44 protein-coding genes, 1 tRNA gene and 4 pseudogenes (1 of these 49 running past the window's edge) are annotated in these 57,671 nt (G+C 60.9%); 23 read left to right on the top strand and 26 right to left on the bottom strand.

The genetic code is table 11. From position 1 onward, the window contains the following. Positions 1-71: 71 nt before the first annotated feature. The 5 genes from topA to NPS47_RS17055 form a co-directional block, all read right to left on the bottom strand. A complete protein-coding gene (gene topA, locus NPS47_RS17035; RefSeq protein WP_274295996.1) occupies positions 72-2,684 on the bottom strand; it encodes a type I DNA topoisomerase in 2,613 nt (870 codons plus the stop codon). A 100-nt stretch (positions 2,685-2,784) separates the two neighbouring features. Next, entirely contained in the window at positions 2,785-3,036 is a 252-nt protein-coding gene (locus NPS47_RS17040) for a DUF1653 domain-containing protein (protein ID WP_038608885.1), read from the bottom strand. 79 nt (positions 3,037-3,115) lie between these two features. After that, a complete protein-coding gene (gene fadA / locus NPS47_RS17045; RefSeq protein ID WP_274295997.1) occupies positions 3,116-4,291 on the bottom strand; it encodes an acetyl-CoA C-acyltransferase FadA in 1,176 nt (391 codons plus the stop codon). Between the two features lie 29 nt (positions 4,292-4,320). Next, complete coding sequence (gene fadB / locus NPS47_RS17050) at positions 4,321-6,468, bottom strand: fatty acid oxidation complex subunit alpha FadB (RefSeq protein ID WP_274295998.1); 2,148 nt, start codon at positions 6,466-6,468, stop codon at positions 4,321-4,323. A 531-nt stretch (positions 6,469-6,999) separates the two neighbouring features. Continuing rightward, a complete protein-coding gene (locus tag NPS47_RS17055; RefSeq protein WP_274295999.1) occupies positions 7,000-7,437 on the bottom strand; it encodes a hypothetical protein in 438 nt (145 codons plus the stop codon). A 109-nt stretch (positions 7,438-7,546) separates the two neighbouring features. Here NPS47_RS17055 and NPS47_RS17060 point away from each other — a divergent pair, with 109 nt between their 5' ends. Further along, positions 7,547-7,987: a universal stress protein gene (locus NPS47_RS17060; RefSeq protein WP_274296000.1), complete on the top strand. Its 441-nt coding sequence runs from the start codon at positions 7,547-7,549 to the stop codon at positions 7,985-7,987. A 39-nt stretch (positions 7,988-8,026) separates the two neighbouring features. Here NPS47_RS17060 and NPS47_RS17065 read toward each other — a convergent pair whose 3' ends face one another. Further along, complete coding sequence (locus NPS47_RS17065) at positions 8,027-9,946, bottom strand: ATP-binding cassette domain-containing protein (RefSeq protein WP_274296001.1); 1,920 nt, start codon at positions 9,944-9,946, stop codon at positions 8,027-8,029. Positions 9,947-10,167: 221 nt separating this feature from the next. On the opposite strand from NPS47_RS17065, the gene NPS47_RS17070 reads away from it, so the two are divergent. Then, a complete protein-coding gene (locus NPS47_RS17070; RefSeq protein WP_274296002.1) occupies positions 10,168-12,096 on the top strand; it encodes a transglycosylase SLT domain-containing protein in 1,929 nt (642 codons plus the stop codon). A gap of 78 nt (positions 12,097-12,174) precedes the next feature. On the opposite strand, the gene NPS47_RS17075 is transcribed toward NPS47_RS17070, so the two are convergent. Both NPS47_RS17075 and NPS47_RS17080 read right to left on the bottom strand, forming a co-directional pair. Further along, a complete protein-coding gene (locus NPS47_RS17075) occupies positions 12,175-12,978 on the bottom strand; it encodes an MOSC domain-containing protein (RefSeq protein ID WP_274296003.1) in 804 nt (267 codons plus the stop codon). Positions 12,979-13,024: 46 nt separating this feature from the next. Next, positions 13,025-13,960, bottom strand: a complete 936-nt coding sequence (locus NPS47_RS17080; RefSeq protein ID WP_274296004.1) for a chemotaxis protein CheV — start codon at positions 13,958-13,960, stop codon at positions 13,025-13,027. Positions 13,961-14,309: 349 nt separating this feature from the next. Between NPS47_RS17080 and NPS47_RS17085 the strand changes: the two genes are divergently transcribed. From NPS47_RS17085 to NPS47_RS17095, 3 genes are all read left to right on the top strand, one after another. After that, a complete protein-coding gene (locus NPS47_RS17085) occupies positions 14,310-14,801 on the top strand; it encodes a histidine kinase (protein WP_274296005.1) in 492 nt (163 codons plus the stop codon). 446 nt (positions 14,802-15,247) lie between these two features. Beyond that, positions 15,248-16,138: a sensor histidine kinase gene (locus NPS47_RS17090; protein ID WP_274296006.1), complete on the top strand. Its 891-nt coding sequence runs from the start codon at positions 15,248-15,250 to the stop codon at positions 16,136-16,138. Further along, positions 16,135-16,794 carry a response regulator gene (locus tag NPS47_RS17095; protein WP_274296007.1) on the top strand — a complete coding sequence of 220 codons (660 nt, stop codon included), beginning with the start codon at positions 16,135-16,137 and terminating at the stop codon, positions 16,792-16,794. Before NPS47_RS17090 ends, NPS47_RS17095 begins: the two co-directional genes overlap by 4 nt. Here the strand turns inward: NPS47_RS17095 and yegS are convergent. Then, on the bottom strand, positions 16,778-17,677 hold the full coding sequence (gene yegS, locus NPS47_RS17100; protein WP_274296008.1) for a lipid kinase YegS: 900 nt from the start codon (positions 17,675-17,677) through the stop codon (positions 16,778-16,780). The two genes, NPS47_RS17095 and yegS, sit on opposite strands and share 17 nt — an antisense overlap. Before the next feature lie 276 nt (positions 17,678-17,953). Between yegS and NPS47_RS17105 the strand changes: the two genes are divergently transcribed. Both NPS47_RS17105 and NPS47_RS17110 read left to right on the top strand, forming a co-directional pair. Further along, complete coding sequence (locus tag NPS47_RS17105; protein ID WP_274296009.1) at positions 17,954-19,408, top strand: mannose-1-phosphate guanylyltransferase/mannose-6-phosphate isomerase; 1,455 nt, start codon at positions 17,954-17,956, stop codon at positions 19,406-19,408. 64 nt (positions 19,409-19,472) lie between these two features. Next, positions 19,473-20,720 (top strand): glycosyltransferase family 4 protein, encoded by a 1,248-nt coding sequence (locus NPS47_RS17110; protein WP_274296010.1) that lies wholly within the window; start codon positions 19,473-19,475, stop codon positions 20,718-20,720. On the opposite strand, the pseudogene glp reads toward NPS47_RS17110, so the two are convergent. Together glp and moaB are read right to left on the bottom strand one after the other, a co-directional pair. Continuing rightward, positions 20,709-21,918: pseudogene (gene glp / locus NPS47_RS17115) on the bottom strand (gephyrin-like molybdotransferase Glp); the annotation flags it as partial. The gene NPS47_RS17110 and the pseudogene glp overlap by 12 nt on opposite strands. Further along, a complete protein-coding gene (gene moaB, locus NPS47_RS17120) occupies positions 21,919-22,458 on the bottom strand; it encodes a molybdenum cofactor biosynthesis protein B (protein ID WP_274296011.1) in 540 nt (179 codons plus the stop codon). Positions 22,459-22,650: 192 nt separating this feature from the next. Here moaB and NPS47_RS17125 point away from each other — a divergent pair, with 192 nt between their 5' ends. The 3 genes from NPS47_RS17125 to NPS47_RS17135 all read left to right on the top strand — a co-directional run bounded on the left by NPS47_RS17125 (position 22,651) and on the right by NPS47_RS17135 (position 23,537). Next, positions 22,651-22,872 carry a YgdI/YgdR family lipoprotein gene (locus NPS47_RS17125; protein WP_038608856.1) on the top strand — a complete coding sequence of 74 codons (222 nt, stop codon included), beginning with the start codon at positions 22,651-22,653 and terminating at the stop codon, positions 22,870-22,872. 64 nt (positions 22,873-22,936) lie between these two features. After that, a tRNA-Pro gene (locus NPS47_RS17130) sits at positions 22,937-23,013 on the top strand. 161 nt (positions 23,014-23,174) lie between these two features. Beyond that, positions 23,175-23,537, top strand: a complete 363-nt coding sequence (locus tag NPS47_RS17135; RefSeq protein WP_157191826.1) for a glycine zipper domain-containing protein — start codon at positions 23,175-23,177, stop codon at positions 23,535-23,537. A gap of 117 nt (positions 23,538-23,654) precedes the next feature. On the opposite strand, the gene mqo is transcribed toward NPS47_RS17135, so the two are convergent. From mqo to NPS47_RS17150, 4 genes and pseudogenes are all read right to left on the bottom strand, one after another. Beyond that, positions 23,655-25,253, bottom strand: coding sequence for a malate dehydrogenase (quinone) (gene mqo, locus NPS47_RS17140; RefSeq protein WP_038608854.1), 1,599 nt, complete (start codon positions 25,251-25,253; stop codon positions 23,655-23,657). A gap of 389 nt (positions 25,254-25,642) precedes the next feature. Next, positions 25,643-26,410 (bottom strand): methyl-accepting chemotaxis protein, encoded by a 768-nt coding sequence (locus NPS47_RS25790; RefSeq protein WP_425313522.1) that lies wholly within the window; start codon positions 26,408-26,410, stop codon positions 25,643-25,645. Positions 26,411-26,527: 117 nt separating this feature from the next. Beyond that, positions 26,528-27,307: pseudogene (locus NPS47_RS25795) on the bottom strand (HAMP domain-containing protein); the annotation flags it as partial. A gap of 161 nt (positions 27,308-27,468) precedes the next feature. Then, entirely contained in the window at positions 27,469-29,241 is a 1,773-nt protein-coding gene (locus tag NPS47_RS17150; RefSeq protein ID WP_425313523.1) for an ABC transporter transmembrane domain-containing protein, read from the bottom strand. Positions 29,242-29,496: 255 nt separating this feature from the next. Between NPS47_RS17150 and NPS47_RS17155 the strand changes: the two genes are divergently transcribed. After that, positions 29,497-29,670, top strand: a complete 174-nt coding sequence (locus NPS47_RS17155) for a PA1571 family protein (protein ID WP_191831935.1) — start codon at positions 29,497-29,499, stop codon at positions 29,668-29,670. A gap of 53 nt (positions 29,671-29,723) precedes the next feature. On the opposite strand, the gene pdxB is transcribed toward NPS47_RS17155, so the two are convergent. Then, positions 29,724-30,866: a 4-phosphoerythronate dehydrogenase PdxB gene (gene pdxB / locus NPS47_RS17160; RefSeq protein WP_274296014.1), complete on the bottom strand. Its 1,143-nt coding sequence runs from the start codon at positions 30,864-30,866 to the stop codon at positions 29,724-29,726. A 143-nt stretch (positions 30,867-31,009) separates the two neighbouring features. On the opposite strand from pdxB, the gene NPS47_RS17165 reads away from it, so the two are divergent. Next, positions 31,010-32,416 (top strand): MATE family efflux transporter, encoded by a 1,407-nt coding sequence (locus NPS47_RS17165; RefSeq protein WP_274296015.1) that lies wholly within the window; start codon positions 31,010-31,012, stop codon positions 32,414-32,416. Here the strand turns inward: NPS47_RS17165 and tusA are convergent. Together tusA and rlmM are read right to left on the bottom strand one after the other, a co-directional pair. Then, entirely contained in the window at positions 32,413-32,655 is a 243-nt protein-coding gene (tusA, locus tag NPS47_RS17170) for a sulfurtransferase TusA (RefSeq protein ID WP_038608848.1), read from the bottom strand. The genes NPS47_RS17165 and tusA overlap by 4 nt on opposite strands. A 143-nt stretch (positions 32,656-32,798) precedes the next feature. Then, positions 32,799-33,863, bottom strand: coding sequence for a 23S rRNA (cytidine(2498)-2'-O)-methyltransferase RlmM (gene rlmM, locus NPS47_RS17175; protein WP_274296016.1), 1,065 nt, complete (start codon positions 33,861-33,863; stop codon positions 32,799-32,801). A gap of 252 nt (positions 33,864-34,115) precedes the next feature. Between rlmM and acnA the strand changes: the two genes are divergently transcribed. The 3 genes and pseudogenes from acnA (at position 34,116) to NPS47_RS17185 (ending at position 38,776) form a co-directional block, all read left to right on the top strand. Further along, entirely contained in the window at positions 34,116-36,857 is a 2,742-nt protein-coding gene (gene acnA / locus NPS47_RS17180; protein ID WP_274296017.1) for an aconitate hydratase AcnA, read from the top strand. A 162-nt stretch (positions 36,858-37,019) separates the two neighbouring features. Beyond that, a pseudogene (locus NPS47_RS25650) lies at positions 37,020-37,127 on the top strand (CPBP family intramembrane glutamate endopeptidase); the annotation flags it as partial. Between the two features lie 93 nt (positions 37,128-37,220). Next, a pseudogene (locus NPS47_RS17185) lies at positions 37,221-38,776 on the top strand (methyl-accepting chemotaxis protein). Between the two features lie 40 nt (positions 38,777-38,816). On the opposite strand, the gene NPS47_RS17190 reads toward NPS47_RS17185, so the two are convergent. The 4 genes from NPS47_RS17190 to NPS47_RS17205 all read right to left on the bottom strand — a co-directional run bounded on the left by NPS47_RS17190 (position 38,817) and on the right by NPS47_RS17205 (position 40,918). After that, a complete protein-coding gene (locus tag NPS47_RS17190) occupies positions 38,817-39,704 on the bottom strand; it encodes a pseudouridine synthase (RefSeq protein ID WP_274296018.1) in 888 nt (295 codons plus the stop codon). Between the two features lie 50 nt (positions 39,705-39,754). After that, positions 39,755-40,066, bottom strand: a complete 312-nt coding sequence (locus NPS47_RS17195) for a transcriptional regulator (RefSeq protein ID WP_274296019.1) — start codon at positions 40,064-40,066, stop codon at positions 39,755-39,757. 88 nt (positions 40,067-40,154) lie between these two features. Continuing rightward, a complete protein-coding gene (locus tag NPS47_RS17200) occupies positions 40,155-40,586 on the bottom strand; it encodes a D-Ala-D-Ala carboxypeptidase family metallohydrolase (RefSeq protein WP_274296020.1) in 432 nt (143 codons plus the stop codon). Positions 40,587-40,681: 95 nt separating this feature from the next. Continuing rightward, positions 40,682-40,918, bottom strand: coding sequence for a glutaredoxin family protein (locus tag NPS47_RS17205; RefSeq protein ID WP_274296021.1), 237 nt, complete (start codon positions 40,916-40,918; stop codon positions 40,682-40,684). A 177-nt stretch (positions 40,919-41,095) separates the two neighbouring features. Here NPS47_RS17205 and NPS47_RS17210 point away from each other — a divergent pair, with 177 nt between their 5' ends. Beyond that, positions 41,096-43,054 carry a monovalent cation:proton antiporter family protein gene (locus NPS47_RS17210; protein ID WP_274296022.1) on the top strand — a complete coding sequence of 653 codons (1,959 nt, stop codon included), beginning with the start codon at positions 41,096-41,098 and terminating at the stop codon, positions 43,052-43,054. Here the strand turns inward: NPS47_RS17210 and NPS47_RS17215 are convergent, their stop codons facing one another. Then, entirely contained in the window at positions 43,055-44,263 is a 1,209-nt protein-coding gene (locus tag NPS47_RS17215; RefSeq protein WP_274296023.1) for an ammonium transporter, read from the bottom strand. Positions 44,264-44,558: 295 nt separating this feature from the next. Between NPS47_RS17215 and NPS47_RS17220 the strand changes: the two genes are divergently transcribed. The 6 genes from NPS47_RS17220 to NPS47_RS17245 all read left to right on the top strand — a co-directional run bounded on the left by NPS47_RS17220 (position 44,559) and on the right by NPS47_RS17245 (position 51,697). Continuing rightward, the gene (locus tag NPS47_RS17220) at positions 44,559-44,873 is read left to right on the top strand and encodes a DUF883 family protein (RefSeq protein ID WP_274296024.1); all 315 of its coding nucleotides are present in this window, start codon (positions 44,559-44,561) and stop codon (positions 44,871-44,873) included. An 8-nt stretch (positions 44,874-44,881) separates the two neighbouring features. After that, entirely contained in the window at positions 44,882-45,259 is a 378-nt protein-coding gene (locus NPS47_RS17225) for a phage holin family protein (RefSeq protein ID WP_274296025.1), read from the top strand. Next, positions 45,256-45,588, top strand: a complete 333-nt coding sequence (locus NPS47_RS17230; protein ID WP_274296026.1) for a hypothetical protein — start codon at positions 45,256-45,258, stop codon at positions 45,586-45,588. Before NPS47_RS17225 ends, NPS47_RS17230 begins: the two co-directional genes overlap by 4 nt. Before the next feature lie 174 nt (positions 45,589-45,762). Next, the gene (locus NPS47_RS17235; RefSeq protein WP_274296027.1) at positions 45,763-47,094 is read left to right on the top strand and encodes a deoxyguanosinetriphosphate triphosphohydrolase; all 1,332 of its coding nucleotides are present in this window, start codon (positions 45,763-45,765) and stop codon (positions 47,092-47,094) included. 308 nt (positions 47,095-47,402) lie between these two features. Continuing rightward, positions 47,403-48,029, top strand: coding sequence for a response regulator transcription factor (locus tag NPS47_RS17240; protein ID WP_274296028.1), 627 nt, complete (start codon positions 47,403-47,405; stop codon positions 48,027-48,029). Between the two features lie 8 nt (positions 48,030-48,037). After that, positions 48,038-51,697 carry a transporter substrate-binding domain-containing protein gene (locus tag NPS47_RS17245; RefSeq protein ID WP_274296029.1) on the top strand — a complete coding sequence of 1,220 codons (3,660 nt, stop codon included), beginning with the start codon at positions 48,038-48,040 and terminating at the stop codon, positions 51,695-51,697. Positions 51,698-51,738: 41 nt separating this feature from the next. On the opposite strand, the gene NPS47_RS17250 is transcribed toward NPS47_RS17245, so the two are convergent. Continuing rightward, positions 51,739-52,083, bottom strand: a complete 345-nt coding sequence (locus NPS47_RS17250) for a YggL family protein (RefSeq protein ID WP_191831950.1) — start codon at positions 52,081-52,083, stop codon at positions 51,739-51,741. 204 nt (positions 52,084-52,287) lie between these two features. On the opposite strand from NPS47_RS17250, the gene dacB reads away from it, so the two are divergent. Continuing rightward, on the top strand, positions 52,288-53,751 hold the full coding sequence (dacB, locus tag NPS47_RS17255) for a D-alanyl-D-alanine carboxypeptidase/D-alanyl-D-alanine endopeptidase (RefSeq protein ID WP_274296030.1): 1,464 nt from the start codon (positions 52,288-52,290) through the stop codon (positions 53,749-53,751). 4 nt (positions 53,752-53,755) lie between these two features. Here dacB and NPS47_RS17260 read toward each other — a convergent pair whose 3' ends face one another. Both NPS47_RS17260 and rlmKL read right to left on the bottom strand, forming a co-directional pair. Further along, positions 53,756-56,152, bottom strand: coding sequence for a sensor domain-containing diguanylate cyclase (locus NPS47_RS17260; RefSeq protein ID WP_274296031.1), 2,397 nt, complete (start codon positions 56,150-56,152; stop codon positions 53,756-53,758). Positions 56,153-56,258: 106 nt separating this feature from the next. Further along, on the bottom strand, positions 56,259-57,671 hold the 3' portion of the coding sequence (gene rlmKL, locus NPS47_RS17265; protein WP_274296032.1) for a bifunctional 23S rRNA (guanine(2069)-N(7))-methyltransferase RlmK/23S rRNA (guanine(2445)-N(2))-methyltransferase RlmL. It continues 789 nt past the right edge of the window; only the last 1,413 of its 2,202 coding nucleotides appear in the window; the start codon falls outside the window, past its right edge; the stop codon is at positions 56,259-56,261.

Consider the following 57,671-nt stretch of genomic DNA (forward strand, 5'->3'; position numbering starts at 1 on the left):
ATCACCGTAATCGGTGTCCGGTAAAACTTGACCAGAACAGATTGCCCCGCGATTTGATCAATACAGATTGATCAGCGCTTGTCTTCAACCTTCCAGGCATTGCCGTCGTAGAACGCACGCCAGCCGGTCGGCTTGCCCTCGACCTCAGTCTGCACGTACTGCTCCTTGGTCTTGCGGCTGTAGCGAATCACTGCCGGACGGCCATCAGGATCCTTCTTCGGCGCTTCGCAGAGGAAGTGGTACTTCGGATCGATTTCGTCCTTGTGCGGAATGATCTCGATCACCAGTGGCGCACGGGTCTCGCGGTTTTTCGGGAACTGGCTGGCCGCCAGGAACAGACCCGAAGCACCATCACGCAGCACATAGGTGTCATTGACCTTTTCGCACTTGAGTTCCGGCATCTTCACCGCATCCATCTTCGGCGGCGCCGCTTCGCCGCTCTTGAGCAGCTTGCGGGTGTTCTTGCACTCGGCGTTGGTGCAGCCGAAGAACTTGCCGAAACGACCGGTCTTGAGCTGCATTTCGCTACCGCACTTGTCGCACTCCAGGCTCGGCCCTTCGTAGCCCTTGATGCGGTAGTTGCCTTCTTCGATCTCGTAGCCGGTGCAATCAGGGTTGTTACCGCAGATGTGCAGCTTGCGCTTCTCATCCAGCAGATAGGCATCCATCGCTGTCGAGCAGATCGGGCAGCGGTGCTTGTTGAGCAGCACGCGCGACTCCGACTCACCCTCGTCGTCGGCGGCGATTTCATCGCCTGGCACCAGGTTCACAGTGGCCTTGCAACGCTCTTTGGGCGGCAGGCTGTAGCCCGAGCAACCGAGGAACACGCCGGTGGAGGCGGTACGGATCATCATCGGCCGACCGCAATCCTTGCACGCAATGTTGGTCAGGGTCGGCTGATTGGCACGCATGCCCTTCTCGCCATCCTCGGCCAGCTTCAGCTTGTTGCTGAAATCGCCGTAGAACTCGTCCAGCACGTTTTTCCAGTCGCGTTCGCCCTGGGCCACGTCATCGAGGTTCTCTTCCATGCCAGCGGTGAAGCCGTAGTCCATCAGGTTGGAGAAGCTCTCGGACAGGCGCTCGGTGACGATGTCGCCCATCTTTTCGGAGTAGAACCGACGGTTGTGCAGGGTCACGTAGCCGCGATCCTGAATGGTCGAAATGATCGCCGCGTAAGTGGAAGGACGGCCAATGCCGCGTTTTTCCATTTCCTTGACCAGACTGGCCTCGGAGTAACGCGCAGGCGGTTTGGTGAAGTGCTGGCTTGGGTCGATCTGGATCAGCTTGAGCACTTCGCCCTGGTTCATCTCAGGCAGCACGTCGTCATCGCCCGGTTTGCTCTGCTGTGGCAGCACACGGGTGTAACCGTCGAACTTGAGGATACGGCCTTTGGCACGCAGCTCGAAGTCACCGGCAGTGACGCTGACGGTGGTCGACAGGTACTGCGCCGGTGGCATCTGGCAGGCCAGGAACTGGCGCCAGATCAACTCGTACAAACGCTCGGCATCACGTTCCATGCCGCTGAGCTTGGTCGGATGGGTGTTGACGTCGGAAGGTCGAATCGCTTCGTGCGCCTCCTGGGCACCCTCTTTGCTGCCGTAGACGATCGGCGCCTCAGGCAGGTATTTCTTGCCGAACTCGCTTTCGATGTAGCTGCGAGCCATTTCCACCGCATCGACCGAAAGGTTGGTCGAGTCGGTACGCATATAGGTGATGTAGCCGGCTTCGTACAGACGCTGGGCCATCATCATGGTCTTCTTCACCCCGAAGCCCAGGCGGTTGCTCGCAGCCTGCTGCAGGGTGGAGGTAATGAACGGTGCCGACGGCTTGCTGCTGGTCGGGCGATCTTCACGCTTGGCGACGGTGTAGCTGGAAGACTTGAGCTTCTCCAGCGCGGCCATGGCCTGGGTTTCGTTGAGCGGCTTGAAGGCTTCGCCCTTCTCCCGTGCCACTTCGAAACGCACCTTGGCATCCTTGGCGGTGCCAAGGTCGGCATGCACTTCCCAGTATTCTTCCGGGATGAACGCGCGGATCTCGCGCTCACGCTCAACCACCAGCTTTACCGCTACCGATTGCACACGACCGGCGGACAGACCACGGGCGATCTTCGACCACAGCAGTGGCGAGACCATGTAGCCCACCACGCGGTCGAGGAAGCGACGCGCCTGCTGGGCATTGACCCGATCGATATCCAGTTCGCCCGGCTGCGAGAACGCTTCCTGGATGGCCTTCTTGGTGATTTCGTTGAACACCACGCGCTTGTAGCGGCTGTCGTCACCACCGATGGCTTCGCGCAGGTGCCAGGCAATGGCTTCCCCCTCGCGATCCAAGTCGGTTGCGAGATAGATGGTGTCGGCATCTTTGGCCAGACGACGCAGTTCTTCGATGACCTTTTCCTTGCCCGGAAGGATCTCGTACTTGGCCTTCCAGCCGTGGTCCGGATCAACCCCCATGCGCGCGACCAGTTGCTTGCGCGCCTTTTCTTTCGGCGACAGGGCTGGCGCTTCGCCTGCAGCGGCCTTGCCACGCTTGGCGGCGGGCTCTTTGCTGGCGCTGGCCGAACCGCTGGTGGGCAGGTCTCGGATATGGCCGATACTCGACTTCACCACGTACTGGCTGCCCAGGTACTTGTTGATGGTCTTGGCCTTAGCCGGGGATTCCACAATGACCAGCGATTTGCCCATGGATCGGAAAATTCCTGAATACTGAAAATAAAAACACGGCAGGTACCTGACGCGGCACCGCTATATATAGTGGCAACAGAGTGAGGTCAAGCGCGAGGCGTTAGCCACCCTCGGCATCTGGCCGGGAAAACAGCTCGGCTTCAGCCTTGACCAAAGCAAAGCGCGGCACTTGCTCGCCGTCAACCTCAACCGACTCCATAAACATCGAAAGGGGTCGAACCCAGAGGCCGAACTCGCCGTACAGGGCCTGGTAAAACACCACCCACTCCTCGGTTTCGGAATGGCGCGCCGTGCCGAACACACGATACTCAGGCCCCTTGTAATGCCGGTATACGCCTGGTTGTATCTGCATGTTGCTCGCCCTCTTGAAAAAAAATTTCTGCAAAAACAAAAACCGGGGCACCAGGCCCCGGTTTCCGTCAGCTAAACGCTTAAACGCGTTCGAAGACGGTGGTGATACCTTGGCCCAGGCCGACGCACATGGTCGAAACGCCGAAGGTCCCGCCATTCTGCTTCATGACGTTGAGCAGAGTGCCGGAAATCCGCGCACCAGAGCAACCGAAAGGATGACCCAGGGCGATGGCGCCGCCGTGCAGGTTAACCTTCTCATCCATCTTGTCGAGCACTTTCAGATCTTTCAGCACTGGCAAGGCCTGTGCCGCGAAGGCTTCGTTGAGCTCGAAGAAGTCGATGTCGGCAATGCTCAGACCCGCGCGCTTGAGCGCTTTCTGGGTTGCCGGTACCGGACCGTAGCCCATGATTGCCGGGTCGACACCGGCCACGGCCATGGAACGGATCACGGCCAGCGGCTGGATACCCAGGTCCTGGGCACGTTGGGCCGACATGACGATCATGCACGAAGCGCCGTCGGTGATCTGCGACGACGTACCGGCAGTCACGGTACCACCTTTCGGGTTGAAAGCCGGCTTCAGGGCCGCCAGGCTTTCCAGGGTGGTGTCCGGGCGAATGGTTTCGTCGTAGTCGAAGACTTTGAGGAAGCCGTTCTCGTCGTAGCCCTGCATCGGGATGATTTCATCCTTGAACTTGCCTTCGACCGTCGCCTGGTGGGCGAGCTGGTGCGAACGCAGGCCGAACAGGTCTTGCTGCTCACGGCTGATGCCGTGCATCTTGCCAAGCATTTCGGCGGTCAGGCCCATCATGCCCGAAGCCTTGGCGGCGTACAGCGACATGTGCGGGTTCGGATCGACACCGTGCATCATGCTGACGTGGCCCATGTGCTCGACGCCACCGACGACGAACACGTCGCCGTTGCCGGTCATGATCGCCTGCGCTGCGGTGTGCAGGGCGCTCATGGACGAGCCACACAGACGGCTGACGGTCTGGCCGGCCGCAGTGTGCGGGATCTGGGTCATCAACGACGCCATGCGGGCGATGTTCCAGCCCTGCTCCAGGGTCTGGTTGACGCAGCCCCAGATCACGTCTTCGACTTCGTTAGGGTCGACCTTGGTGTTGCGCTCCAGCACCTTGCTGATCAGGTGCGCGGACATGTCTTCGGCGCGGGTGTTGCGGTGCATGCCACCCTTGGAGCGGCCCATCGGCGTGCGACCGAAGTCGACAATCACCACGTCTCTTGGATTCAGGCTCATATATTCTCTCGCTCTCTATCGTTGGGCGCTTAACCGAAGAAGCTCTGGCCGTTTTTGGCCATTTCACGCAGCTTCGCGGTGGGGTGATACAGCGGACCCAGATCGGCGTACTTGTCTGCCAGGGCAACGAATTCTGCAACACCGATCGAGTCGATGTAGCGCAGCGCACCGCCACGGAACGGAGGGAAACCGATACCGTAGACCAGACCCATGTCGGCTTCGGCGGCGGTTTCGACGATACCGTCTTCCAGGCAACGAACGGTTTCCAGGCACAGCGGCACCATCATCCAGTTGATGATGTCTTCGTCAGTGACTTCACGCTGCTCGTAGATGACCGGCTTGAGCACTTCGAGGACAGCCGCATCGGCGACTTTCTTCGGCTTGCCGCGCTTGTCGGTCTCGTAGGCGTAGAAGCCCTTGCCGTTCTTCTGGCCCAGGCGGTTGGCTTCGTAGAGCGCGTCGACGGCCGAACGACGGTCGTCCTTCATGCGGTCCGGGAAGCCTTCGGCCATAACGTCACGGCCGTGGTGGCCGGTGTCGATACCAACCACGTCCATCAGGTAGGCCGGGCCCATCGGCCAACCGAATTTTTCCATGATTTTGTCGATGCGCACGAAGTCGACACCGGCGCTGACCAGCTTGGCGAAACCGCCGAAGTACGGGAACAGCACGCGGTTGACCAAAAAGCCCGGGCAGTCGTTGACCACGATCGGGTTCTTGCCCATTTTCTTGGCGTAGGCAACGGTGGTGGCTACGGCCACGTCGCTGGACTTCTCGCCACGAATCACTTCCACCAACGGCATCATGTGCACCGGGTTGAAGAAGTGCATGCCGACGAAGTTTTCCGGGCGTTTGAGCGCCTTGGCCAGCAGGTTGATGGAGATGGTCGAGGTGTTGGAGGCCAGAATGGCATCTTCCTTCACCTGGCCTTCCACTTCAGCCAGTACCGCTTGCTTGACCTTCGGGTTCTCGACCACGGCTTCAACGACGATATCGACGTTGGCGAAGTCGCCATAGGACAGGGTCGGGCGAATCGCGTTCAGCGCTTCAGCCATTTTCGCCGGGGTCAGGCGGCCTTTTTCAACGCGCTTGCCGAGCAGCTTGGAGGCTTCGTTCAAGCCCAGCTGGATGGCGCCTTCGTTGATGTCCTTCATCAGGATCGGGGTGCCCTTGACCGCCGACTGGTAGGCGATGCCGCCACCCATGATGCCGGCGCCGAGGACGGCGGCCTGCTTCACGTCACGCGCGATTTCGTCGTGGGCCTTGGCCTTGCGCTTGAGCTCCTGGTCGTTGAGGAACAGACCGATCAGGCTCTCGGCAACCGAAGTCTTGGCCAGTTTGACGAAGCCGGCAGCTTCGACTTCCAGGGCTTTGTCACGACCGAAGTTGGCCGCCTTCTGGATGCTTTTGATCGCTTCGACTGGCGCCGGGTAGTTCGGGCCCGCCTGACCGGCGACGAAACCTTTGGCGGTTTCGAACGACATCATCTGCTCGATGGCGTTGAGCTTGAGCTTCTCAAGCTTCGGCTGACGCTTGGCCTTGTGATCGAACTCGCCGCTGATGGCGCGCTTGATCAGGTCCAGTGCTGCGGCCTGAAGCAGCTCAGGGGCTACCACGGCATCGACGGCGCCGACTTTCAGGGCGTCTTCAGCACGGTTTTCCTTGCCGGCGGCAATCCACTCGATGGCGTTGTCGGCACCGATGATGCGCGGCAGGCGCACAGTACCGCCAAAGCCCGGGTAGATACCCAGCTTGACTTCCGGCAGGCCGATCTTGGCGTTGCTGGACATCACGCGGTAGTCGGCAGCCAGGCACATTTCCAGACCGCCGCCCAGGGCGATGCCGTTGATCGCGGCAACAGTCGGCACGGCCAGGTCTTCGAAATCGCTGAAAATCCGGTTGGCTTCCAGGTTGCCGGCGACCAGTTCGGCCTCGGGCAGCTTGAAGTTATCGACAAACTCAGTGATATCCGCGCCGACGATGAACACGTCCTTGCCACTGCTGACAATCACGCCTTTGATCGATGCGTCGGCCTTGATGGTGTCTACGGCCTGACGCAATTCGTTCAGGGTAAGACGGTTGAACTTGTTGACGGACTCACCCTTGAGGTCGAACTTCAGTTCGACGATGCCGCTTTCAAGAGCCTTAACCGTGATGGCTTTACCTTCGTAAATCATCAACTGATCTCCACGATATGGAAGCTGAACTGTACACGCCGAACGCTGGTGAAGGACCCGGCCGGCCGTTGGCCGTGAGTTGCCGAATCCTTGCGCCAGGCACACCCGTCAGCGCGATAGTCGGGATTCTGTAAGAGCCTTCTGACAATACAAACGCTCAATTCATACGCCCGTTTGATTTGGGTATGCACACATTCAACGAAAAGATCGCCGTTGTCAAATGCCCGAAAGCGGTGTGAAAACGCGACTTTACGGTCACTTTCTGCTGAGCAGGAGCAAATACGGGTATCAGTGATCGAAGCGTATTCACGCCAACGATAATGGACAAAGGCTTACACACGCCTGCACAGGATCAACGCAGGGTCGGTGGGAGCGGGCTTGCCCCGCGATTCGCGTTTTGTCGGGGAAATCGTCTCGCGAGGCAAGCTCGCTCCCACAGGGAGTCCGCTACACTGGGAAGGAATCAAGAATTAGACCGGCCTGCCTGGCCCGCCTGCCCGATACGACTATCGGGCTTTTTATTGCTTGCGATCAGGCCAGGGCTTTGAGCACCGCGGCAATATCCTGCAATACAGCCGTTTCACCCCGCTCCCCCCAGTAGAGGGCAACCATTTGCGGGCCGGCTTCGACCTTGTAGACGCTTTCCGGCAAGCGGGCGAAATGCTCTGCCAGCACAGGATCGGCACATGGCTCACGCCATTGGTTGAGCCAGGTGCCCGGGGTGGTTTGCCAGTAGCTCCAGCTGTCTGCCCTGCCCTGGCGCCGCGGCCGCACGTATTGCGCGCAGGGGCTTGGCGGCTCTTTGGGCAGCCAGTGCGGCCACTGCTGAGGCGCCAGTTGCATGGTCAAGCCCATGCGCCGGGCTTCCATACGCAAAGCCATGCGGCCACTCTGGTTACGCGAAGGACGCAACCAGGCCAAGGGGCTGAGAATCAGCGCAAGGATTGACACCACTACCCAGACCGTCATATCTGTTGTTCCCATAAAGCTTTGCAAATGAGCTGGTTAGCCGAGGTTCTGAGCGATCAGCCTGAAACCGACCATACTTGAACTATCGCGACTGTCAGGAGAGCCTCTCATGCCCTACGAACACATACTGGTTGCCGTCGACCTGACCGAAGAATGCGATCCGGTCATCAAGCGCGCCATGACATTGGCTGCATCGACCGAGACCAAAGTTTCTCTGGTGCATATTGTCGAGCCCATGGCCATGGCGTTTGGTGGCGATGTGCCGATGGACCTGTCCCAGCTGCAGCAACAACAGTTCGACCAGGCGAAAGAACGCATGGACCGCCTGTTCGTCAAATACCCTGAGATCAAGCGCGGCGACTCACACCTGACCTACGGACAACCCCGCCAGGAGATCCATCAACTGGCGAAGGAGAATGCCTGCGACCTGATCGTGGTCGGCAGCCACGGCCGTCACGGTCTGGCCCTGCTGCTGGGCTCCACCGCCAACGACGTCCTGCACGGCGCACCTTGCGATGTGCTTGCTGTCCGCCTGCTGAAAAGAGAGTAACCCGATTAGCCCGGCGCAGCGTGCGCCGGGCTCCTGCCTTTAGCTGTCGAGTTCGGCCCAGCGCTCCACCAGCACATCCAGTTCGGCCTGCATCTGCTCCAGGCGCGCCAGTACGGCGGAAGTCTGGTCGATCGGGCGCTGGTAGAAGGCTGGGTCGGAAATTTCTTCCTGCACCGCTGCCATCTTCTGCTCCAGTTCGTCGATCTGGCCCGGCAAGGCTTCCAGCTCGCGCTGCAGCTTGTAGCTGAGCTTTTTCTTCGGCGCCTCGGCGACCGGTGCTGCTGCCGGCGCCGGAGCAACGGCTTCAACCACCGCCGTGTTCAGCTCCGACTTGCCCGACTTGCTCTCGGTAACGCCCAGCAATTTTGGCGAGCCACCCTGACGAATCCAGTCCTGGTAACCACCGACGTACTCGCGCACCTTGCCCTCGCCCTCGAAGACCAGGGTGCTGGTGACCACGTTGTCGAGGAAGGCCCGGTCGTGGCTGACCATCAGCACGGTGCCCTTGAACGCCGACAGCACTTCTTCGAGCAGTTCGAGGGTTTCCACGTCGAGGTCGTTGGTCGGTTCGTCGAGCACCAGCAGGTTGGCCGGCTTGCTGAACAGTTTGGCCAGCAGCAAGCGCGCACGCTCACCACCGGACAGCGCCTTGACCGGCGTGCGGGCACGCTGCGGGCTGAACAGGAAGTCGCCCAGATAGCTGAGGACGTGACGGTTCTGGCCGTCGATCTCGATGAAGTCGCGACCTTCGGAGAGGTTGTCGATGACGGTCTTTTCCAGGTCCAGCTGATGGCGCAGCTGGTCGAAATAGGCCACTTCCAGGCGGGTGCCGGACTCGACTTTACCGCTGGTAGGCTCAAGATCGCCAAGCATCAGTTTGAGCAAGGTGGTCTTGCCGGTACCGTTGGCGCCGAGCAGACCGATGCGGTCCTCGCGCTGCAGGACCATGGAGAAATCCTTGACCAGCTGCGGGCCGCCGGGATGGCTGAAGCTGACGTTTTCCAGGACCATCACCTGCTTGCCGGATTTCTCCGCAACATCAAGCATGATATTGGCCTTGCCCTGACGCTCGCGGCGCTCGCCGCGCTCAACGCGCAGCGCCTTGAGAGCGCGCACGCGGCCTTCGTTACGGGTACGCCGGGCCTTGATACCCTGACGGATCCACACTTCTTCCTGGGCCAGCTTCTTGTCGAACAGCGCGTTGGCGGTTTCTTCAGCGGCCAGCGCGGCTTCCTTGTGCACCAGGAAGCTGGCGTAGTCACCGTTCCAGTCGATCAGGCCGCCACGGTCCAGCTCAAGGATGCGCGTGGCCAGGTTTTGCAGGAAGGAACGGTCGTGGGTGATGAACAACACGGCACCGCCAAAACCGCTGAGGGCTTCTTCAAGCCAGGCAATGGCACCGATGTCCAGGTGGTTGGTCGGTTCGTCGAGCAGCAACAGGTCGGGCTCGGACACCAGCGCCTGGGCCAGCAGCACGCGACGGCGCCAGCCACCGGAAAGCTCGGCCAGGGTCTTGTCGGCTGGCAGCTGCAGACGGCTCAGGGTACTGTCGACCAGTTGCTGCAGGCGCCAGCCATCACGCGCTTCCAGGTCGTGCTGGACGTGCATGAGCTTTTCCAGGTCGGCATCGCTGTGGATGTTCTGGCTCAGGTGGTGATATTCAGCCAGCAAGGCGCCGACACCGTCGAGGCCCTCGGCCACCACGTCGAACACGGTACGACCGTCGGCCACCGGCAGTTCCTGCGGCAGCTCGCCAATCTTCAGCCCAGGGGCGCGCCAGACATCGCCGTCGTCAGGCTTCTGATCGCCCTTGACCAGGCGCAGCATGCTCGACTTGCCGGTACCGTTACGGCCGATAATGCACACCCGCTCACCACGGGCGATCTGCCACGACACCTTGTCCAACAACGGCATGGCGCCGAACGCAAGGGACACATCGCTTAATTTGAGCAGGGTCATGATCTTCTCCAAAAACCGGGCGCGCATTCTACCCGACTTGAGCCCGCTTCACATTAAGCAGGCGCGCCACCGGACAGATCCGACGACAGGCCGTGTGATTACAACTGGATACAAGCACAATGCTTTCATCCGCCTACGGCAAACGGCTAAGCTTAAGCAACGCAATCCCAACAGTGCTGGCTTCGCCGTCACTTTTCATGGTCAAACTGCCCGGAAGTCTCATGCGCAGCCGCCTGTTAAATCTAGTTTCCTGCCTGCTTCTCTCGGCTTCTGCCGCCAGCGTCGCCCAGGCCACCGACATCACCGTGCAGCGCCAGTACTATGACGAGGCAAAACGCGCCCTGGCCAAAGGTGACAAGGGTCCCTACCTGCGTTATGCGCAAGCATTGAGCGACTATCCGCTGACGCCTTATCTGGCCTATGACGAGCTGACCGCGCGTCTGAAAACCGCCAGTAATGCCGAGATCGAAAAATTCCTCGCCGCCCATGGCGACCTGCCCCAGGCCAACTGGATGAAATTGCGCTGGTTGCGCTGGCTGGCAGAGCGCGGCGAGTGGGAGACCTTCAGCCGTTACTACGACCCGAAGCTGAACTTCACCGAACTCGATTGCCTCAATGGCCAGCGCCAGCTGATTCAGGGCCAGCGCGCCGAAGGCTATGCCTCGGCAGAAAAGCTCTGGTTGGTGGGCAAGTCCCAGCCAGCCGCTTGCGACCCATTGTTCGACCGCTGGGCGGCCGAAGGCCAGCTCAGCGAGCAGAAACGCTGGCAGCGTACCAAGCTGGCGGCGCAAGCGCGCAACTATGCCTTGGCCAACAGCCTGACCAAAACCCTCACCACCCTCGCCCCGCAGGGTCGATTGCTGGTTGATGTGGCACAGAAACCACAACTGTTGAACCAGCCTGGACGCTTCGTACCCGTCAACGAGGCCATGTCCGACGTGGTCAGCCTCGGCCTGCGCCGCTTGGCACGCCAGGACCCAGAGCGGGCCATGAGCCTGCTGGACGACTATGCCAACCGCATGCATTTCTCCCGTGACGAGAAAGTCGCCATCGCCCGCGAAATCGGCCTGACCCTGGCCCGCCGCTACGACCCGCGCGCCCTGGACCTGATGACCCGCTACGACCCTGAGCTGCGCGACAACACCGTGACCGAATGGCGTCTGCGCCTGTTGCTGCGTCTGGGCCGCTGGGAAGATGCCTACGAGCTGACCAAACGCCTGCCCCAGGACCTGGCCAGCAGCAACCGCTGGCGTTACTGGCAAGCGCGCAGCCTTGAACTGGCGCAGCCACAGAACCCGCAGATCCCGCTGCTGTACAAAACCGTGGCACGCGAGCGTGACTTCTATGGCTTCCTCGCCGCCGATCGGGCGAAAACCCCGTACCAGCTGAACAACAAGCCATTGGTACTGAGCCATGCGGTGATGAACAAGGTGCGCAACACACCGGGTATCCGTCGCGCTCTGGAATTCCATGCCCGCGGCCAGATTGTCGATGGCCGCCGTGAGTGGTACCACGTCAGCCGCCACTTCAGCCGTGACGAAATGGTCGCCCAGGCGCGTCTGGCCTACGACATGCGCTGGTACTTCCCGGCAATCCGCACCATCAGCCAGGCGCAATACTGGGACGACCTGGATATCCGCTTCCCGATGGCCCACCGCGATACCCTGGTGCGTGAAGCCAAGGTACGTGGCCTGCACTCGAGCTGGGTGTTTGCCATCACCCGCCAGGAAAGTGCGTTTATGGAGGACGCCCGCTCCAGCGTTGGCGCCAGCGGCCTGATGCAACTGATGCCGGCCACTGCCAAGGAGACTGCGCGCAAGTTCAGTATTCCACTGGCCTCCCCGGCCCAGGTGTTCAACCCGGACAAGAACATCCAGCTCGGTGCCGCGTACCTGAGCCAGGTGCACAGTCAGTTCAACGGCAACCGGGTGCTGGCTTCCGCGGCCTATAACGCGGGTCCGGGCCGTGTACGGCAATGGCTGCGTGGCGCCGACCACCTGAGCTTCGATGTCTGGGTGGAGTCGATCCCGTTTGATGAGACTCGTCAGTACGTGCAGAACGTGCTGTCCTACTCGGTAATCTACGGACAGAAGCTCAATTCGCCGCAGCCGCTGGTGGACTGGCATGAGCGCTATTTTGACGATCAGTAGTTGAATGCAGTCGCGGGGCAAGCCCGCTCCCACAGGGTGATATAGAGCCCGGTGGGAGCGGGCTTGCCCCGCGATTTATTACTCCAGCACCGTCACCGGCATCCCCACCTCAATCACCCCGCCACCATCAGCCACCAGGTTCTGCCCGAACAGCACATCCCCCTCCTTCTGCCGATAGGTTTTGAGTGTGGTCAGCGGCTCGCGATCCGCACTGCGCTCGCCTGTCTGCGGATCGATGGTCGTCATGATGCAGCGTTCGCAAGGCTTGAGCACTCGAAACTCTACCTCGCCAATGCGGATGCGCTTCCAGCCATCTTCAGCAAAAGGCTCGGCACCCTCCACCACCAGATTAGGACGAAAGCGCTGCATCTCCAGCGGCCGGCCGAGCCGCTGCACCAGATCGTCGAGCGACGCCTGGCCAATCAGCAGTAAAGGGAATCCGTCGGCAAAGGCCACCCGATCATTGACTAGGCCATAACCGCCCGGCAGGAAACGGCTGCGCGCCTCAGGTACATAGACCAGGCGCACCTCCTTGCCGATAAACTCGCTGAGCCACTGCGCAGCGCCATCACCAGCATCCGGGACGCGAAAGGTGTCGCGCCAGATCGTGACGCCGCGCAGATCGCTGTCCGCCTGCGGCACGCCAACCCGCAACGCAGGTCGCCCAGGCGCCTCCAGGGTCAGCTCGCCGTCAACGCCATACAACGCCGTCAACTGGCTCATCTGCGGGTACGCGCGCTGAGTCAGGAAGCGGCCATTGTCGCGCTCTACAAGCATCCAGCGACGGTCGCCATCCAGTCCCAGCAGGCCCAGCGACGAGGTTTGCAGCGCCTCGCCGCGCGCGGACTTGAGCGGATATCGGTACAACGCACTCAATTGCATCGGTGACCTGTCCTTTTGCCGGTTCAAAGCCCTAGCTTATACCGACTCAGGCTGTCGCTTCATCCAGCATCAAGCGTTGGCGAACAACATCGACCAGCTTGTCGGGCTGGAACTTGGAGAGGAAATTGTCACAACCGACCTTCTTCACCATCGACTCGTTGAAACTACCCGACAGCGAGGTGTGCAACACCACATGCAACGCACGCAGACGCGGGTCGTTACGGATCTCGGTAGTTAAGCGGTAGCCGTCCATCTCCGGCATTTCGGCATCGGTGAAAATCATCAACAACTTCTCACACATGTCTTCGCCAGCGTCGGCCCAGCCTTTGAGCATGCGCAAGGCCTTGAGGCCATCACTGGCGACATGCATTTTCACCCCCAACTGAGACAAGGTGTCGCGCAACTGAGCCAAGGCCACCGTGGAATCGTCCACCAACAGCACCTCACGACCACGGGCACGCGCCAACACCGGGTCCTCCAGCTTGTCGCGCGAGACCTTGGCGCTGTAAGGCACAATTTCAGCCAGCACTTTCTCTACGTCGATGATCTCCACCAGTTGCTCGTCGACCTTGCTGATGGCCGTCAGGTAATGCTGACGACCGGCGCTGGTGGGCGGCGGCATGATGGCTTCCCAGTTCATGTTGACGATGCGGTCGACCCCACCGACCAGGAACGCCTGCACCGAGCGGTTGTACTCGGTAACGATAATGGTGCTGCCAGGCCCCGGCGTAAGCGGGCGCATGCCGATCGCCTGGGACAGGTCGATCACTGGCAGTGTCTGCCCACGCAGGTTGACCACGCCACAGACGAACGCATGACGCTGTGGCATCAAGGTCAGCTTGGGCATCTGCAGCACCTCCTGAACCTTGAACACGTTGATCGCGAACAACTGCCGCCCGGCCAGGCGGAACATCAGGATTTCCAGGCGGTTCTCACCCACCAGCTGCGTTCTTTGGTCTACTGTGTCGAGAATGCCAGCCATTAAAGAACCCCCAGGCTTGTTCCAAGAAATGAACCCATTGGCTCTGTATCGGCCAGATCAGGCACAGCTTGACCCCCTGAAGAAAATGCTCAGCCGGTCATTGATGTCATTTTAACATCATGCTTTACTGCGCTCAGCCCCTTCCTGTCGTAAACACCCGCAAAGGGTCGTAAACACACCACCTCATCAGGGAAACCCCTAGTAGCAATCGGGTGAGACCTGATGTTCGCGATATCCATTAGCCATTAATGTGACGCCATTCTCATTGCATGAACGGAGTCAGGCTTTTGTCAGCGATCGCCTCGTTGTGGCCAGCCCCTGCTCCAGCCCTTTGTGCTGGAGCCAAATGATGGCTAACGAATCACTGAACAGCTGCGCCCTGCAGGATTTTCTGGTGGACGCCCAGGTCTTGCTGACCCAGGCCGAGGAGTGCCTGCAGCACCTGGAACTGATCGACAACGATCCGGATGCCTGCCACTGCCTCAACGACACCTTGGCCACGCTAGTGACTCGCGCCCACGCCTTGGGGCTCCTGGAAGTGGCCAGTTACAGCCAGCAGCTGCAACATTTGCTGGAAACTGCGCACAACCCTTCGCGCCTGCCTGGCAGTGCCTTGCCGGCGCTGGAAGAATGCCTGACCCTGCTGGCCTGGCAACTGGAGCTGGTTGATCCGCACACAGGCCGCCTGAGCCTGGATACCGATGAACAGATGCTGCTGCTGGATAACCTGGCAGCCGCCTTGAACACTGGTTGCGCTTCCTGCCACTCAAGCATGACCCCCTGCGACCATCCACCGCACTTACCGCGAAAGGCAACTGGACGCCAAACTACGGGCAACTAAAGGGTCATCGACAAAGATCCAGCAGCAGGTGCTTACAGTGCTCCGCGCTACACACTAAACAATAACTTTTCCTGCTTGCCGATCATTCTGCAGTCGTTTGCACAACTGCAGTCTTACTTTATCTCGTGGGCGCATTATGCCTTATAAAGTAGTGGCAAAGTGCTAGACCCGAACGCACAACGGCCCCCTGTATCAGCCCGTAAAATCTGACGTTTCAGACAGTTATCAGAGTTCGCCACCCTTGGGACCTGAAGTGATACCATGCGCGCATTGAAGGTTAGCCAGACCTTGGCCGATCACACCTTCAACGGTTTTTCTCTTGGCACAGGTATTCATTACTGCGCCTGGCGCCGACATATAAGTAATGTTGAAGGCAACACGACAACGCCTCTAAGTTTGACCTGTTCAAGGCTTTCTTCAGCGATATTTCAGTGGCTTCATTTTCTATGCTCTCAAGCCTCACTAGATTCAAGCTCTGGCGCCCCGGGGCCGCTCTACTGCGCGGGCTGACCGCGCTCCTGTGCCTGGCCTCGATCATCGCCAACCTGGCGTTGTACCTCCACGCGCTGCCGATGCCGGCCAGTGTGCTGATCCTGCACATCGTTGCGATGCTGAGCATTGGCTGGCACCTGCGCCGCTGGGCACGGTCGATTGCCCTGCGTCCGGCAGAACTAGCCGATCGCCTGCTCAAGGTACAGGAGAGCGAGCGTCAACGCCTGAGCCGGGAGCTGCACGACGATATCGGCCAACTGCTGACAGCCGCTAAACTCCAGGCCGACTGGCTGCAACGCCGTGTTCCAGATGACCTGCGGGATCACTGCAGCACCCTGCGCAGCACCCTGGACGACACTCTGGCCAATGTCCGCGATGTCTCGGCCATTCTCAACCCGCGCCAGCTGTCCAGCCTGGGACTGGAGGCGAGTTTGCGCGCACACTTGCTGCGTACGCTGGAAAACACCAATGTGCACTGGAGCCTTGAGTGTCACCAGCGTCTGGGCGGGATACCTGAAGAGATGGCCATCGCAGCCTTTCGCATCACCCAGGAAGCGGTCACCAACATGCTTCGTCATGCCAGCGCGCACAATCTGGTTGTCTGCATTCAGCGCCAGCCTGAAGGCCTGAGCTTGTCGATCAGCGACGACGGCCTGGGTTTCCTGCCCGCCAGCAATCCTGCAGATGAAGGACAATGCGGCATGGCCGGCATGCTTGAGCGTGCCGCACTGCTTGATGGCACACTGTCAGTCAGCAGTCAGCCCGGCAAAGGCACCCGAATCGATGCCCTGTTCCCCTGGCCTCCACGCACCCTTGAACGCGCCAAGAAAAATAACGCCCCATGACCTGTAAATTGCTGTTGGTAGATGACCATTCACTGATTCGCGCCGGGGTTCGCGCCCTGGTCTCGGATATACCCGGATACACCGTGGTAGGTGAAGGCAATGATGGCAGTCAGGTGGCCGAACTGGTACTGCAGCTGGATCCGGATATTGTCCTGCTGGACATTTCGATGCGCGCGACCAATGGCCTGGACGCCCTTGCCCAGCTAGGCTCCAGCGGCTGTCGTAGCAAAGTGCTGATCCTGTCAATGCACACTGACCCCGAACTGATCATGCAGGCCCTGGAAAGTGGCGCCCATGGCTACCTGCTCAAGGACACCACTGCCACCGAACTGGAGCAAGCCCTGGCTGCACTGCGCAACGGCGAGCGCTACCTGAGCCCGGCGATAGCCCACACCGTGATCAATCAGGCCCTGCTGCGGACCCAGAGCGCCAAGGCACCGGCCTCGGAAAACCACAATCTGACGGCCCGCCAACTGGAAATCCTGCGCTTGATCGTGCGCGGCAAATCCACCCGCGAAATTGCTAACGGCCTGGGCTTGAGCATCAAGACCGTGGAGACCCACCGTTCACAAATCATGAAACGCCTGCAGATCTACGACGTCGCCGGCCTGGTTCTGTTTGCCGTGCGCGAGCAGATCATCAGCCTCGACGACTGAGCAGTGGCGAATCATGCGGCAGGTGCACGCGCAAGGCGCCTGCCAATGCTGCGAAACGCAGACTGTCGCCCTGCAACGGCTCGCCATCAAGATTGATATCCAGGCCTTGCGAGCTCTTGATCTCGACCCAGGGCAAGCGCGCTCGCACAAACATGTTGTCCAGGCCCAAACCGTCACTGAGCAGGCTGCGCAAGGTGCCCACCACTTCCTGAGGGGCCGGCAAAATGCTGATATCCAACAGCCCATCATCAACATACGCCTGCGGGCACAGCACATGCCCTCCACCGGCCTGACGGCCGTTGCCGATCCCCAGAGCCAACAAGTCACCCTGCCATTGAAAGCCCGGGCCATGCAACTCCACCGAGGCCGCACTGAGCTCGCTGAAGCGCGACAGACCGGTGAACAGGTAGGCTGCCGCGCCCAGTACTTTCTTCAGGTCTTCGGAGGTATTGGCGGTGACCTGACTGCCAAATCCGCCCGTGGCCATGTTGAGAAACACCTGCTCCCCCACCTGCCCAAGGTCAATGGTTTGCGCCGCAGTCTCCAGCAGCGCAAGCGCCTGCTCAGGGTCCAGCGGAACTCCAGCAGCGCGGGCAAAGTCATTGGCCGTTCCCAGCGGCAGGAGCAGCAGGCTTGCCGGGATAGCGGCTCGGACCATGGCTTCGGCAACATCGCGCAAGGTGCCGTCTCCCCCACCGGCCACCACATGCTCATAACCGCCAGCTTTGGCCTCGTTGACCAGCCGTGCGGCATCGCCGGCCTCCCACGTCAGGCGCACATCAAACTGCCAGCCACGTTCGCGCAGCGCCTCGACGGCGGCACGCACCTGCTCGTTCATGGCTTGCTTGCCATGCAGGATGATCAAGCTTTTGTGCTTCGTCATGGTGCTTCCCCCGCGTCAGAATCTCGAGCATCTCGACCGCAGGACAAGGGCTTTTGCTGCACGCCCAATGGTCGAAAGAATCGAAAACTTGCCGAGCATTCACACAAATATCATTGAAAGCAGGAACGCCCGGGTGCATCATTCGACAAATATTTGGCCTTCAAGGAAGATGCCGATGGTAAAAGTCATTTTATTGACTCATTACGCGAGCGCCTGCCAGGTCCCGGTTTCCCTTTACTGCACTGTAGTTTCAGTGCCCTGACTCAAGGCTGTGAAATGAGCGTTTTGATCCCCTGCATCATCGCCGGCGGCGCCGGCACTCGCCTCTGGCCGGTTTCCCGCGAAACCATGCCGAAACCGTTCATGCGCCTGCCCGATGGCCAGAGCCTGCTACAAAAGACCTTTTCCCGCGCCAGCGCGCTACCCGATGTCGAGCGGGTACTGACGGTGACCAACCGGGAAGTGTATTTCCGCACTCAGGATGAGTACCGCCAGCTAAACCAGGCCGGTATGGCGCTCGACTTCATTCTCGAGCCCTTTGGCCGCAATACTGCGCCAGCCATCGCTGCAGCCGCCCTGCATTGCGCCAAACTGTATGGCGAAAACGCCTTGCTACTGGTGTTGCCTGCCGATCACCTGATCAACGACCTGCCAGCCTTCGAACAGGCGGTCGCGCAAGCCCGTGATCTGGCCCAACAAGGTTGGCTGACCACTTTCGGCCTGATGCCCAGCCACGCCGAAACCGGATTTGGCTATATCGAGAAAGGCCAGGCCCTGGGCGTGCAAGGTTACACAGTACAGCGCTTTGTCGAAAAACCCGACGCCGCCACCGCCCAGCACTACCTCGAGGGCGGCCAGCACCTTTGGAATGCCGGCATGTTCTGCATGCGCGTCGATGCCATCCTGGCAGAACTGGACCGCTATGTTCCGGACCTGCTCGCCAGCGTCCACCACTGCCTGCAACACAGCCCAAGCAAACAGGGTGAGAGTGAACTGCAACTGGAACTCGACCCGCAGACCTTCGAAAGGGTCCCGGACATTTCCATTGACTACGCGGTAATGGAAGCCTCCAGCCAGGTGGCCGTACTACCCGCGGACCTGGGCTGGAGTGACATCGGTTGCTGGCAGGCGGTACGTGGCCTTACGCAAGCCGACCAGAATGGCAACCAGTGCAATGGCGAGACCGTCCTGCATGACGTCTCCAACTGCTACATCGACTCACCCCGCCGCCTGGTCGGTGCCGTGGGCCTCGACAACCTGATCATCATCGACACTCCCGACGCCCTGCTGATCGCCGATGCGGCGCGCAGCCAGGAGGTCAAGGTGATCGCCCAGCAACTAAAACACCAAGGCCACGATGCCTATCGACTGCACCGCACGGTGAACCGTCCATGGGGCATGTACACGGTGCTCGAGGAAGGTCCGCGCTTCAAGATCAAGCGCATCGTGGTGCGCCCGCAGGCGTCGCTGTCACTGCAGATGCACCACCACCGCAGCGAACACTGGATTGTGGTCAGCGGCATGGCCTGCGTGACCAACGGCGAAGACGAGTTTTTGCTCGACACCAATGAATCGACCTTCATCAAACCGGGGCGGGTACATCGCCTGACCAACCCTGGGGTGATCGACCTGGTCATGATCGAAGTACAAAGTGGCGAATATATGGGCGAGGACGACATCGTGCGCTTTACTGATATCTATGGACGCGCCCCGGAAGCAGCCAGCAGCTGACTCCCCAGGCGCGTCCATTCATATCTGCATGCCGTTACCCGCCTGGTAACAGAGGAAAGGGGTCATGCGCGTACTCTGGACACTGCCTTACCTGCCCTGGCCAACCACCAGCGGCGGCAAAACCCGGCAATACCACCTGCTGCGCAGCCTGGCGCAGCGTGGCCACCAGATCACCCTGCTGGTGCAGTCGAAAATCCCGCCCAGCGAGGCGGCACGCCAGGCGCTCGAGCCCCTGCTCGAACGCCTGATCGTGTTACCCAGGCGCCCTCTGCACAGCCCACTGAACCTGCTGGCTGCGGTCTATGCCGGCTATCCCATGCGAGCCAGTGTCAACGGCCTGGCTCCGCACCTGCGCCATTGCTTCGAACAACTGCTGGAAGAACGCTGGGATGTCATCCAGATCGAGCACAGCTATAGCTTTCAGCCCTTCGAAAAGGCCCTGCAAGCGCGACGCCTGCCCTTCCTCCTCAGTGAACACACTATCGAATCGGTTTCCGGCGCCGCCTGCCATGACCGCCTGCCGCTGTGGCTGCGACCGTTCAATGCCTTCGACCGCTGGCGCTACCGGCGCTGGGAAAACCGCGTGCTGGGCCAGGCCCATGAAGTGGTGGCGGTCAGCCCCAAGGATGTCGAGCACATCAGCCGCCTGACCGGCAATCCCGCTTCACTGGTGATCAATGGCGTGGATTGCGCGCACTATCAGGATATCCAGCCGTCTGCGCACAGTCAGCGCCTGTTGTTTGTCGGCAATTTTGAGTACGGCGCCAGTCTCGAAGCCATCGAGTGGGCACTGGAGGATATCCTCCCGCAAGTCTGGCAGAGCAACCCTGCGGTGCGCCTGGCTGTGGTCGGACATGCGTTGCCGGACAGCTGGAAATCGCGCTGGAGCGACCCGCGTATCGAATGGGTCGGCTACCTGCCTGACTTGCGCGATCTGCAACGCCGTTCGGCGATATTCTTCGCCCCCATGCGCTATAGCGGCGGCTCGAAGATCAAGGTGCTGGAGGCCATGGCTGCCGGATTGCCGGTGGTCACCACAACCAAGGGGGTATCCGGGTTACAAGTGACCCACGGCGAACACTATCTGGGCAGTGACGACGGCGATCACCTGGCCTTGCTCATCACCCAGTTGCTCAACCAGCCCTGGCGCATGCGTCAGTTGTCGGATGCCGCACGCCAGTTCGTCAGTGACCGGCATGACTGGAGCATTGCCGCCGCCCAGCTGGAAAGCGTGCATGCGCGCCTGAGCCAGCACGCGCCGACGATAAGCGAGCTGAGCAACAACGGGTTGCTCGGTCGCTCAACCGAGTAATTCACTCAAGGGAATGAACTGCACAGTATCGCCTTTGCCAAGTGTAGTACCCTCACGGACCTCCACCAGGCCCTCGGCCCAGGCCGCGCTGCGCAGCACGCCGGAACTCTGGTTCTTGTAGATCTGCGCACACCCCTGATCCAACCGTGCGCGCAGGTACTCTCGACGATTGCCGGCCTTGGGCCAGTCGAAACCAGCCGGTACCGGGAACTGCAGCGGGGTCACCTCCTGCACACCCTGACGGCGCAGCAGATACGGGCGGGTGAGCAGACCGAAAGTCACCAGGGTCGACGCCGGATTGCCGGGCAAACCGATCACCGGCACGCCTTTATAGTGACCGAAGGTCAATGGCTTGCCGGGCTTGATTGCCAGCTTCCAGAGTGCCAGTTCGCCTGCTTCGCGCAACGCCAGGCCAAGGTAGTCAGCCTCACCCACGGAAACACCACCGGTCGAGAGGATCAAATCGACCTGACCCAGACCCGCCAGGCAATCACGGGTTTTTTGCAGGTCGTCAGCAAGAATCCCCGCATCGATCACTTCACAGCCCAGGCGCTGCAGCCAACTGACCAGCAGGCGCCGATTACTGTTATAGATCTGCCCTGGCCCCAGCGGCAAGCCCGGCTCCACCAGCTCATCGCCGGTGGACAACACAGCCACCTTGACCCTGCGCACCACCGTCAGCGTGGCACAGCCCAGCGTTGCAGCCAGCCCCAGCTCGATCGGCCCCAGCCGCGTACCCGCCGCCAGTACCGACTCGCCAACCCGGGTTTCCTGGCCTTGCGGGCGCACATTCTGACCGGCGCGCAGCGGTTCGTTGAAACGCACCCGCTGATCTTGCAGAACCTCAGCGTTCTCCTGCATCTCGACACAATCAGCACCCAACGGCAACGGTGCTCCGGTGAAGATCCGTGCACAGGTGCCTGGTTGCAGCGGCTCAGGGGCATGACCTGCGAAAATTCGCTGGCTGACCGGCAACGCCTCGCCCTGCCAGTCGGCCAGGCGCAAAGCATAACCGTCCATGGCACTGTTGGGCCAAGGCGGCAGATCGAGGCTGGCAATCAGCGCCTCGGCCAGCACCCGCCCCTCAGCCTGCGCCAGGGCTACCTGCTCAGTCTCGATGATGGGCGCGGACTCAGCCAGTGCCAGCAAGCGTGCCAGTGCGTCTTCAACCGGCATCAACGGCTTGTTCACAGGCACCTCAACCACGGCTGGCGCAGGGCTCGGCCTGCTTGAGATGGGTCACGAAGTTGCACGGGCGATGGCGGGCATCGAGCTGCTCGGCAAGGATGCCATCCCAGCCGGTGCGCACAGCATTGGTCGAGCCGGGCAGGCAGCAGACCAGGGTACCGTTGGCCAACCCGGCCAGGGCACGCGACTGAACCGTCGACGTACCGATGTCAGCCAAGGAGATCTGGCGGAACAACTCACCGAAGCCATCGACCTGTTTATCCAGCAGGCAGGCAACCGCCTCCGGGGTACTGTCACGACCGGTGAAGCCGGTGCCGCCCGTGATCAACACCACCTGCACCTGTTCATCGGCAATCCAGGTGGCGACCTGGGCGCGAATCTTGTACAGATCGTCCTTGAGCAGCACCCGTGCCGCGAGGCCGTGACCGGCCTCGGTCAGGCGATCGACAAATACCTGGCCAGAGGTGTCGGTTTCCAGGGTACGGGTATCGCTGACCGTCAACACCGCGATGTTCAGCGGCACGAAAGGTATATCTGCCTTGGCTTTCATGGGACCTTGATCCATTGAGGGAGTATGGCCGGTGTTATATCACAGCCCCGCCCTGCCCGCGCCCATGGTCCTGCCCGGGCGTGCTCTCGATCAATAGTGCTGCGCAGTAGCTATGCTGCAATGGACAAGGAACTTGCGCCGTCGCCATGCGTCTCAAGGACATTACGCCCCACCCTCTACTGGAGAAACATGATGATTCAACGGACCCTCCCCGCCTTCCTGCTCGCTCTGGGCCTGGGCACTCTGGCTGGTTGCTCCTCGCCAACCGTCATCACTCTGAACGACGGTCGCGAAATCCAGGCGGTCGACACGCCGCAATATGACGATGAATCGGGTTTCTACGAATTTGAACAGCTCGATGGCAAACGTACACGTATCAACAAGGATCAGGTGCGTACCGTCAAGGACCTCTGATACCGGCGACGGCCCCTCTCTGGGGGCTTGTCGAGGAGAAAATTTTGAGTAATATTTTCTCCATCGGAGTGTAGCGCAGCCAGGTAGCGCGTCTCGTTCGGGACGAGAAGGCCGCAGGTTCGAATCCTGTCTCTCCGACCAGATCACTCGACAAAAAGCCCGCTTTCATGCGGGCTTTTTGCTATCTCAGAATCCTGTTGGGGATCCCACAGACAAGCCTCCCTCAATTACATTGGCCAGCATTGCGCAACAGCGGCAGGCCCAGCAAAATGCGCGCCTTTCGAACTCAGAGGTTGAAACACATGCGTAAGACTCTTGCCGCCCTGACACTGGGCCTGCTGTGTGCGCAAGGCGCCGTGGCCGGCGATGGCCAGACTGCCCTGGGCGGCGGCCTGGGTGGTGTACTGGGTAATGTGGTCGGGAAACAGCTCGGCGGCAGCACCGGCGCTGCGATTGGTGCCGGCGTCGGTGGCGCGGCAGGTGGCGCCATGGCCGCGAAGAAGGGCAACAAGACCGAGGCGGCCATTGGTGGCGGTCTGGGTTCAGCTGGCGGTTCGCTGATCGGTGGCAAGCTCGGTGGCAGCACCGGCTCGGCGATCGGTGCCGGCCTGGGTGGCGCGGCCGGTGGCGCACTGGGTAACAAATATGCCGACAAGCATCGTTGATTCAGCGCTGATCGCGGGGTAAGCCCGCTCCCACAGGCTGAACTACACCTGTGAGGCTTGTCCCACGAACAAAATAGCCCCCTGAACAGGGGGCTATTTTTATTACCGATTCAACCTTTACAGTGCAGGCTCAGCCTGTACTGCAGCAGTCTCTTCCGGCAGTACCGGAACATACAGCAGACCCAGACGCGAGCTGCTCCATTCACGGGTCTTGTTGGTCAGCTCAAGGTTGTTGTTGAGCTTCTGACCATAAGTCGGAACGATCTCCTTCAGCTTGGCCTGCCACTCAGGGGTCTTGATGCGATCCTTGTAGGTCTTCTCCAGCACGCTGAGCATGATCGGCGCAGCGGTCGAAGCACCTGGCGATGCACCCAGCAGCGCGGCGATGGTGCCGTCCTGGGCAGCCACGACTTCGGTACCGAACTGCAGCACACCACCGTGGACCGGATCCTTCTTGATCACCTGAACGCGTTGACCGGCCTGCAGCAGTTTCCAGTCTTCGTTCTTGGCGTTCGGGAAGTACTCACGCAGCGCTTGCATACGGTCGTCGAAGCTGAGCATCAACTGACCCATCAGGTAGGTGCTCAGGTCGATGTTGTCGATACCGGCGTGGGTCATCGGCATGATGTTGTGGGTGGTCAGTGCCGCGAACATGTCCAGCAGCGATCCGTTCTTGAGGAACTTGGTCGAGAAGGTCGCGAACGGGCCGAACAGCAGCACTTCCTTGCCGTCGATCACACGGGTGTCCAGGTGCGGAACGGACATTGGCGGTGCACCGACCGAGGCCTTGCCGTACAGCTTGGCCTTGTGGCGGGCAACGATGTCCTGGTTGTCAGTCATCAGGAACTGACCGCCGACCGGGAAGCCTGCATAGCCTTCGGCTTCAGGAATACCGGACTTCTGCAGTAGTTTCAGGGCGCCACCACCGGCACCGATGAAGACGAACTTGGCCTTCACGCTACGCTCGACGCCTTTGTTGGCCAGGTCGGCAACGACCACGGTCCAGGTGTTGTCAGCGTTGCGCACGATGTCACGCACTTCGTGCTGTACGTGCAGCTTGACGTTGTCGTGCTTGGTCAGCGAGGCGATCAACTGGCGGGTGATCTCGCCGAAGTTGACGTCGGTACCGATCGACATGCGGGTCGCGGCGATCTTCTGGTCGGCAGCACGGCCTTCCATCACGATCGGCACCCACTTCTGGATCTGCGCGTGGTCTTCGGAGTATTCCATGCCGCGGAACAGCGAGCTGTGCTGCAGGGCTTCATGACGCTTCTTGAGGAACTCGACGTTCTTGTCGCCCCAGACGAAGCTCATGTGCGGCACGTTGTTGATGAACGACTTCGGATTGCTCAGCACGTTCTGCTCGACCTGGTAGGCCCAGAACTGCTTGGAGATCTCGAATTGCTCGTTGACCCCGACCGCCTTGCTGATGTCGATCTTGCCGTCGGCACCTTCGCTGGTGTAGTTCAGTTCGCAGAAAGCGGAGTGGCCGGTACCGGCGTTGTTCCAGGCGTTGGAGCTTTCTTCGGCGACCTTGTCCAGGCGCTCGTAGATATCGATCGACCAGGTCGGTTCCAGCTCATTGAGGTAAGTCCCCAGACTTGCACTCATGATGCCGCCGCCGATCAGCAGTACATCTACGCTTTTCTCTGGCTCGCTGGGCTTGGAGCAACCGATGACACTCAGGCATAGGAGCGTCAGCAGGATCTTTTTCATAGTTCAATCCAATTGAGGTGAAGTAATTGGCAATGACCGCTCATCCCGTTGTGCACGCCCGGATTCTTGTTGTTGCTCGCGCAGACCAAAGCTTAGCGGGGCTCGGCGCTCAGGCAAGCAGCCTGGACGCGCGGGCGATGGTTGGCAGCTGGGGTTGTTCGATGGATCGGGAAACGGTCGTCACCCTGACGATGGGCATTGAAGCCTGACGCCGGGTGCTTGCATGGCCTAGGCCTGACCGCCTTTAAGCACGAAACAGGCCAACTTTTGCAAGACCAACGGCTAATAGCTAGGACGAGTCGTCGCACCCCATCTTTAACGGTTTTTCTGGCGACAATCCGCCACATCCCCGCCCCTGCCGGGCGAAATGTGGCGGATTTCCCCCTTTTTCAGGCGCTTAGCCGCGCGGTGACCTCGCCGAGCTGCCCCGACAGGCCATGCAGGCGATGCCCGGCCTGCTCGGTATGCTGCACCGCCTGCTGATTGGCAGTGGCGATGCGGGTGATTTCCACCAGGTTGCGGGAAATGTCTTCAGCCACGCTGGTCTGCTCTTCGGCGGCGGTGGCGATCTGGCGGTTCATGTCGCGAATTGCTTCCACCGCCAGGGTGATGCGCTGCAGCATTTGCCCGGCCCGCTGAACCTGCTCGGCGCCCTCCTCACTGCGCTGCTGACCGCTTTCAATGGCCTTGACTGCCTCCAGAGCGCCGGACTGCACAGCACTGATGATCTGGTTGATCTCGGCAATCGAGGCGGCAGTGCGCTGCGCCAGGCTGCGCACTTCGTCAGCGACCACGGCAAAGCCGCGACCAGCCTCCCCCGCACGCGCTGCCTCGATGGCGGCATTGAGTGCCAGCAGATTGGTCTGCTCGGCAATCCCGCGAATCACCTCCAGCACCTTGCCGATCCTGGCGCTGTCGGCCTCCAGGTGGCGAATCACCGCCGCCGTACCGGCAATCTCCTGATTGACCGTGGCAATGGTGTCGATGGTCGCCTGCATCACCTGCTCGCCCGCCTGAGCACCGTGATCGGCATCATCGGCGGCGCGCGCGGCTTCAGCGGCATGGCGTGCCACTTCCTGAGCGGTGGCGGACATTTCGTGCATCGCCGTGGCCACCTGGTCGGTACGCTGGAACTGGTCATCGGTGCCGCGGGCCATGCCACCGGCAATGCTGCGCAATTCGCCACTGGCGGTTTCCAGCTCACCGGCATTGCTCTGCAGGCGGGTAAACGTATCGGCGAGGAAGTCGCGCAAGGTATTGGCGGCCACGGCCAGACGACCCAGCTCATCCTGACGGTCAGTGGCGACCCGCGCCTCGAAACGCCCCTGACTCAGTTGTGCGACATAGTCGATCAGGCCACGGATCGGCTCGATCAGACTACGGTTAACCAGCCACAGGCTGAACAGGCCGACCAGCACTGCCGAAGCGAACATCACCAGCAACCCCAACCACACGGTGCGCTCTGCCGACTGATTGATGGCCCGGGCACGTGCCTGAGCATCGCTGCGTAGTTGGCTGACCAGTTCGCTCATCTGCTCACTGGTCGCACGATCCACGCCCTTGACCGCCTGGTCGCCCGCAGTCGGGTCGGCACCTGCGGCAAGAAACGCCTGACGCCCTTGCGCGTATGCCTGGCCCAACTGGCGATGGCTTTCCTTGAGCTGCTCGGCGCGCGCCTTCAGCGCTGCGTCGCTGCCCTGGATCAACTGGTCAAGAATGCCCTGCACCTGCTGTTCACGGGCAAGAAACTGCTGCCAGTACTTGTCCAGATCGGCCGGTTGCTTACCACGCAACAGCACGTTTTTCCACTCCTGGACTTGAACCTTGAACTGCAGATTGGCCTCGTCAATCAATTGCGAGGCCTGCAATGGCCCGTCGATCAATTGCCCGTAACCGCGCACGCTGGACGACAGCAATTGAAAGCAGACCAGCGCGATCATCAGTATCGCCAACAGGCTGCCACCAAGTAGCGCGAGGATTTGCACTCTGAGGGATTTACGCAACATCGAAAGGAATCTCGGAACAAGGAGGAAGGAAACGACGCTTGATTGCATCGACCAGGCAAAGACGTCCCTGTCCTCGTTCACTGGCAACCGGCGCAGGCGAAAAAAAAGCTGCCATCATTCGATAGCAGCCAGATTCGAGCATTACGCAACAGCTGGAACAGATAGTCTCAGGGGATTGCTACAGAAATGTGACAGCCTGTAGGACGCTGTCACATTTCCGTCACGACGTTGAACTGCAGGGCCGCCAGCCGCGCATACAACGGGCTCTGTGCGATCAATTGCCGGTGCGTGCCGATGGCGACCAGCCGGCCCTGATCGATCACCGCGATGCGATCGGCATGCTGCACGGTGGCCAGGCGGTGAGCGATCACCAGGGTGGTGCGCCCACTCATCAGGGTCGGTAGTGCCTGCTGGATCAGGTGCTCGCTCTGGGCATCGAGGGCACTGGTGGCCTCGTCCAGCAGCAGGATCGGCGCATCCACCAGCAATGCCCGGGCAATGGCCAGGCGTTGCCGCTGACCGCCCGACAAACCCAGGCCGGCATCGCCCAGGTGGGTCTGATAGCCCTGCGGCAGCTGCAGGATGAACTCATGAGCGTGGGCACTACGTGCGGCCGCTTCGACCTGCGCAGCGCTGGCATCGGCACGGCCGTAACGAATGTTGTCCTCCACGGTACCGAAGAACAGGGCCGGGTTCTGCGCCACCAGAGCGAAGTGTCGGCGCAGGTCCTGCGGGTCGAAGCGCCTCACGTCCTGATCATCGAGCAGGATCTGGCCTTGCTGGGGGTCATAAAAACGCAGCAGCAGGTCAAACAGGGTCGACTTACCCGCCCCCGAGGGCCCGACCAGTGCCAGTGTTTCCCCAGGCTCGACGATCAGGCTCAAGCCGTCGATCGCCGCAGGCTCAGGGCGCGACGGGTAGGCAAAGCGTACATCGCGAAGCTCAAGCCGACCGCTGACCCGCGGTGCCGTGCGCACCAGCCCCTGTGCCGGTGCGCTGATTTCGCTGCGCGCAGCCAGCAACTCGGCAATCCGTTCCGCCGCGCCGGCGGCGCGTTGCAGTTCGCCGATCACCTCACTGAGGGTGCCGAAAGCACCGCCGACGATCAGGCTATAGAAGACGAAGGCCGCCAGTTCACCCGCAGAAATGCGTCCGGCAATGACATCCATGCCACCGACCCAGAGCATCACCCCCACGGCCCCGAGCACCAGCACGATTACCAGGGTGATCAGCCAGGCGCGCTGCAGGATGCGCTTGCGCGCGACCGTAAAGGCCGCCTCGACCGTGTGGCCGAAACGTTGCTGATCGCTGGGCTGGTGGTTGTAGGCCTGTACCGTCTTGATCTGCCCGAGGGTTTCGGCCACGTAGCTGCCGACATCGGCCACCCGGTCCTGGCTCTGGCGCGACAGGCTGCGTACCCGCCGCCCGAAAATCAGGATCGGCGCCAGCACCAGCGGTAACGCCAGCACCACGATGCTGGTGAGCTTGGGGTTGGTGACAAACAACAGCACGATCCCGCCGAACACCATCAGCGCATTACGCAGGAACATCGACAACGACGAGCCGATCACCGATTGCAGCAAAGTGGTGTCGGCGGTGAGCCGTGACTGGATCTCAGAACTGCGATTGCTCTCGAAAAAGCCAGGGTGAAGGTAAATCAGATGATCAAACACTTGCTGACGGATATCGGCCACACAGCGCTCACCAATCCACGACACCAGGTAAAAGCGGCTGAACGTGCCAATGGCCAAGGCCAGCACCAGCATCAGGAAAAAACCGATGGACTGATTGAGCAGCTGCGGTGAACGGGTCATGAAGCCCTGATCGACCAACAGGCGGATACCCTGCCCCAAGGACAAGGTGATGCCGGCAGTAACGACCAGGGCGAGCAAGGCCAGCAGGACCTGTTTGCGATACGGGCGAATGAAGCGCCAGCCCAGACGCATGGCCTGACGCTGGCGAGGGGAAAAGCGATTGAGCATGGCGGGACCAGACATCAGCGGTTTTGCCCAGCGTACACCTGACCGCTCGTCCTGCGCCAAGGAACGCCAGGCAAATAATCGCTTCTTAGGTTTGCGCCACCGATCACTAGACCGTTTCGTTCTAACGCAGCACTGGAGGTTTACTCGGCTTTCTGGTCGACTGGAAGGGTCGTACAGTGATAACCGAAGGAGCTGTCATAGCTCGGTCACTAGGCGATTCTAGTCTGAGCTTGCAACCTGATGAGGAGACAGGAAATGAGTTTGCAACAAGGCAATACCCAGCCCAAAACCGCGCCGAACCCGCAGACACCTGTCGGCGGCTCGATCATCGGCCCGGATGGCAAAGAGATCACCATCACCGAAGCGATGGTCCAAGAGGCCTGCCAAAAGCTGGAGCAAAGCCGCAAAGACCCCGCCAAGAAAGACTGAACCAGACGAATTCTTCAACCCGGCGCAAGCGCCGGGTTTTTATTGCCTGTGTTTTACAGCAACACGCCACCCAGAGCCCGGACCATCTGTGCCAGGTCGGGTGCGTCCCCATGCAGACGCACCATGAGCCCCTCAATCTCGCGACGTGGCGGATAGTACTTACGCAAGGCATCAAACGCGGCCTTCTGCTCAAGCACATCAGTGCTGAGGCTGCGGCGGAAATCGGCATCATCGCGGCGCGGGTCATACACCGCCCGGCACAAGGTGGCCAGGGCCCAGGCCGGGTCGGTTTCCGCTTGCAGGCCGATCTCGGCTAGCCAGGGCTGGGGCAACAGGTCCTCCAGCAACACCGCTGCAGGCTCACCGCGCCAGGCACAGAAGGCCTGGTAGATCTGCGCAGTGCCGCGCTGCTTGCCATCCAGGCTGTAGCCAGCGATGTGCGGGGTGGCCAGCACGCAGAGGTCGGCCAGCTCGAGGTCGACCTGCGGTTCACCTTCCCAGACATCCAGCACTGCCAGCACATCTTCACGCTCCAGCAACAGCTCACGCAGGGCAGCGTTGTCGATCACCGGTCCCCGGCTGGCGTTGATCAGCCAGGCTCCCGGACGCAGCACCGCCAGTTGCTCGCTGTCGAGCAAATGCCAGGTGGCATGTTCGCCCTGGCGGGTCAGCGGGGTATGCAGACTGATCACATCACACTCGGCGAGAACCGTTTCCAGGCTGACGTAATCGCCGCCTTCACGGGCCTGGCGCGGCGGATCACACACCAGCACCTTCCAGCCCAGCCCGCGCAACACCTCAACCAGACGCCCGCCCACCTCACCTGCGCCAACCACACCGTAGGTACGGCCAGGCAAGTCGGCGCCATCGAGTTCGGCCAGGGTCAGCAAGCTGCCCAGCACATAGTCGACCACCCCACGGGCATTGCAGCCCGGTGCACTGGACCAGTGGATCCCGGCCTGGGCGAAGTAGTCCAGCGCCAGGTGATCGGTACCGATGGTGCAAGTGCCGACGAAACGGACCTTGCTGCCCTCAAGCAGCGCCTGGTCGACCCGGGTCACCGAGCGCACCAGAAGGACGTCGGCGTCCTTCACACAGGCGGCGTCAATGGCGCGGCCTGGATAGCGGCGGATTTCGCCAAAACCTGCAAAGAAGGCATCGAGCAGCGGAATATTCTCGTCGGCAACAATCAGCATGGCGCTCTCCTATCGGGGTGCGCAGTGTAGGCCCATGCAGGGGCGCTAATCCAGCCGCAGACAAAAGCGCCGGGTGGATTTCCTGACCAATGCGTCAAAGCGTAGACTAGGCGGCTTTGCGCACCTTTTTGGACACCTGTCTTGTGACACCTCAGACCTGCAACACCCTTTCCCCTCCCCTGTCCCGCTCCGCTCGCGTACGCGCCGAATTGCGCAGCCTGTTGCTGCTGGCGACACCGATCATCATTGCCCAGCTGGCCACCACCGCCATGGGCTTCGTCGATGCGGTCATGGCCGGCCGGGTCAGCCCGCGCGACCTGGCGGCGGTGGCATTGGGCAACTCGATCTGGATTCCGGTGTTCCTGCTGATGACCGGCATCCTGCTGGCCACTACGCCCAAGGTGGCGCAACGCTTTGGTGCCGGGCAGCATGGTGAAATCGGACCACTGGTGCGCCAGGCCTTGTGGCTGGCCGTCGCGGTCAGCCTGATTGCCAGTGGTCTGCTGATCAGCGCCGAACCGATCCTCCAAGTAATGAAGGTCGACCCGCAACTGGTCGAACCGAGCATGGGCTACCTGCAAGGTATTGCCTTCGGCTTCCCCGGCATCGCCCTCTACTACGTGCTGCGCTGCTACAGCGACGGCCTCGGCCGCACCCGTCCGAGCATGGTCATTGGCTGCCTGGGCCTGCTGCTGAATATTCCGCTGAACTACATCCTGATCTACGGTCACTTCGGCCTGCCTGCCCTCGGTGGCGTTGGCTGTGGCTGGGCCAGCGGCATCGTCATGTGGTTCATGGCCCTGAGCATGGCCGCCTGGACCCGTTGGGCCCCGGCCTACCAGAGCAGCCGGGTACTGGTCCGTTTTGAGCGACCGCAATGGCCGGTGATCAAACGCCTGATGGGCGTTGGCCTGCCAATCGGCATCGCGGTGTTCGCCGAGTCGAGCATCTTCGCAGTGATCGCCCTGCTGATCGGCAGCCTCGGCCCGACCGTGGTGGCCGGCCACCAGATCGCCCTGAACATCAGTTCGCTGCTGTTCATGATTCCATATTCACTGGGGATGGCGGTGACGGTACGTGTGGGTCAGGCAATCGGTGCCGGCGAGCCACGCCAGGCGCGCTTTGCTGCGCTGGTGGGACTGGCCGCCGCCCTGGTGTTCGCCTGTTTCTCGGCGAGCCTGATCCTGCTGATGCGCGAGCCGATCGCCTCGATCTACACCCCGGACACGGCGGTTATCCAGATTGCCGCGATGCTGATCGTGTATGCCGCGCTCTATCAGTTCTCCGACGCCATCCAGGTGATCGCAGCCGGTGCCCTGCGTGGCTACCAGGACACCCGGGTAACCATGATCCTGACCCTGTTCGCCTACTGGGGCATCGGTCTGCCGGTGGGTTACGTACTCGGCCTGACCGACTATTTCGGCCCGGCCAGCGGCCCCAACGGCTTGTGGGAAGGCCTGATCGCCGGCTTGACCTGCGCGGCCTTGATGCTGTCGATCCGCCTGGCGCGCAGCAGTGGCAAACACATTCGCCGGGCGCAGCGCACCTAGTCGAGCTTCTTGCGGATCCAGTACAGGTAGGTGCCGGCGTCTTCCTGTTGCTGGACCAGTTCATGGCCGAGGAACACGCAGAACTTGGGGATATCGCGACGGGTCGACGGATCGGTAGCGATCACCTTGAGCAGGCCACCGGCAGCCAGGTCGCGCACGTGCTGGTGCAACATCATCACCGGTTCCGGGCAGTTGAGGCCGGTAGCGTCGAGGATGGCGTCTGGGGTGAAATCGGTCATGTAGAACTCCGGAAACAATCAGCTATTGTCGCTCAACCAGGCTGCGGGGTCATCCCTGAGGGCCTCATCGCCGGCAAGGCCGGCTCCCACATTAGTTACAGTGCATGCCATTTCTGTGGGAGCTGGCCTTGCCAGCGATCAATTCAGCGCGGTTTCAGATCCAGGCGGCGCAAGTGGCAGGTCACCTCTTCGCGGTCGTGATACAGCTGCTTGCAGCCAATCGAGACCTTGACCTTGCGCGCCTTGAACCCCTCTTCGATCCGCTCCAGCAAGCGGCGCACTTCGGCATAGCGCTGTTTCATCGGCAGCTTGAGGTTGACCACCGCCTCCCGGCACAGGCCTTCGCCCAACCAGGTCTCCAGCAACGCTGCACTGCGCGCCGGCTTCTCGACGATATCGCAGACCATCCAGTCCACCGTCTGCTTCGGCTTGTAGGTAAAGCCGTCAGCCATCAGGTGCTGGACCAGGCCGGTGTCCATCAGGCTCTCGGCCATCGGGCCGTTGTCGATGGCGGTCACCAGCATGCCGCGTTTGACCAGCTGGTAGGTCCAGCCACCCGGCGCTGCGCCGAGGTCAACACCGGTCATGTCATCGGACAGCCGTGCATCCCATTGCTCACGGGGAATGAAATGATGCCAGGCCTCCTCCAGCTTGAGGGTCGAGCGGCTCGGCGCTTCACGCGGAAACTTCAGGCGCGGGATACCCATTGGCCACATGGCCGAATTGTCCGCAGCGGCAACGCCAACAAATACCCGCCGACCACTGACAAAAGTCAGCAGCAGCCGCGGCTTGCCCGGGTCCTCAACCAGGCGTCCAGCCTTGGTCAGCGCCTTGCGCAACGGTACCTCGAACTTGCGGCAGAAGGTCGACAGCTCTTTGCCGTCATTGGTGTCCATCACCTCCAGCCATACGCTACCGAACACCGGATAGTCGCCCAGGGATTCGAGCAGCACACTGATACGGTCGGTTTCTGGCAGTTCGATGAAACTACCGCGCGCCCACTGGCGGGGGAAAATCAGTTGCGCAAAGCGCAGTTCACGCATCAGGCGTTCGGCGCCTTCGCCATCGTTGCAGATGAATTCGGCACAGGCGCTCTGCGGTTTGGCCTTGGCGTAGCCGGCAACTTCCAGCCGGGCGGCATGCTCGGCGATTTCGGCACAGACTTCACTTTCGAAGCCGGGCCGGCAATGCATAAACAGGGTATTCATCTTCACTCCAGGACGGCTGGCGGCCAATGGCCCCAACCCTGACCGGGCGCAATGCACTGCCCCGGCAAATGCGCGAATGATAAAGCAAGTTCGGAACCGGCGACATGCCCCGCCGGTCCAGTACTTGGTCAGGTGCGCCAAACAGGTCTAACCTGACCGCTCAGCCAGGTCCGTGCCGTGCGGACCGTCACAGAGGCGTGAATCGGCGACAGCAAGGAAGATCGCCGGACACCTACGCAGAAGGAGTTGGTAATGCCCTCGATCGATAGCCTGAAAACCCTCAAGACCCTGACGGTCGCCAACCGTCCGTATCACTACTTCAGCCTGACCGAAGCTGCCAAGCATCTCGGCGATCTGCAGCGCCTGCCGATGTCGCTGAAGGTCCTGCTGGAAAACCTGCTGCGCTGGGAGGACGGCAAGACTGTCACGGGTGCAGACCTCAGCGCGCTGGCCGACTGGCTCAAGGAACGCCGCTCCGACCGCGAGATCCAGTACCGCCCGGCGCGGGTACTGATGCAGGATTTCACCGGCGTCCCCGCCGTGGTCGACCTGGCGGCCATGCGCGCCGCCATGGCCAAGGCCGGTGGTGACCCGCAGCGGATCAATCCGCTGTCGCCGGTGGACCTGGTGATCGACCACTCGGTGATGGTCGACCGCTACGCCAGCCAACAAGCCTTCGCCCAGAACGTCGACATCGAAATGCAACGCAACGGCGAACGCTACGCCTTCCTGCGCTGGGGCCAGAATGCCTTCGACAACTTCAGCGTGGTGCCACCGGGCACCGGCATCTGCCACCAGGTCAACCTCGAATACCTGGGCCGCACCGTCTGGACCCGCGAAGAAGACGGTCGCACCTATGCCTTCCCCGACACCCTGGTCGGTACCGACTCACACACCACCATGATCAACGGCCTTGGCGTGCTCGGCTGGGGCGTCGGCGGCATCGAAGCCGAGGCGGCCATGCTCGGCCAGCCGGTATCGATGCTGATTCCGGAAGTCATCGGCTTCAAGTTGACCGGCAAGCTGCGCGAAGGCATCACCGCCACCGACCTGGTGCTGACCGTCACGCAGATGCTGCGCAAGAAAGGCGTAGTCGGCAAATTCGTCGAGTTCTATGGTGATGGTCTGGCTGATCTGCCGCTGGCCGACCGCGCCACCATTGCCAACATGGCCCCGGAATATGGCGCCACCTGCGGCTTTTTCCCGGTCGATCAGGTGACTCTGGATTACCTGCGCCTGTCGGGTCGCACCGAAGAAACAGTGCAACTGGTTGAGGCCTACTGCAAGGAACAAGGCCTGTGGCGCTTGCCTGGCCAGGAGCCGGAGTTCACTGACACCCTGGCCCTGGACATGCACGAAGTCGAAGCCAGCCTGGCCGGTCCCAAGCGCCCTCAGGACCGGGTTTCCCTGTCGCAGGTCAGCCAGGCTTTTGACAGTTTCCTCGGCTTGCAACTGCGCGTCTCGGCCAAGGATGTCGGCCGTTTAGAAAGTGAAGGCGGTGGTGGCGTCGCTGTGGGCAATGCCGACCAGGCTGGCGAGGTCAGCTATGAACACGAGGGCCAGCAGCATGTTTTACGCGATGGCGCGGTGGTAATTGCCGCCATTACTTCCTGCACCAACACCTCCAACCCCAGCGTGATGATGGCCGCCGGCCTGGTGGCGAAAAAGGCCGTCGAGAAAGGCCTGAAACGCAAACCCTGGGTGAAAAGCTCACTGGCCCCCGGCTCCAAGGTGGTCACCGACTACTACAAGGCGGCAGGCCTGACGGAATACCTGGACGAACTGGGCTTCGACCTGGTCGGCTATGGCTGCACCACCTGCATCGGTAACTCCGGGCCGCTGGACGACGCCATCGAGAAAGCCATCACCGGCGCCGACCTCACCGTCGCCTCGGTACTGTCGGGCAACCGCAACTTCGAAGGGCGCGTGCACCCGCTGGTGAAAACCAACTGGCTGGCGTCGCCACCGCTGGTGGTGGCCTATGCCCTGGCCGGGAGCGTGCGCCTGGACCTGAGCAGCGAACCACTGGGTACCGGCAAGGATGGCCAGCCGGTGTACCTGCGGGACATCTGGCCCAGCCAGCAGGAAATCGCGGCGGCGGTCGCCAGCGTCAATACCGCGATGTTCCACAAGGAATATGCCGAAGTCTTCGCCGGCGATGCCCAATGGCAAGCGATCGAAGTACCGCAGGCGGCCACCTACGTCTGGCAGGACGACTCCACCTATATCCAGCACCCGCCGTTCTTCGATGACATCACCGGTCCCTTGCCGGTCATCGAGGACATTCACGGCGCGCGGATCCTGGCCTTGCTGGGCGACTCGGTGACCACCGACCACATCTCCCCGGCCGGCAACATCAAGGCCGACAGCCCGGCCGGCCGCTATCTGCGCGACAAAGGCGTGGAGCCACGCGACTTCAACTCCTACGGCTCACGCCGCGGCAACCATGAAGTGATGATGCGCGGCACCTTCGCCAATATCCGCATCCGCAACGAAATGCTTGGCGGCGAAGAAGGTGGCAACACCCTGTATGTACCGAGCGGCGAGAAGATGGCGATCTACGATGCAGCCATGCGTTACCAGGCTGACGGTACGCCGCTGGTGGTGATTGCCGGACAGGAATACGGCACCGGCTCCAGCCGCGACTGGGCGGCTAAAGGCACCAACCTGTTGGGCATCAAGGCGGTGCTGGCAGAAAGTTTCGAGCGAATTCACCGCTCCAACCTGGTGGGCATGGGGGTATTGCCGCTGCAGTTCCTTGCCGGACAGACCCGCAAGAACCTGGGCCTGGATGGCAGCGAACGAATCGACATTCTCGGCTTGAGCAGCGCACAGATCCAGCCGCACATGAACCTGAGCCTGAAAATCACTCGTCCCGATGGCCGCCAGGAGCAGATCGAAGTGCTGTGCCGGATCGATACCCTTAACGAAGTGGAGTACTTCAAATCGGGCGGCATTCTGCACTATGTACTGCGACAATTGATCGCAGCCTGAATCACCGGCCCGGCCCTTTGTGGCCGGGCCTTTGCCGATTTGCTCCGCTCGCGGCAAGCGCCTGTTGCAAGCGGTGAGACTGCAGGCATGCGTGTCCTGGGTGACGCCAGGGGAGTCGTAGACCTCACATTTTCACCGAATAATGGAATCTGCATGCCTAATGGCCTGGCTTACCGCTACGGCGGCTTGATCACCGCAGTACTCTGACATTTCGGTCTGAACCTGGCACATTTCGCCGGTTTTACCTATCCGATGCTGATACCTTCGTGAACAGGCGGTCACTTGCTGACTTTTGCAAAATATCATTCAACAAACCCCCCACGCTGCCGATAACCCTCGAAAGCCTTGCGGATTGAACAGCTAATGCGTAATAACCAGCCAATAACCCAGCGCGAACGGACTTTCCCAGCTCAACAACGCTTGATCTCGACTACCGATACCAAGGGTGTGATCACCTATTGCAACGACGCCTTCGTCGAGATCAGCGGTTTTTCCCGCGAAGAGCTGATGCGCGCACCGCACAACCTGGTGCGCCATCCGGACGTCCCGCCTGCGGTGTTCGCGCACATGTGGGCCACGCTCAAGCAAGGCTTACCATGGATGGGCATCGTCAAGAACCGGTGCAAGAGCGGTGACCATTACTGGGTCAACGCCTACGTCACCCCGGTGTTCGAAAACAACCAGGTGGTTGGCTTTGAATCGGTGCGGGTCAAGCCGACTGCCGAGCAGGTCCGTCGGGCCGAGGCGTTGTACCAGCGCATCAACCAGGGCCGTCCGGCGATCCCGCGTCGCGACAAGTGGCTGCCGGTGGTGCAGGACTGGCTTCCGTTCATTCTGGTCAGCCAGGTCGGTTTCCTGATCGGTAACTGGCTGGGCCACTCCTGGGGCTTCGCCTTGGCCGCTGCCCTGTCGGTGCCTCTCGGCCTGATGGGCTTGAGCTGGCAGCAACGTGGCCTCAAGCGTCTGCTGCGCCTGGCCGAGCAGTCCACCTCCGACCCGTTGATTGCGCAGATGTACACCGACAGCCGCGGCGTCCAGGCACGTCTGGAAATGGCCATGCTCAGTCAGGATGCACGGATGAAGACCTGCCTGACCCGACTGCAGGACACCGCAGAACACCTCAACGAGCAGGCCCGACAGTCCGATACCCTGGCCCACAACAGTTCATCGGGCCTGGAGCGGCAACGGGTCGAGACCGAACAGGTCGCCGCCGCAGTCAACCAGATGGCCGCCACCACCCAGGAAGTGGCCAACCACGTGCAGCGCACCGCCGACGCCACCCAGGAAGCCAATCGCCTGACCGGTCGTGGCCGTGACATTGCCGGGGAAACCCGCGAAGCCATCCGGCGGCTGTCGGCGAAACCGGCCTGACTGTCACCCAACTGGCGCGCGACAGCGATGAAATCGGCGGCGTGGTCGATGTGATCAAAGGCATTGCCGACCAGACCAACTTGCTGGCGCTCAACGCCGCCATTGAAGCCGCGCGAGCTGGCGAGATGGGCCGCGGCTTTGCCGTAGTGGCGGATGAAGTTCGTCAGCTGGCCCAGCGCACCAGCGAATCGACCGGGCAGATTCACGGCCTGATCGCCAAGCTGCAGCAAACTGCCAGCAATGCCGTACAAACCATGGAATCGGGTCATCGCCAGGCTGAAGAAGGCGTGGCGCGGGTGATGGAAGCAGACCAGGCACTGGTCGGTATCAGCGAAGCGGTGGCCAACATCACTGACATGGCCACCCAGATCGCGGCTGCCACCGAAGAGCAGACGGCGGTCGCCGACGAGATCAGCCGCAACATCAGCACCATAGCCGAGCTGGCTGACCAGACGTCCGAGCAGGCCCAGCATTCGGCCTTGCTCAGCGAAGAACTGACGCGCACCGCGACCACTCAGTACTCGCTGGTCGAGCGCTTCAATCGTTGAAAAAACGGCGCACCCGCTTGCGGGTGCGCCGATTCCCGCCTTACCAGTCGAGCGTCAGCCGGCTTTCGAAAAACCGCTCTTCGCCGCTCAGCGGATCCTTGAAGCGCAAGCTCTGCGCCAACAACTTCAGCGGTTTGCTGTAGTCATCCTGCTCCTGCAGCACCTGTGGATAAAAAGGATCGTTGCAGATACTCGCGCCCAGCGCTGTCATGTGCACACGCAACTGGTGGGTCTTGCCAGTGATCGGCGACAGGCCATAACGCCAGAGTTCACCGTGCTTCTCCAGCACCTCAGCCAGGGTCTCGCTATTGCTCTGCCCTTCGACCTCCTGCATACGGAAGAACGGCTCGCCACTGACCATGCGGCTTTTGTGCGTCAACGGAAATTCAAGCTGCGGCAAGGCCCGGGCAATCGCCTGGTAGCGCTTGTCGATCTGCCGGTTGGGAAACAGCGATTGATAGGCTGATCGGCTCTGGGGGTTGGCGGAAAACATCACCAGCCCGGCGGTATGCCGATCAATACGATGCAACGGCACCAGGTGCGGATTGTCCAGGCGGCGAATCAGCCGCCGCAACAAGGTATGTTCGACATATTCGCCCGTAGGTGTGACGGGCAGGAAATGCGGTTTGTCGGCCACCACCAGATGCTCGTCGACATGCAGGATCTGCTCTTCGAACGGGATCGGCTTCTCGTTGGGTACTTCACGGAAATAGTGGATGCGCAGTCCCGGCTTGTAAGCCAGCGCCGCAGTGATCGGTTCACCCTGGGCATCCAGCACTCGCCCCCGGGCAATCCGGTCAAGCCATTGCTCGCGCCCGATGGCTTTGAAATGCTCGCTCAGGCAATCGAGCACGGTCGCCCAGTTGCCAGGTGGCAGGCAGACCGTGCTGGCTTGATGCTGGGCCGGAACGAAAGGGGCAATGGCCATGGAAACGCTCGTGACAGATAGACCGCGCATTATCCCGCAAGCCTGGCGCCTCAGCCAGCCTCGGTTGCAGCGGCCTCGGTGAACTCCTTGAGCCAGCGCAACACCTCGACCGCCTCCCAGCGGCCGGGGTCGTAGAGCGCATACAACAAGCCCTGATAGCCGACCACATCCAGTGCACGGTGATAGCCGGCCCGCTGAAACAGCGCTTCGATTTCAGCAAAACAGGTATTGAAGTGCAGTTTGTTGAAAGGCGTCTTGCCCTCCAGCACCAGACCATCGAGGCGCAACTCGAGCACCGCCTCGCTCACCATGGCGGTGGACATGCGATTGACGGTGTATTTTAGTTGTTCGACATTGACCATGATCTGCATCCTCGAGGTAAACGCCACCTCAATACTGTATTTATATACAGCATATTCAGAGTTGGAGGATACGTCAATCAAGCGCTACTCAGACCAGCCCCGGAAGGTAGCCGGTCCCCTTGCGGATGGTCAGGAGTTGCCGCCGTTCGGCCGCCACGGCGAGCCCTACATGCACCCATTGATCGAATTCGAGAATCAGCTGATCGAACATCAACGGACTGTCGGACACACGCTGCGCCAACTCACGAGGTGTCAGGCCGGGGACATTGATATCCGCCGCCAGACCGTCGACATGGGCACTCTGCACCGACCCACCAATGACTTCATTCAACTGGTTGCAGCGAAAACCGCTGCTGACCAGCACCGGCTGGTTGACCAACTGACGTACTTGTTCCAGAAAAGCGCACAGACGGCGAAGATTAATCAGGGTCTCGGCATTCGGGGAGTTGTCGATATTCAGGCGCGCGGCATTCTCCGACACCGTCATTTCGGCCAGGGTGAAGTGTTCGCTCAGGTACATGGTCCGCTCCTTGGCATGCGTAAGAACATCCAAGGATTGTCCACCCCCGCGCCCGGCCGCGCACGACAGGAAGTTTGTCCAGCCAGGCAGCTAGTTCAATGCAGAAAAGCCACCACTTGATCAGCATCAAACGGCCAGTTCAGCTCGGCTCCGGTATCACAGCGGCGCAGCACCGGGATCTTCAGCGCGTATTTCTCGAGCCAGATTTCGTCGTCGGCAATATCGACCAGCTCAACCAGCAGACCATGCTCGACAAAGGGCATCAACAACGCTTCGGCCACTTCACACAGGTGACAACCCAGGGTGCCGAACAGTTGGCATTCAGGAGGCATTTACAGGTACCGGCAGATGTAAGAAAAGACCATTATTCTAGGTCTGCAACCCAGCGCAGTCGAGCACGGTCCCTGGATACGCCGTCGCCACTCGGCTGCTGATTCAGATCAGCGCACGTGTAACCGCTATCGTTCAGACTGAGTGGTTTTTTATCGTTTTGCTACAGGGAGTGTTTCGTGTTTGCCAACCTATTAATCATCCTGGCCTCGTCACTGGTGGTCATTGCCTTCTTCAGGCGCCTGAAGTTGCCCCCTGTGCTGGGCTATCTGTGTGTTGGCCTGTTTGTCGGTCCGACGGCCCTGAACTGGGTCAATGAAAGCGAAGAGTTACCCGACCTGGCCGAAATGGGTGTGGTATTCCTGCTGTTCTCACTGGGCCTGGAATTTTCCCTTTCGAAGATGCTCGCCCTGCGCAAGGTGGTGTTTGGCCTGGGCAGCCTGCAGGTGATCTGCTCGGCGATTCTCCTCGCGGGGCTTCTGGCGCTGCTCGACATGCCCGCCAATGTAGCGCTGCTGCTGGGTGCGGGGCTTGCGCTGTCATCCACGGCAATTGTCAGCAAGGAACTGACCAGCCTCGGGGAGATTTTCAGCAGTCACGGGCAAAACGCTATTGGCGTACTGCTGTTCCAGGATGTGGTGGCCGTGTTGCTGCTGACCCTGGTTCCGGTGTTCGCCGGCGAAGGCGGCCAAGCCTGGTACTGGGCCCTGCCGCTGACCTTGGGCAAAACCGTGATCCTCTTCGTCGGTCTGTTGCTGGCCAGCCGCTGGTTGCTGCCGCGCCTGTTTCACGAAGTGGCCAGCTCCCATTCGGCGGAGCTGTTCGTGTTGCTGGCACTGGTCATTGTCCTGCTGACTGCCTGGCTGACCCACCTGCTTGGCCTGTCGCCGGCGCTGGGCGCCTTCCTGGCCGGCATGCTGCTGGGTGAGAGTAACTATCGCCATCAGATCGAAGCAGACATCCGCCCGTTCCGCGACATTCTTCTGGGGCTGTTTTTTGTCAGCATCGGCATGCTCATCGACCTGCAGCTGTTTGCCACCCATGGCCTGGAAATTATTGCCCTGACCTTGGGCCTGCTGCTGGTCAAAGGCTGCGTGGTCGCGGCACTGGTCCGGGTGCGTGGCAGCGATGCCGAAACCGCCTGGCGCAGTGGCCTGGCCCTGGCTCAGGGTGGCGAGTTCTGTTTCGCCCTGATGGCACAGATGCAGCAAACCCATTTGCTGCCCGAAGCCCTTGGCAATCTGTTGCTGGCCGCGACCTTCTGCTCAATGCTGGTCACTCCGCTGCTACTGCGCGCCGCCCCCAGCATTGCCGCCCACTTGCACCGCAAGCCCAATCAGGAAGTCCAGCTGGAGGCCATCGAAGCGCAAAGCGCCTCAATGAGCGGACACGTGCTGATCTGCGGCTATGGCCGGGTTGGACAATCGATCGGGCGCTTCCTGCGCCGTGAAAACATCCCCTTCATTGCCCTGGATGACGACCCGGTAAGGGTTCAGGAAGCTGCGGCTGGCGAAAGCAGCGTGCACTACGGCGACTCAAGGCGCGGCGAATTGCTCAGCGCCATCGGCCTTGAGCGTGCACGCCTGCTGGTGATTGCGGTGGATAAAACCGACATCGCCATGAGCGTGCTCAAAGCGGCGCGTGAACGTCACGCCCAGGTGCAGATCCTGGTGCGTACCCGTGACGACAGCCAGCGTGAAGAGCTGCGGGCGGCAGGTGCCACCGCCGTTGTACCCGAGCTGCTGGAGTCGAGCCTGATGCTCGCTTCCCATGCACTGGTCATGCTCGGTCTGCCAATGGACCACGTACAGGCGCGCATCGACGAAGTGCGCCAGACCCGCTACCGCATGCTCCAGGCGTTCTATCAGGGCGCCCAGACCAGCCCGGTCGACAGCGAAGGCCTGCCCAAAGCGATGATGCATGCGGTCAACCTTGGCGCCGAGGCCTACGCCTGCGGACGCCCTCTGACCGAACTGGACCTGCAGCAGTTCGGTGTCGAGCTGCAGGCCGTACAACGCAATGGCGAAGAGCTGGCAATGAGTGCCGACACCTGCCTGCATGCCGGCGATGCCGTGCTGCTCAGCGGCCCGCTGCATGCCCTGGCAGCCTGTGAGGCACGGCTGGTCGCCGGGCGCTGATCAATCCTGGCTGGTGGCGCCGATCTTGTGGATCGACAGGTCGGCGCCGTAATACTCCTGCTCCTGGCTCAAGCGCAGCCCGAGCGACGTTTTGATCACGCCATACACGACAAAGCCGCCCGCCAGTGCCACCAGCACCCCGCCCAGGCTACCGATCAACTGGCTGATCAGGCTTACGCCACCCAGGCCACCGAGCGCTGTCTGCCCGAAAATCCCACAGGCGATACCTCCCCACACACCGCACAAACCGTGCAGCGGCCAGACGCCCAGCACATCGTCGACTTTCCAGGTGTTCTGCGCCGCAATAAAACACCACACAAACAACGCCCCGGCAATCGCGCCCGTGACCAATGCCCCAACCGGGTGCATCAGGTCGGAGCCTGCGCACACCGCCACCAAGCCGGCCAATGGGCCGTTGTGCAGAAAGCCCGGGTCATTGCGCCCGACCAGCAACGCCGCCACCGTGCCACCGACCATCGCCATCAACGAGTTGACCGCGACCAGGCCGCTGACCCCTTGCAGGGTCTGGGCACTCATGACATTGAAGCCGAACCAGCCGACGATCAGGATCCACGAACCCAGCGCCAGAAAGGGAATGTTCGAAGGGGCGAACGCCACCAGCTTGCCATCGCGGTAACGCCCGTTGCGCGGACCGAGCAGCAGCACTGCGGTCAAGGCCAGCCAGCCGCCCATGGCATGCACCACCACGGAACCGGCAAAGTCATGGAAGCTGGCGCCAAACTGCGCCTGCAACCAGGCCTGCAAGCCCAGGTTGCCATTCCAGACGATGCCTTCGAAGAACGGATAGACCACAGCGACAATCAGCGCCGTAGCGCACATCTGCGGAGCAAAGCGCGCCCGCTCGGCGATACCGCCGGAAATGATTGCCGGAATCGCGGCGGCAAAGGTCAGCAGGAAAAAGAACTTCACCAGGCTGTAACCATGCTCCTGACTGAGCGCCGCCGCCGGCTGCAGGAAATTCACGCCATAGGAAATCCAGTAGCCAACGAAGAAATACGCCAGGGTTGATACCGCAAAATCACTGAGAATCTTCGACAGCGCGTTAACCTGGTTCTTGTGGCGTACGGTACCCACTTCCAGGAAGGCAAACCCGGCGTGCATGGCCAGCACCATGACAGCGCCCAGCAGAATGAAGAGTGTGTTGGAGCCGTGGATCAGACTGTCCACCGCACTTTGCAGGTTTTCCATGGAATCGGCAGGCCTTTCGAAAGCACCAAGACAGCGCGGAGTGACTCCTTTTTGCACCAGCCTGGATCATGCGAGTGCCACCTCGCTGGCTGATCCTGCTGATATCCGGAGTTTTTCCTTGGGTTTGTCGTGGATTGGGTTAAGGTTTACAGACCCGGTTGCCCTTCGTGCGCGAACGTGGCGCAGGCGCCGGACCTGAGCGCACCCTGGGACAGCAAAACCTGTACCAGCATTTTCACTGAACCTTCGCCAGCGCTCGCGACTCGAAATAGCCATACACCTTAGGGAGAGCCCCATGACCAGCAAATCGGCAAAGACTGCTCAAGACATATTGATGGCTGATTTTCAGGCGTTGGTGCGTGACACCGAAAAATTGCTGGAACACACCGCTACCCTGGCCGGTGATCAGGCCGACGAATTACGCGGCCAGATCCACGAGAGTCTGGAACGTGCCCGGGAAACCCTGCAACTGACCCAGGAGTCCGTCCGCGAGCACGGCCAGGCAGCCCTGAGCGCGACTGAAGACTACGTACAGAGCAATCCCTGGCAATCGATCGGCATCGCCGCCGGGGTCGGTTTTCTGATCGGTCTGCTGGCCAGTCGGCGCTGAGGGTGGCTATGGAAAGTGAATCCAACAGCGCCAGCGCAGCGTCGAGCAAGCGTCTGGGCGCAGCGGTACTCGGTCTATTGCATGGCCATGTCGAGCTGTTTGGCATCGAATTGCAGGAGCAGAAAGCGCGCACCCTGAGCCTGCTGCTGTTTGCCGGCCTGGCGCTGGTGTTCGCCTTGCTGTTGCTGGTCGCCCTTTCGGGCATGGTTCTGGTGCTGCTGTGGGACAGTTACCGCCTGGCCGGCATCATCGGCTTGTGCGTGTTCTATGGCGCGGCGACGCTGTTCTGTGGCCTGCGCCTGAAAGCGGCGGTGTACGACGAGTCGTCGCCCTTCAGCTCAACCCTTGAAGAACTTGCCAAGGACCGGGAGCGCCTGTTGCCATGAGCCTGTCTGAGCTACCGAAAACCACCAACCGGCGTGAGTTGCGCAAGGCGCTGGTGCGTCTACGCATGGAAATGCACCGCCAGGAAATCCGTCATGAATCAGGGCAGTTGCTTAATCCGCTGACCCGTCTGCGCGCCATGGGCGACAGCCTGCAGGGTGGGCTGGGTATCAAGCATGCGCCGCTGTGGGGAATCGCTGCGGTGGTGGTGCTGGGTTTCCTGACTGGCAAGGGTGCCAAGAACGGCAGCCTGAGCCGGATGATTCGCGTGGGTAGCAGCCTGGTGCCGCTGCTCAAGCTGGTCATACAGGGCGCGGCCAACAAACGCTGAGTCAGTGGCAGCAACTTCCGGTGGGAGCGGGCTTGCCCCGCGAGGCGATGTGGCTGAAAAACCGTCATCGCGGGGCAAGCCCGCTCCCACAGACAGCTGCGTCCACAGATAGACTTGCAGGTGCCGCGTCGACACGGGAAGCTAGGCGCCTGCCCCTGTATTGGAGAACCGGCCTTGGACTGGCACACCCTGCTCACCCGCGAACGTCTCGGCAAGACCCTGCACAGCCCTGAAGAGCTGGGCCGCAGCCCCTTCCACAAAGACCATGACCGGATCATTTTCTCCGGTGCCTTTCGCCGCCTGGGACGCAAGACCCAAGTACACCCGGTATCGAGTAACGATCATATCCACACACGTTTGACCCATTCGCTGGAAGTCAGCTGCGTCGGCCGCTCACTGGGTATGCGTGTCGGTGAAACGCTGCGGCGCCAGTTGCCTGATTGGTGCGAGCCGAGTGATCTTGGCATGGTCGTGCAGTCAGCTTGCCTTGCTCACGATATTGGCAACCCGCCCTTTGGCCACTCCGGTGAAGATGCCATCCGCCACTGGTTCCAGCAGGCCGCCGGGCGCGGATGGCTCGATGCAATGAGCGACGCCGAGCGCGCCGATTTTCTCAACTTCGAAGGCAATGCCCAGGGCTTCCGGGTCCTGACTCAACTGGAGTATCACCAGTTCGATGGCGGCACCCGTCTGACCTACGCAACCCTCGGCACGTACCTGAAATACCCCTGGACCGCCCGCCATGCCGACGCGTTGGGCTACAAGAAGCACAAGTTCGGCTGCTATCAGAGCGAATTGCCATTGCTGGAACAGATTGCCGGCAAACTCGGCCTGCCGCAGCTTGAAGATCAGCGCTGGGCCCGGCACCCGTTGGTCTATCTGATGGAAGCCGCCGACGACATCTGCTATGCCCTGATCGACCTTGAAGACGGTCTGGAAATGGAGCTGCTCGACTACCCGGAAGTGGAATCGCTGCTGTTGAACCTGGTGGGTGACGATCTGCCGGAAACCTACCGTCAGCTGGGCCCGGGTGATTCACGTCGGCGCAAGCTGGCGATTCTGCGCGGTAAAGCCATCGAGCACCTGACCAATGCCGCCGCCCGCGCCTTTGTCGAACAACAGGATGCCTTGCTGTCGGGGCGTTTGCAGGGCGATTTGGTCGAACACATGCACGGCCCGGCCAAACGCTGCGTCCTGCAGGCCAAGGACATGGCACGCAAGAAGATCTTCCAGGACAAGCGCAAGACGCTGCATGAGATTGGCGCCTACACCACCCTCGAAATACTGCTCAACGCTTTCTGCGGCGCGGCACTTGAACAACACGGTGGCCGCACGCCCTCGTTCAAGAGCCGACGCATCCTCGACCTGCTCGGTAATAGCGCCCCCCATCCGGATGCACCGCTGTATACATCGTTCCTGCGCATGATCGACTTCATCGCCGGGATGACAGACAGCTATGCCAGTGAAATGGCACGGGAGATGACGGGACGTTCAAGCCCGGTGTAACCACATCAGGCACCCGCCAGGTGTGAGGCGTGTTATCGGTCTCACACCTGGTGGCCTGGCAATACATAACGCTGCAGGACAAAAACTACATTGCGAAAAACATATTAAACAAACCCAATAAACAGAAATATTAAGTTACCAACACCCGCACTTGCAGCAATAGCGCGAAACAACACTTGTAGTCCATACCTGCATTTAGAGTCAGATATTTCCTATATAGCAATTAGCTCCCTTTCTGTTCGTGTGCGCCCTGTTCTATCTGCGTTAAGGTGCCTGCTTAATCGACACCTTTCCTGGATACGCTCACCATGCAATCTGTATTTATCATCGACGATCACCCAGTCATCCGCCTGGCCGTGCGCATGCTTCTGGAGAATGAAGGCTACTGCGTGGTCGGAGAGTCGGACAACGGCGTGGACGCCATGCAGATGGTCCGCGAATGCCTACCCGACCTGATCATCCTCGATATCAGCATTCCCAGACTCGATGGCCTGGAAGTGCTGTCACGCTTTCATACCATGGCCATTCCGCTGAAAATCCTGGTGCTCACCGCCCAGTCGCCAGCGTTGTTTGCCGTACGCTGCATGCACTCCGGCGCCGCCGGCTATGTCTGCAAACAGGAAGACCTGAGCGAATTGCTCAGTGCGATCAAAGCTGTGTTGTCCGGTTACAACTACTTCCCCAGCCAGGCCATCAGCAACTTGCGCCCTCACGACAATGGACACTGCGAGCTGGAACTGTTCAAGCAAGTCAATGATCGCGAATTGATGGTCCTGCAACTCTTTGCCCAAGGCAGAAGCAACAAAGAAATCGCCCAGGGGATGTTCCTCAGCAACAAAACTGTCAGCACGTATAAAAAACGCTTGATGCAAAAGCTCAAAGCCAAGTCGTTGGTCGAACTCATCGAAATGGCCAAACGCAATGCGCTGGTTTGAATCAGGCCATGCCTAGTCGTACCCTCTATTGTTACCTGTGCAGCATCCTGGCCTGCCTGTGCCTGCTACCTGCGGCAACTGCCGACGAAGCACAGGCCAGTCAATACAGGTTGCTCAGCCGCTCGCAAGCGCTGAGTGTCAGCCTCCCGCTGAATTCCGCGCAACGACACTGGATCGCAGGCAAAAAGCAATTGCTGCTGGGTACGTCGGCACCGGATTATCCACCCTTCGACATAACCGCCAGCGGCCGCGACTACGAGGGCCTGACTGCTGACATTGCGGGAATACTGCAAAACACGCTGCGCTTGCCGATTCAGGTCCGACGCTTTGCCAGCCGCCAGGAAGCGGTAAGAGCCCTGAGCCTGGGGCAGATAGACCTGCTCGGCAGTGCCAATGGCTTCGAAGCCGCGACACCGGGGGTGGTGCTTTCCAGGCCCTACGCCATCGATCAACCGGTGCTGGTGACCCGCGAAAACGAAAGCCGCCCCCTGGATACTGGCCTGGCCGGCCTACGCTTGAGCATGGTCTATCATTACTTGCCACTGGCAGAAGTACGGGCCAATTACCCGAAAGCAACGATTCAGACCTACCCCTCCTATCTGAATGCCCTCAATGCCGTCGCGTTCGATCAGGCCGACGTGTTTCTCGGCGATACCATTTCCACCCATTACATGATCAACCAGGGCCATTTGCAGAACGTCAAGATGGCTAATTTCAGCCGACACGAACCGGTCGGTTTCAGTTTCGCCGTACAGCAAAGCAACCTTCCCCTGCTGCAGTTGATCAACGCCACACTCGACCACCTCTCAAGTACGACCCGGGAAGACATTTTCAAACGCTGGAGCGCAGGCAGCGACATACTGCTGACCGATCGCAAACTGCAACTCTCGCAACGCGAAGAGCAGTGGCTGAGCAAGCACCCGGTGGTCCGTGTAGTGGTCAACGAAACCGCAGCACCCCTGACATTTTTTGATAACGCCGGTAACTTTCGCGGGATTGCCGCCGACCTGCTTGAGCTGATCCGCTTGCGCACCGGATTGCGCTTCGAAGTACAGCGTGCTAGTGGCATCAGTGACATGATTGATCGGGTAAACCACAACCAGGCCGATGTAATTGCCGCCATCTCGCCCAGCAAGCAGCGGGAAAGCACCCTGAATATCAGCCGTCCCTACCTGGAAAACTCCTACGTGCTGATGACTCGCACCGGAGCGGACCAACCCACCTCGCTGGACCAACTGTCAGGTCGGCGAGTGGCCCTGACCCGCGACAGCCCTCTGATCGACAGGCTGCGTGCACGTGAGGCCGGTATACAGCTGGTGGAGACCGAGAGCGCCGTTCATTCCACATCCTTACTGGCCAGCGGCCATGTCGATGCGGCCATCACTGCGCTGATCAACGCCAACTTCAGCCTGGCAACCCAGCATGGACTGGTCATTCGCGCCTCGGTGGGTGCCGAACCTGCAACCTTTTCGCTGGCGACCGCCCGGCATTCCCAGGAACTGGCTTCGATTCTAAACAAGGCACTGCTGAGCATCGCGCCGGAAGAACTGGGCGTTATCAACAGCCGTTGGCGAGGCTACAGCACCGAAACCAATGCCTACTGGAGCAAGTACCACCAACTGGTCCTGCAAATCGTACTGGGTACCAGCGTGCTACTGCTCTTGTCGCTGGCCTGGAATGCCTGGATGCGCCGCCAGATCAAGCAACGCGAGGCCGCAGAGCGCGCCTTGGGCGATCAGCTCGAATTCATGCGCACGCTGCTAAACGGCACGCCTCACCCCATGTATGTACGTGACCGTGAAGGGCTGCTGCAAAGTTGCAACGACAGCTACCTGGAGGCCGTTCAGCTACAGCTCGATGAGGTGCTGGGCAAACGCCTGGATGACAGCGCGCTGGGCGACAGCTGCTATGCCAGCCAGATTCAAGCCGACTACCAGCAAGTGATGCGCGAGGGCGTGCCATTGATCATTGATCGTCCGCTGCTGATCAATGACCGGACAATGACCATTTACCACTGGATCCTGCCTTACCGGGATTCGCTCGGTGAGGTCCGGGGCATCATCGGCGGCTGGATCGATATCAGTGAACGACGCCAGTTGATTCAGGACCTGAGCCAGGCCAAGCAGCAGGCCGATGATGCCAATCGCGCCAAGAGCACCTTTCTGGCAACCATCAGTCATGAAATCCGTACGCCGATGAACGCAATTCTCGGCATGCTCGAGCTGGCTCTCGAAAAAGCCGACCAGGGGCAACTGGATCGACCGGCCGTTGAAGTGGCCTACAGTTCGGCCAACGACTTGCTGGACCTGATCGGCGACATACTCGACATCGCCCGCATCGAGTCCGGGCACCTTGGCCTTGCGCCGGAACGGGTCGGCCTGCTGGCGCTGGTGGAGTCTGTCGGACGCGTATTCGATGGCCTGGCGCGCCAGAAGAACCTGTGCCTGATGATCCGTATCGCACCCAGCGCGCGCGTCGACGTTCAACTGGACCCGCTACGGATGAAACAGATCCTTTCGAACCTGGTCAGCAATGCGATCAAATTCACCGAGCGGGGTCAGGTCATCATCGAGCTGGGCCTGGAGCCTGGCCCCGAACCGGGTTTTGCCAGACTTGAACTGACCGTACAGGACACCGGTATCGGCATTCGCGAACAGGACCAGCAGCGCCTGTTCCTGCCCTTCGCCCAAGCCAACCCCGATAGCAAGCTGGCGCGTAGCGGCACTGGCCTGGGGCTGTCGATCAGTCGCGACCTGTGCCATCTGATGGGCGGTAACCTGACCCTGCACAGCGTGTTTGGCCAGGGCACCCGCGTGCACGTCAGCATGCCGGTGAGGTTGCTGACCAGCCAGCCCGGCGAGCCTGCCGTTATGCCCGAACCCTGCCTGTCCGTTGCCGCGCTGAAAGTACTGGTAGTCGATGACCATCCGGCCAATCTGTTGCTGCTGACCCAGCAACTGAACTACCTGGGGTTGCCGCACCGCAGTGTCGACAATGGCCTGGAAGCTCTGGAGATATGGCGGCGGGAGGCATTCGATGTGCTGATCATCGACTGCAACATGCCCGGCATCGATGGCTACCAATTCGCCCAGGCGGTACGCGCTGAGGAAAACGCCCAACAATGGCCACGCAGCACCCTGTTGGGTTACACCGCCAATGCGCAACCGGAAGTGCGCCGGCAATGCCAGCACGCCGGCATGGATGACTGCCTGCTCAAGCCGATCAGTCTCAAGGCGCTGGGCCAGCGTCTGGCCAGGATACAACCACTCCGCCAACGCCCCAGCACCAGCCACTCTGCCCTGTTCGACCTACAAGGCCTGGAGCCCGTGGTGGGCAGCAGCGCCGTCGACCTGCAAGCATTGCTGAAACAGCTTCAACAGAGTTTTAGCAAGGACCGGATATCCCTGGCAGCGCTTGACCCTGAACTGCAACCCGAACGGTTGAAGGACGAAGCACATCGTATTCTCGGTGCAGCGCGGATCATTCAGGCCAATGCCTTGATCGGTGCCTGCGAACAGCTGGAATCAGACTGCCAGGCGAATGCGCCGGTCCCCACGCTCGAGCTTCACCAGCAACAGCTGGCGGCAGCCATGGCAGAGGTGGAGCAGGCACTTGAACGACACTTGCAGCCAGGGGGCTCAGCCAGTGCAACGGCAAAGGTGAGCTGAAAACAAAACGGCGGCCACTGGGGCCGCCGTTTCTTCAGGCATCAGGCAACCGGATTGATCGGGTTTTCCGGATACCAGGCGTCCAGCAGCGGGCTGACTTCGATCTTGGTCAGCTCGTTGCGGCCTTTGAGCCAGCTTTCAACGGCAGCGCGTTGTTCTTCAGTGACCGAGCCACGATCTGCTTTGCAAACCAGACCGAAGTCGTCGCCGCCAACATAGTCCAGACCATTGGCATCCATAGCGTCTGCCAGGAAGGCATCGAGGAAGGCATCAACGGCTTCGTCGGTCAGGTCTTCCTTGAACTCCAGGTTCAGTTCAAAACCCAGCTCCTGGAATTCATCCACGCAGAGCTTTTTGCGCAGACGGCGGGAACGGTTAGTGGCCATGAAACAATCCTCTTGAGTAATAACGCCGCGCACTTTACCAGTTTCGCCGCGAGGCTGCCGGAATAAAAGCCGACAAGCCACCCTGTCGCACTGCCCCATCACCCTGCGCCTTGGGGCATAATGCGCGCTATATTTTTCACACCGGGGCCTTCACCTTTTCCTGCTCCGTTTTTTTCACCCCTCGCTTGCAGGGTTTTATTGCACATGATCAGATCTCTACGCCCTCTTCTGCTTGCCGGCCTGCTCCTTCCCGTTGCCTTGCCTTCCCAGGCGGCGGCCGTCAACACCACGCTGCCTGCCAAAGTCCAGCAAGCGCTGAAAACCAATAAATTGCAGGACTCGGCCCTGTCGCTGGTGATGCTGCCGCTCAACGGCCCGGGCACGCCAACCGTGTTCAACGCCGACATTTCGGTCAACCCGGCCTCGACCATGAAGCTGGTCACCACCTATGCGGCCCTGGAGCTGCTCGGCCCGACGCACCAGTGGAAGACCGAGTTCTACAGCGACGGCCCACTGCGTAACGGCACCCTGCAGGGCAATCTCTACCTCAAAGGCGGTGGCGACCCGAAACTGAACATGGAAAAGCTCTGGCTGTTGATGCGCGACCTGCGCGCCAACGGGGTGCAAACCATCAGCGGTGACCTGGTGCTCGACCGCAGCCACTTCGTCCAGCCCGTGCTGCCGCAGTTCAACGATGACGGCGGCGACGAAAACAAGCCGTTTCTGGTCAAGCCCGACTCCCTGTTGATCAACCTCAAGGCCCTGCGTTTTGTCGCCCGCAACGACGGCGGCAAAGTGCTGGTATCGGTTGAACCACCGATTGCCAGCGTCCGCATCGACAACCAGGTCAAGGCGGTCAACAGCAAGCAGTGCAGCGGCGACGTACGCTACAACCCGGTCACCCAGGCAGACGGCGTCACCGTCGTGGTCAGCGGCCAGTTGGCCGATGGCTGCAACTCGCAGACCTACCTGTCGCTGCTCGACCACCCGACCTATGCCGCCGGTGCGGTTCGGGCCATCTGGAATGAACTGGGCGGGACCATCCAGGGCCGCGACCGGATCGACAACGTACCGAAAAGCGCCCGCCTGCTGGCACGCGCCTTCTCGCCGGACCTGGTCGAGATCATTCGCGATATCAACAAATACAGTAACAACACCATGGCCCAGCAGCTGTTCCTGAGCCTGGGCGCGCAGTTCCGCACCGATGCCGATGGCGACGACGCCCGTGCAGCGCAGCGCGTGGTGCGCCAGTGGCTGGCGAAAAAAGGCATCACCGCACCGCACCTGATCATGGAGAACGGCTCCGGGTTGTCTCGCGCCGAACGGGTCAGCACCCGGGAAATGGCGGCCCTGCTGCAGGCTGCCTGGAAAAGCCCATACGCCGCCGAATTCATCAGCTCCATGCCGCTGGTCGGCATGGATGGCACCATGCGCAAGCGCCTCAAACGCACCGCGATGACCGGCGAGGCCCATATCAAGACCGGTACCCTGAACACCGTACGCGCGATTGCCGGCTACAGCCGCGACAGCAACGGCAACACCTGGGCGGTGGCGGCGATCCTCAACGATCCAAAGCCGTGGGGTGCTTCAGCGGTGCTCGATCAGGTGCTGCTGGACCTCTATCGCCAGCCGAAACTGGTCAACAGTACGGCTTCGGTGCAGCCCTGAGTTTTCAGGGCAGTTCCACCTCGACCCGGTCGCGGCCAGCTTGTTTGGCCGCGTAGACACCGGAGTCGGCGCGTAGCAACAAGGCATCGGCGCCCTCCCCCGGGCGCCAGCCGGCCACACCAAAACTGGCCGTGACCTGCCCAACACCCTCGACGGCGACGCTGCGCACCCCCTGCCACAATTCCAGGGCCAGCGAGTGCGCCTGCTCGGCGTTGCTGCCGGGGCATAGCACCATGAACTCCTCTCCGCCCAGACGACAGAACACGTCGGTACGCCGCAGTCGCTGGCTGATGCGCTGGCACAGATTGCGCAACACATGATCGCCCACGGCATGACCAAACTGGTCGTTGATACGTTTGAAGTGGTCGATATCCAGCATGATGATCGCCAGGTCCAGCTGGTCGCGCTGTGCGCGCTCCAGCTCGACCTTCAAACGCTCCTGGAAATAGCGCCGATTGTGGATACCGGTCAGCGCGTCGGTCACCGACAACGCGCGCAACTCTTCTTCAACCCGTTTCAGATCGGAAATATCCGTCAGGTAGCCGTGCCACAGCGTACTGCCGTCCTCCTCCGGCTCAGGAGTGGCCTCGCCACGCACCCAGCGCTGACCGGCCAGCGGCAACAACACCCGGTACTCTTCCCGCCAGGGCGTCAAGTGATCGGCCGAATTGCGGATAGAGGCCCGCACGCGCAGCAGATCTTCTGGATGAATGCGCTCGAATACCGCCGTAGCATCCTGGCGCAAGTGCTCAAGCTCGATCTCGTAGATGTCACGTAAGCCTTCACTGGCATAGGTGAAACACGAACTGCCATCCAGACGCAGGCGAAACTGATAGATACCGCCAGGCACCTCGGCACTGAGCTTGTCCAGCAAGCGGTCACGGGCTGCCAGGGCTTCATGTATACGCTTGCGCTCAGTGACATCGATGCAGATCGCCAGGTGGCCGACCCACAAGCCATGCTCATCGAGCACTGCCGTCACCAGCATGTTGGCCAGCAGCTGACTGCCGTCCTTACGCTGCAACGTCCACTCACCCGCCTCTTTGCCTCCCTCCTGCACAGTTTGCGCGAACATTGCCTGGGCCGGGGTGATTTCGCGGCCATAGCGCTGGCTCAAGTCCCGGGCCCGCTGGTGCAGCTCCTGGGGCGAAATCAGCATTTCAAGGGTCAGGCTACCGACGGCCTCAGTACTGCTGTAGCCGAGCATGCGCTCGGCGCCGGCATTGAAGGTGCTGACCACGCCACGCAGGTTGGTGGCGATGATCGCGACCTGGGTCGCGGCATCCAGCACACTGCGCAACTGATTGTGAGTATTGCGTAGCGACTGTTCACTGATGCGCAGCTCGCCTGTGCGTTGTTCAACCAGGGTCAGCGCGCGTTGGCGCTGACTGAACAGACTGAACAGCAAGGCACTGAGCAATACGCTGAGCAAGCCGCCAAGAGATACCACGGCGGTGACTGCCGAAGAGCGGTTGGCCTGCATGAACGCCAGGCTTGGACGGATATCGAGCTGATATTCATGATCGGCAAGGTGCAACAGGTAACTGGCCGACAAGGGTGACGATGCCCCCTGATTGCCCGACTGGAATAACACCTCATGCTGGCTGTCCGGCCCGGTCAGGTCACGGATACGCACCACCAGGTTGTCGTGAACCGTTTTGGGCAAACCCTCGGCCATCAGTTGGCGCATGCTGATCACTGCAATGACATAACCCCGCGGTTGCCCCCCCGCACCGTCCGCTGAGAACACCGGCGCAACCATCAGCACACCGCGGGCATACGCAGGCTCTATATCCGCAAGGTTGAGCGGCGCAGAGACCGCCATGCTGCCAGGCTTCAAGGCGCGCTGCAGGGTGTCCTGACGCAAGGGGTGGGAAAGCAAGTCCAGACCGAATGGCTGACGCAGCAGGCTCAATGCCTGGGAAAACAGCACCGGGTAGTACATCGGACGCCCGGGTGATACGCGCAAACTGCCGTCATCGGTCAGTTGCTGAATGGCGTAGGGGCGGTCAAGCACCTCACTCGCGCGTTGCTCAAAAGCCTGGCGTGCGGGCCCCGGCACCAGCGGCGCCCAGGAATAGGCCTGGGTACGATGCAGCAGGGGCCGCGCGTAACCATTGAATTCGTCGAGGGTTATTTCAGTGGCAAAGACGAAGAACCGGCGCAACCCATCAAGGCGCTGCACCTGATCCTCGAAGCGTTCTTCGATACGACTGTAACGCTCACTGGCCAGCAACTCGAAGCGTTGGCGCAACTGTTGCTGGTACAACGCGTAGGTTGCAAACGCCAGAAAAGCGGTCAACAGCCCGCCGGCCACCAGTGCCACAAGGGCAACCAGCCAGGCTGACACTTCTTCGCTGACGAAGCCGAGCATCTTTGGACGAACGCCGTGCATCGACATAGTTGATAACACTCATAACGCCAGCATGCAGCGTTTCCCAGGTCCTCCTTCAGTTATAGCCATTAGCCACTAATGAAGCAATCCGAGGCCTGGGAGAAGATCGCCTTCAACGTGCCTGAATGCGCCATGCCCGATGAATCTTGGTGTTACGGGCGAAGTCCGGATCCAGGGTCTGCGCGCTGATTTCCTCTACCGCATAACGTTCAGCCAGACGTTCGTCGAGCTGGAACTTGCGGAAGTTGTTGGAGAAATACAGCACGCCGCCTGGCGCCAGGCGCGCGACCGCCAGGTCGAGCAATTCGACATGGTCACGCTGGACATCGAATACACCTTCCATGCGCTTGGAGTTGGAGAAGGTCGGTGGATCGATGAAGATCAAGTCGAACTCGTCACGGCACGCCTGCAGCCAGGCCATGACATCCCCCTGCTCCAGCCGGTTCTTGTCGGAGAAACCATTGAGCGACAGGTTGCGCCGCGCCCAGTCCAGGTACGTCCGTGACAGGTCGACGCTGGTGGTGCTGCGTGCGCCGCCCTTGGCCGCATGCACGCTGGCGGTCGCGGTGTAGCAGAACAGGTTGAGGAAGCGCTTGCCGGCGGCTTCGCGCTGGATACGCATGCGCATCGGCCGATGGTCGAGGAACAGCCCGGTGTCGAGGTAGTCGGTCAGGTTGACCAGCAACTTGACGCCCCCTTCGCTGACTTCCAGGAACTGGCCCTGGGTGCTCTGGCGCTCGTACTGGCGGGTACCGCTCTGACGCTCGCGACGCTTGACCACCACCCGGCTCTGATCGATGCCCAGTGCCTGGGGAATCGCAGCCAAGGCATCGAACAGGCGGGCCTGGGCTTTCTCCGGATCAATCGAACGCGGTGCGGCGTATTCCTGGACGTGTACCCAGTCCTGATACAGGTCGATGGCCAGGGCATACTCCGGCATGTCGGCGTCATACAGACGATAGCAACTGACCTGCTCGCGCTTGGCCCATTTGCCCAGCTGCTTGAGGTTTTTCTGCAGGCGATTGGCGAACATCTGCCCGCCTTCGCTCAAGCGTGCCGGCTCGCTGGCAACCGCCGCCGGAGAACGCTGATCGTCGTTACCCTGAGCGTCACGCTCGGGCTGGCGACGCTCGCCGGTGACGAACTGGTCGGGCTGCACCTTGATCAGCAGCAGCTTGCACGGCAACGCGCCGTTCCAGAACGCGTACTGCTTGTGGCTGCGAATGCCCATGCGCTTGCCCAGGTCGGGGGCGCCAGTAAACACCGCCGCTTCCCAGTTCAGGCAGGATTGACGCAGACGCTCGCCGAGGTTCTGGTAGAGATACAGCAGGCTGGCTTCATCACCCAGACGCTCGCCATAGGGTGGGTTGCAGATCACCAGGCCCTTCTGGTTCTGGTCAGGACGCGGCTCGAAACTGCCGACCTCACCCTGGTAGATTTTCACCCAGTCACTAAGGCCGGCACGTTCGACGTTGTTGCGCCCCGGCTGGATCAGCCGCGGGTCGGCTTCGTAGCCTCGAATCCA

This window comes from Pseudomonas putida (genome assembly GCF_028682475.1).
Taxonomy (GTDB): domain Bacteria; phylum Pseudomonadota; class Gammaproteobacteria; order Pseudomonadales; family Pseudomonadaceae; genus Aquipseudomonas; species Aquipseudomonas putida_AG.

Bases quoted from the DNA above. Each gene is read 5' to 3' on its own strand.
- NPS47_RS17250 (WP_191831950.1), bottom strand. From the start codon at position 52,083: ATGGCCACTAACCGTTCCCGCCGTCTGCGCAAAAAGCTCTGCGTGGAT.
- NPS47_RS17190 (WP_274296018.1), bottom strand. From the start codon at position 39,704: ATGGCCATTGCCCCTTTCGTTCCGGCCCAGCATCAAGCCAGCACGGTC.
- rlmM (WP_274296016.1), bottom strand. From the start codon at position 33,863: ATGAATACCCTGTTTATGCATTGCCGGCCCGGCTTCGAAAGTGAAGTC.
- NPS47_RS17055 (WP_274295999.1), bottom strand. From the start codon at position 7,437: ATGACGGTCTGGGTAGTGGTGTCAATCCTTGCGCTGATTCTCAGCCCC.
- NPS47_RS17080 (WP_274296004.1), bottom strand. From the start codon at position 13,960: ATGGCTGGCATTCTCGACACAGTAGACCAAAGAACGCAGCTGGTGGGT.
- NPS47_RS17240 (WP_274296028.1), top strand. From the start codon at position 47,403: ATGCAATCTGTATTTATCATCGACGATCACCCAGTCATCCGCCTGGCC.
- NPS47_RS17060 (WP_274296000.1), top strand. From the start codon at position 7,547: ATGCCCTACGAACACATACTGGTTGCCGTCGACCTGACCGAAGAATGC.
- tusA (WP_038608848.1), bottom strand. From the start codon at position 32,655: ATGACCGATTTCACCCCAGACGCCATCCTCGACGCTACCGGCCTCAAC.
- NPS47_RS17200 (WP_274296020.1), bottom strand. From the start codon at position 40,586: ATGTACCTGAGCGAACACTTCACCCTGGCCGAAATGACGGTGTCGGAG.
- NPS47_RS17245 (WP_274296029.1), top strand. From the start codon at position 48,038: ATGCCTAGTCGTACCCTCTATTGTTACCTGTGCAGCATCCTGGCCTGC.
- NPS47_RS17195 (WP_274296019.1), bottom strand. From the start codon at position 40,066: ATGGTCAATGTCGAACAACTAAAATACACCGTCAATCGCATGTCCACC.
- NPS47_RS17215 (WP_274296023.1), bottom strand. From the start codon at position 44,263: ATGGAAAACCTGCAAAGTGCGGTGGACAGTCTGATCCACGGCTCCAAC.
- fadA (WP_274295997.1), bottom strand. From the start codon at position 4,291: ATGAGCCTGAATCCAAGAGACGTGGTGATTGTCGACTTCGGTCGCACG.
- NPS47_RS17065 (WP_274296001.1), bottom strand. From the start codon at position 9,946: ATGACCCTGCTCAAATTAAGCGATGTGTCCCTTGCGTTCGGCGCCATG.
- NPS47_RS25790 (WP_425313522.1), bottom strand. From the start codon at position 26,410: ATGGCCCGCGGCACCGATGACCAGTTCCAGCGTACCGACCAGGTGGCC.
- moaB (WP_274296011.1), bottom strand. From the start codon at position 22,458: ATGAAAGCCAAGGCAGATATACCTTTCGTGCCGCTGAACATCGCGGTG.
- NPS47_RS17070 (WP_274296002.1), top strand. From the start codon at position 10,168: ATGCGCAGCCGCCTGTTAAATCTAGTTTCCTGCCTGCTTCTCTCGGCT.
- NPS47_RS17110 (WP_274296010.1), top strand. From the start codon at position 19,473: ATGCGCGTACTCTGGACACTGCCTTACCTGCCCTGGCCAACCACCAGC.
- acnA (WP_274296017.1), top strand. From the start codon at position 34,116: ATGCCCTCGATCGATAGCCTGAAAACCCTCAAGACCCTGACGGTCGCC.
- yegS (WP_274296008.1), bottom strand. From the start codon at position 17,677: ATGACGAAGCACAAAAGCTTGATCATCCTGCATGGCAAGCAAGCCATG.
- topA (WP_274295996.1), bottom strand. From the start codon at position 2,684: ATGGGCAAATCGCTGGTCATTGTGGAATCCCCGGCTAAGGCCAAGACC.
- mqo (WP_038608854.1), bottom strand. From the start codon at position 25,253: ATGAAAAAGATCCTGCTGACGCTCCTATGCCTGAGTGTCATCGGTTGC.
- dacB (WP_274296030.1), top strand. From the start codon at position 52,288: ATGATCAGATCTCTACGCCCTCTTCTGCTTGCCGGCCTGCTCCTTCCC.
- NPS47_RS17220 (WP_274296024.1), top strand. From the start codon at position 44,559: ATGACCAGCAAATCGGCAAAGACTGCTCAAGACATATTGATGGCTGAT.
- NPS47_RS17205 (WP_274296021.1), bottom strand. From the start codon at position 40,918: ATGCCTCCTGAATGCCAACTGTTCGGCACCCTGGGTTGTCACCTGTGT.
- pdxB (WP_274296014.1), bottom strand. From the start codon at position 30,866: ATGCTGATTGTTGCCGACGAGAATATTCCGCTGCTCGATGCCTTCTTT.
- NPS47_RS17075 (WP_274296003.1), bottom strand. From the start codon at position 12,978: ATGCAATTGAGTGCGTTGTACCGATATCCGCTCAAGTCCGCGCGCGGC.
- NPS47_RS17260 (WP_274296031.1), bottom strand. From the start codon at position 56,152: ATGTCGATGCACGGCGTTCGTCCAAAGATGCTCGGCTTCGTCAGCGAA.
- NPS47_RS17150 (WP_425313523.1), bottom strand. From the start codon at position 29,241: ATGCTCAATCGCTTTTCCCCTCGCCAGCGTCAGGCCATGCGTCTGGGC.
- fadB (WP_274295998.1), bottom strand. From the start codon at position 6,468: ATGATTTACGAAGGTAAAGCCATCACGGTTAAGGCTCTTGAAAGCGGC.
- NPS47_RS17125 (WP_038608856.1), top strand. From the start codon at position 22,651: ATGATTCAACGGACCCTCCCCGCCTTCCTGCTCGCTCTGGGCCTGGGC.
- NPS47_RS17105 (WP_274296009.1), top strand. From the start codon at position 17,954: ATGAGCGTTTTGATCCCCTGCATCATCGCCGGCGGCGCCGGCACTCGC.
- NPS47_RS17135 (WP_157191826.1), top strand. From the start codon at position 23,175: ATGCGTAAGACTCTTGCCGCCCTGACACTGGGCCTGCTGTGTGCGCAA.
- NPS47_RS17230 (WP_274296026.1), top strand. From the start codon at position 45,256: ATGAGCCTGTCTGAGCTACCGAAAACCACCAACCGGCGTGAGTTGCGC.
- NPS47_RS17040 (WP_038608885.1), bottom strand. From the start codon at position 3,036: ATGCAGATACAACCAGGCGTATACCGGCATTACAAGGGGCCTGAGTAT.
- NPS47_RS17095 (WP_274296007.1), top strand. From the start codon at position 16,135: ATGACCTGTAAATTGCTGTTGGTAGATGACCATTCACTGATTCGCGCC.
- NPS47_RS17155 (WP_191831935.1), top strand. From the start codon at position 29,497: ATGAGTTTGCAACAAGGCAATACCCAGCCCAAAACCGCGCCGAACCCG.
- NPS47_RS17090 (WP_274296006.1), top strand. From the start codon at position 15,248: ATGCTCTCAAGCCTCACTAGATTCAAGCTCTGGCGCCCCGGGGCCGCT.
- NPS47_RS17085 (WP_274296005.1), top strand. From the start codon at position 14,310: ATGGCTAACGAATCACTGAACAGCTGCGCCCTGCAGGATTTTCTGGTG.
- NPS47_RS17225 (WP_274296025.1), top strand. From the start codon at position 44,882: ATGGAAAGTGAATCCAACAGCGCCAGCGCAGCGTCGAGCAAGCGTCTG.